A 57,671-nucleotide genomic window follows, 5' to 3' on the forward strand; every position below is an offset into this window, starting at 1 on the left:
AGGTGCGTATAAGAAACCTCGTGAACTTAACTGGATTGTCGGAGTACTAATTTTCTTCGTCATGCTTGGATTAGGTTTTACAGGATACCTATTACCTTGGGATATGAAAGCGCTATTCGCTACAAAAGTAGGTCTTCAAATCGCCGAGGCCACACCATTTATTGGCTCTTATATCAAAGTATTGCTTGCGGGGCATGAACACATTGTAGGTGCTCAAACCTTAACCCGTTTCTTTGCGATTCACGTGTTCTTCCTGCCTGGAGTATTATTTGGTTTAATGGCTGCCCACTTCGTTATGATTCGTAGACAAGGGATTTCAGGCCCACTTTAATACTCAAATGATAATGAAGAACTTGTAACTATTTTTTCACTTTTACGAAAAAAGGAGGGGATCGCTCGATGCATAAAGGTAAAGGTATGAAATTCGTAGGTGACTCACGTGTGTTAGCACCGGAGGCACGTAAAAAAATGCTGCCAAAGGATTACTCAGAATATCCTGGTAAAACAGAAGCATTCTGGCCTAACTTTCTATTAAAAGAATGGATGGTTGGGGCAGTATTCCTTGTCGGTTTTTTATGTTTAACAATTGCTCACCCGGCCCCGCTAGAAAGAATTGCGGATCCGACTGATACAGGCTATATCCCATTGCCTGACTGGTACTTCCTCTTTTTATATCAATTACTGAAGTACTCATATGCTTCAGGTCCATATACGGTTATCGGAGCATTGGTTATTCCAGGCCTTGCTTTCGGAGGATTATTATTGGCTCCATTCCTGGACAATGGTCCGGAGCGTCGTCCATTTAGACGACCGGTTGCAACAGGCATGATGTTGCTTGCATTAGCTGCTACGGTATTTTTAACATGGCAATCAGTTGCAACCCATGACTGGGCTGCAGCAGAACGCCAAGGTAAAATTGTGGCGAAAGTTGAAATTGATAAGTCAAATCCGGGATATGAAGTATTTAAAAGCCAAGGCTGTATTAACTGTCATGGTGAGAACCTTCAAGGCGGTGCAGGAGCACCAGCACTTACTGCCACTGGTTTAAAACCAGAAGAAATTGCAAATATCGCAAAAAATGGTAAAGGTGCAATGCCAAAAGGTATCTTCAAAGGTAATGACAAACAACTTAAACAGCTTACTGAATTTATTTCAGGTCTTGGAGAAAAATAATAGAAAAAGAAAAAAGCTGGCGGTTCCGTCAGCTTTTTTATTGATATCTAAAAAATTTGTTAGGGGGAAAATTGGTGGGATGGGTCTATCCTCTTCTGGCTAATCGCTCGGTTCTGAAGCTTCTGCTGGTTGTTAATGTTATTGGGACTGTTTATGGCTATTATTGGTATGGATGGCAGCTAAAAGAAACACCGGCAAAATTTTTAATTTTTGTTCCTGACAGTCCAACCGCAAGTTTATTTTTTGTGATTGTCCTAGTAGCATTTCTAATGAGAAAAAACTGGCCATTAATTGAAGCTTTGGCGATTGTTACTCTTTTTAAGTATGGAATTTGGGCAGTGGTCATGAATATTCTAGTTTATTTTGTTGAGGGAGAACTGAGTTGGGCAGGATATATGTTAATTTTTTCACATTTTGCCATGGCTGTTCAAGGACTATTATATGCACCGTTTTATCGTTTAAAATGGTGGCATTTAATTGTGGCCGCGATATGGACTTTACATAATGATGTGATTGACTATGTCTTTTTCATGCTTCCTCGATACGAAATGTTAAATCGATACATACCTGAAATTGGATACTTTACTTTTTGGCTATCTATTTTGTCCTTAGGAATTGCCTATTATTTATGTGTTCGTCCAAACCATTATAAGCTTGAAATAAAATAAAAGGAACATATTAAAATTTGGTCTATCCTTGTCCAACCGTTCATACATTTTATTAGTAATGAAAGGGGGGGACAAGGATTGAAATTTAAATGTTTTTTATTTTTTGCAATGGTTTTGCTGCTCGCTCCCATAAGCGTCCATGCTGAGCAAACTTCACCTATGGAACAGCTTGATGATATTTCTGATGAAGCACTTCAAATGGTGAAATTTCATAGATATGATGATGCTAAAAAGCTGCTTAATTATTTCTCTGATCAATTTACAAGTTTAAAAAATAAACAACAGCCGTTAACCGTGGACGAGCTAAGAATTATAAATACTTCACATGATGAAGCACTGGAAGCTGCAGCAAGCCCAGACATGAGATATGAGGAACGAATTAATAAATTAACAACATTCCGTCTGGTAATTGATGCGATTGGGACAAGCAATAGACCGCTTTGGACGGAAATGGAAGGCCAAATTATGACAGTCTTTCACCAGGCTAAAGAAGCAGCACATAAAGGTGATTCTGCTGATTTTCATTACAATTTTAATAACTTTCTCTCCCTTTATAATGTCATCTATCCGAGTATGAAAGTGGATGTTAATGCAGAAAATATACAAAAGATTGATGCCCGTATTCATTTTATTGATGAATATCGTTCTCAGATCATGAGTGATTCGAAAAGCCAAAAAGAACTGGACGTCTTAGATTCTGATTTAAAAAATCTTTTTGAAAATATGGATGAGGATGAGGCAGACCCGTCTTTATGGTGGGTTATCATCTCGACAGGAAGTATTATTATAGCAACCTTATCTTATGTCGGTTGGAGAAAGTATAATGGTGATAAAGAAATGAAAAAAGGACGCTCCAGGGATCGAAAAAATTGACGAATTGATACGGCAACAGTAAACTGATAGGCAACAAGAGATAAAATGGAGGTTCATCATGTTTTACCTAGTATATTTTGCAATAATTGTCTTGATTCCGTTATGGGCTCAGCTGAAGGTAAAAAGTACTTTTGCAAGATATTCACAAGTCCCTTCCGCCACTTATCGGACTGGTGCTGATGTTGCAAGAGAGATATTAAATGCCAATGGTTTATATAATGTGGGAATTGAGCAGGGACATGGTTTTCTAAGTGATCATTATGATCCAAGAACGAAAACTGTCCGGTTATCACCTGAAAACTATCACGGTCATTCATTAGCGGCTGCGGCAGTAGCTGCACATGAATGCGGACATGCCGTTCAAGATTCACAAGGGTACGCTTTTTTAAGATTTCGCCATGCCCTCGTACCGGTAGCAAATATTGGTTCTAATTTTTCTTGGGTACTGATTATGATAGGGATATTTGCTCATCTGAGCGGGATGTTGCTTTTAGGAATCATTTTTATGGCTGCAGCAGTCCTCTTTCAATTGATTACACTGCCTGTTGAGTTCGATGCATCCAGCCGGGCTATGAAACAAGTCGTTTCTTTAGGCCTAATTCGCAACGATGAAGCTAAGAAAACTCGTAAAGTTCTCAATGCGGCAGCTCTAACCTATGTGGCAGCAGCGGCCGTAGCAGTACTAGAATTACTAAGACTTGTCCTCATTTATACAGGAATGACTCGGAATAATGATGATTAAAAAAACAATGTCCGTTATCGGACATTGTTTTTTAATCTACGATTGGCATCTTATTTTCGTCTAATGTGAATCCTTCACCATGGACATCATGAACAATGCTTACTGATATGAAGGCGTGTGGATCAATTGCCGTGATTAAATTTTTTAAACGGACAATTTCATTTTTGGCAACGACACAATAGAGGACATCCCGGTCATTTTTCGTATAGGAACCATACCCTCTTAAGGCAGTAACACCCCGTTCCATTTCCTCCATAATTTTTTTGGCAATTTCTTCGTTTTTTTCTGAAATAATCATTGCGCCTCTTGCGGTATAGGCACCTTCTTGCATAAAGTCTATGACTCTTGCACCAACAAAAACCGCGACTAACGTATACATAGCTTGGGTATATTTTAGGTATGTAAGCAAGGATAAAATAATCACACATGTATCAAACATGAACATGGTTTTCCCCATATTCCAGCCAATATACTTTTGAACAAGTCTGGCGATGATATCGACTCCACCTGTAGTTCCTCCTGATCGAAATATAACTCCCAGACCAATTCCCGCAAATACTCCGGCAAATAAGGCTGCCAATGTCAGGTCATGTTCTAATGGCATATTGATTGAATATCTTTGGAAAATCCATAAAAATATCGAAACACCAACTGTGCCAATAATGGAATAGATAAATGCGTTTCTCCCGAGTATTTTCCATCCGATTAGAAACAGAGGGATATTTAAAATAAGGTTCGTATAGGATGGGTCCCATTTAAACAAAAAGTATAATAAAAGTGTAATTCCGGTAAAGCCGCCTTCGGCCAATTTATTTTGCATATTAAAATTGACAAGACCAAATGACATAATGGCGGTACCAATTAAGATGAAAAGGATATTCTTTATCTTAAGGCCAAAAATCATCAAATCTCCCCCTTTTTTTCCAATATTTTTCTCTCTATCAATGTTTTTTATTATATCCAATTACGATTGGAAGAGCAATCCTATCAGAAAGTTCCCACTTTCAGCAAAAATATTTGTAAAATAGCCTTATTTTAGCTACTATGAAAAGCAGTAAGACACTTTACAGAGGTGAAAAAGATGTCAATCGGAAAGTCGATGAAGGACCTGCAAAATGAGGTTGATCAATACATAGGTCAATTTAAAGAGGGATACTTCAGTCCATTAGCGATGCTGGCAAGGATGACAGAAGAATTAGGTGAACTTGCGAGGGAAATCAATCATTTTTATGGTGAGAAGCCCAAAAAAGACAGTGAAACAGAAAAAGCAATTGAGGAGGAGCTTGGTGACTTGCTGTTTGTGTTAATTTGTTTCGCTAATTCTTTACATATAGATTTAGAAGATGCTCATAATTATGTGATGAATAAATTTAATACTAGAGACAAAAATCGCTGGACAAGAATTAATTCAGAGAATGGAGAGTGAGTTCAATGAAATCAATAAAAGTAATTATTGCTGGACCGCGTGGAAGAATGGGAAGAGAGGCTGTTATGCTGGCGGCGAATACGGAGCATTTCGAGTTGGCAGCCGTGGTCGATTATAAATTTGATGGGAAGCAGATAAATGAAATCCAAGGCTTTCAACTTCCAATAGAAGTCCCGGTCTTCGGGAACCTTGAATCATGTTTACAACATATTAAAGCGGATGTGTTAATCGATTTAACCACACCGGAAGTAGGTATGCATCATACAAAAACTGCGCTTCAATACAACGTTAGGCCGGTGGTTGGAACAACTGGATTTTCTAAAAATGACTTAGAAGAATTGGAGAGAATATGTACTGAAAAAGAAATAGGCTGTATCATCGCACCTAATTTTGCAATTGGTGCTGTTTTAATGATGAAATTCTCCCAAATGGCGGCGAAATATTTTCAGGATATTGAAATTATTGAACTTCATCATGACCAGAAACTTGACGCGCCATCGGGCACAGCTGTTAAAACGGCAGAAATGATTGCCGAAGTAAGAGAGGCAAAGAAGCAGGGGCATCAAAATGAAAAAGAAACCATTACAGGTGCAAGAGGTGCAGATTTTGATGGAATGCATATTCACTCGGTTAGACTCCCTGGTTTAGTTGCACACCAGCAGGTTTTATTTGGGTCTGATGGACAAACCTTAACTATTAGACATGATTCTTATAATCGAGCCTCTTTTATGTCCGGGGTGAAAGTGGCTGTAGAAACAGTGATGAACCTAAAAACATTTGTGTATGGTCTCGAAAATATTTTAGAATAGGAGGTTTGGATATGAATATTGCCTTAATCGCCCACGATAAAAAAAAGAATGATTTAGTTCAATTTGTAACGGCCTATCAAACAATTTTTGCAAAGCATACCTTGTTTGCAACAGGTACAACCGGATTACGAATTAATGAAGCTACAGGGTTGGAATTAACCCGATTTAAATCCGGGCCTCTTGGTGGAGATCAGGAGATTGGTGCGATGATTGCAAAAAATAAAATGGATGCCGTTTTCTTTTTTCGCGATCCACTAACCGCACAGCCGCATGAGCCTGATGTAACTGCTCTTGTTCGGCTTTGTGATGTTTACTCGATTCCGCTTGCAACGAATATGGGTTCTGCAGAATTATTAATACGTGGATTAGACCAAGGACTGCTTGAGTGGAGAAATGTGATGAAAAATGGTGAGAGCAATGGAAAATAAGTCTTTAGATATTCTCGCATTTGGTGCTCATGCCGATGATGTCGAGATTGGCATGGGCGGGACTATTGCTAAATTTTCTGAGCAAGGAAAACGAATTGGTATTTGTGATTTAACTGACGCAGGACTTTCTTCGAATGGAACGATAGAGCTTAGGAAAATAGAAGCGATGAATGCAGCGGATATCCTTGGGGTGGCCTTTAGAACATCGCTTTCCCTGCCGGATAGAGGGTTATATCTAACCGGTGAATACATAAAATTGATTGCCGGGGTTATAAGGCAATTAAAACCTAAAATTGTCTTTGCACCATATTTTGAAGACCGCCATCCTGATCACGGAAATTGTGCACGCCTCGTGGAGGAGGCCGTTTTTTCTGCAGGAATCCGCAAATTTAAAACTGATCAGGGTGAGGCACCGCATCGGGTTGAGAGAATGTATTTTTATATGATTAATGGTTTTCACAAACCGGATTTTACCACTGATATCTCGCATCAAATCGAGAAAAAACTCGAGGCATTAAGGGCATATAAAAGTCAATTTGAACGAACAGAAGAAAGCTTCGATACACCATTAACGAATGGATACATTGAAACAGTTGAGGCAAGGGAAAAAATGTTTGGGAAACTTGTTGGTATCCCTTTTGCTGAAGGATTTAAGTCGAAAGTTCCTCTTCTCATCGATCATGATTTATTAGGAGAGTCAAGATGAGGAAACTTAAAATTGGAATTACCTGTTATCCGACAGTCGGCGGTTCGGGTGTTGTTGCAACAGAGCTTGGAAAAATGCTCGCCGAGAAAGGGCATGAAATCCATTTTATTTCATCGAGCATGCCTTTTAGACTGAACCGGATGTACCATAATATTTATTACCACCAGGTGGATGTAAATCAATATTCTGTGTTTCAATATCCACCCTATGATCTTGCTTTAGCAAGTAAAATGGCCGAAGTAGCTAATCGAGAGAAATTGGATTTACTACATGTCCATTATGCAATTCCACATGCTGTTTGTGCGATCTTAGCGAAACAAATGAGCAATCATGACATAAAGATTGTTACCACTCTGCATGGAACGGACATAACGGTTTTAGGTTATGACCCTTCCTTGACCGACGCGATTAAATTTGGCATCGAAAAGTCAGATGCCGTGACGGCTGTCTCAAATGCATTAATTAGTCAAACCTATGAACTGATTAATCCGGATAAACAAATTGAAACAGTTTATAATTTCATCGATGAGCGTGTCTATCAAAAAAGTGATGTACAACATTTAAAAACTGAATTTCAAATAAAAGAATCGGAAAAAGTAATCATTCATGTTTCCAATTTCCGTGCTGTAAAACGGGTTCCGGATGTCGTCAAGACGTTTGCGAAAATTTCCAAGGTCCTGCCTGCTAAATTACTATTAGTTGGTGACGGTCCGGAAATGACGAATGTTTGTAAGCTCGTCCGTAAATTAGGTGTGGAGGACCGTGTTCTCTTCTTAGGAAAACAAGAAAGCCTTGAAGAATTATATTCCATCAGTGATTTAAAGCTCTTATTATCCGAAAAGGAAAGCTTTGGTCTAGTTGCACTTGAAGCAATGGCGTGTGGTGTCCCGTGTATCGGGACAAATGTTGGCGGTATTCCTGAAGTGATAGAACATGGAAAAACGGGATTTTTATGTGAATTAGGAGATATTGTGGATATCTCTAATAAGGCTATTCAAATTTTAAGTGATGAACATCTTCATGAAGCATTTTCGTTAAGAGGAGTAGAAACGGTTAGAAATAAATTTAATGCTAATAAAGTTGTTGAACAGTACGAACAATTATATTTTAAACTTTTGAAAAAAGGTGAAGTGTATGATTGAGCCTTTTTTATCTGCCCTCCCGATACTTAAAAAATTAGAAGACTCGGGTTACGACGCCTATTTTGTCGGGGGATCGGTCCGGGATTTTCTTTTAGGGAAGCCAATTAGTGATGTTGATATTGCAACATCCGCGACACCAGATGAAGTGAAAAAGGTTTTTCCGAAAACGGTTGATATCGGAATAGAACATGGAACCATTCTTGTTTTGTATGGGGATACATCCTATGAAATTACAACTTTTAGAACCGAATCTGAATATCAGGATTTCAGAAGGCCAAAAGAAGTTTCATTTATTCGAAACTTGGAGGATGATTTAAAGCGTAGAGATTTTACGATGAATGCAATCGCAATGGACCAAAGTGGAAAGCTAATCGACCCATTTGACGGTCAAAAGGCAATTTTGAAAAAAATTATTCAGACTGTCGGACAAGCAGAGGAAAGATTCCAAGAAGATGCGCTAAGAATGATGAGAGCAGTCCGCTTTATGAGCCAGCTATCCTTTTCAATTGAATCGCAAACATTGTCAGCTCTCGAAAACCTTGCTTCCCTGCTAGATAAAATTGCTGTCGAACGGAAACGGGCAGAGTTTGAGAAACTTCTCCTCGGCCCAAATTGTAAGGAAGCTGTTAACGTTATGCTTAACACAGGACTATACCACTATCTGCCAGGATTAAATGATCAGAAAGAACAACTAAAAAAACTTGCTCGTTTGAATTGGGACAGTTTGGCAAAAAATGAAATGTGGGCGCTTGTACTTTATTGCCTGAATTTTGATGGAAAAGAAGTTGAACGATTTTTAAGAAATTGGCGGCTGGCCCTTAAAGATATTAGAGAAATTCAACAAATCATTTTTTTCCTCTCTTCTAGGCTTAACAAAGAATGGGAGCTTTATGATTTGTATTTGGCAAAACGGGACACCATCTTATCAGTTGAAAAACTTTTTCAGGTGATAAATGGAATGAAGGAAGTTCAAATAATTAACAATTTAATAAAACGCTACGACGGGTTATCTATAAAGGAACGGGGAGACCTCATGGTCAGTGGAAACGATTTGCTTGAGTGGTGCAATCAAAAACCCGGACCTTGGTTAAAAGATACTCTTTTAACTATTGAACAGGCTATTGTCGAGGGAAGATTAATCAATGAAAAAAACAATATCAAGGAGTGGCTGATGGAGTGCAATCAGAAATAAGAAAAGAATTGCTGGATGCCTTCACGAATGCTGGTGAATCCTATTTATCAGGACAACAATTAGCAGAATTGATTGGCTGTTCCAGAACAGCTGTTTGGAAGCACGTGGAGGAACTTCGTAAGGAGGGCTTTGAGCTTGAAGCAGTTCGACGAAAAGGTTATCGAATTTTGAAAACTCCTGAGAAGATAACGGCAGATGAAATCAGGCTTGGGTTAAAAACAGAATTCATCGGCAGGAATATTTATTATGAGGAAAGTGTGGAGTCAACGCAAAAGATTGCTCACCGGTTAGCAAATGAAGGGGTTCCCGAGGGTACGACAGTCATAGCGGAAGAGCAGTTATCTGGAAGAGGAAGAATGGAAAGAAAATGGCATTCTCCAAAGTATACAGGAGTTTGGATGAGCCTAATCCTTCGCCCGAATATACCGTTAACAAAAGCACCTCAGTTGACACTGTTAACGGCTGTAGCAGTTGTACAAGCAATAGAAGAGATTACTGGCTTAACACCCGAAATAAAATGGCCAAACGATATCTTAATGAACGGTAAAAAGCTAACGGGTATTTTAACCGAGCTTCAAGCGGAAGCAGACAGAATTCACTCTGTTATTATCGGGATTGGAATCAATGTGAATCAGAAAAAAGATGATTTTCCGACAGAACTGCAGGAGACGGCAAGTTCTCTTTTGATTGAAAAAGGCGAGCCGATATCCCGCGCTGAATTAATAAAAAGTATTTTTTTGTATATAGAAAAATGGTATGGAATTTATTTAGAGAAGGGCTTTTCTGCAATTAAGCTGCTTTGGGAAAGCTATGCTATTAGTATCGGCAAACATCTAAAAGCCCGCACTTTAACAGAGGTAATTGAAGGAAAAGCGCTTGGAATAACAGAAGATGGTGTATTACTTTTAGAAGATGAGAATGGAGCCATCCGACATATCTATTCTGCAGACATAGAGATTTAACAATCTTTAGTTGCACATTTCGTATAATTTGTTATAATTCCATTGGGCAGTATCGAATCAGAACTGCACCTCTAGATTAAAAAAACACATAAAATTGGATTCTGCCTAGATCCGAAATTTCGGACCGGGACAGAGGGATGAACATAAACAAGAGTAATAAAGATCCTCTCTGCCTTCAGAAGGATCTTTTTATTTTCGAAAAGATACTCTTTACGTTTACTCACCTCTTCCTAATAAAAGGAGGTACGATGATGAAGCAAACGACTGATTTTCTGAAAATGAAACAAAGCGGAGAAAAAATTGTCATGTTAACAGCCTATGATTATCCTTCCGCTAAACATGCCGAGCAAGGAGGAGTAGACATCATTTTAGTTGGGGACTCATTAGGTATGGTTGTCCTCGGTTATGATTCTACGATCCCCGTAACCCTTGATGACATGATCCACCACACAAAAGCCGTTAAGCGTGGTGCAAAGGAAACCTTTATTGTCGCAGATATGCCATTTTTAACGTATCATCTGTCTCTTCATGAAACGCTGAAAAATGCCGGAAGATTGATTCAAGAAACAGGTGCACATGCGGTAAAGATTGAAGGAGCAGATGATGTTATTGAAAAAATAGCTGCCCTTACCAAGGCTGGAATCCCGGTTTGTGCTCATTTAGGATTAACACCACAATCAGTTGGCGTTTTAGGTGGTTATAAGGTTCAGGGAAAAGACGCTCATGCAGCGATTAAATTGCTTGAAGATGCAAGAGAATGTGAACGGGCAGGTGCATTTGCCGTTGTTTTAGAATGTGTTCCAAAGCAGCTTGCACATGAGGTTGCAAAAGAATTGAACATTCCGGTGATTGGGATAGGTGCAGGGCAAAATGTAGATGGACAAGTCCTTGTATATCATGACGTCTTAGGGTATGGGGTTGAACGGGTACCTAAGTTTGTAAAGAAATATTCAAATCTAGATCCATTTATTACGGAATCAATCCATGCCTATACCGAAGAGGTTAAATCGAACAAATTTCCGGAAGATCAGCACTCCTTTACAATGAAAGAAGAGGAACTTCAAGGTCTTTATGGAGGAAAACAATGAGGGTAATTCCAGCTGTCAAAGAAATGCAAGCAGAGGTCTTAAATCAAAAAGCACAAGGAAAATCGATCGGATTTGTCCCAACTATGGGTTTTTTGCATGAGGGTCATCTCAGTCTTATAAAAAAAGCTAGAGAAGAAAATGATCTGGTGGTATTAAGCATATTCGTAAACCCACTTCAGTTTGGTCCAAATGAGGACTTTGCCACCTATCCCCGCGATTTTGAACGGGACCGGGCATTGGCGGAGAGCGAGGGGGTAGATTTTCTTTTCTACCCCTCTGTTGAGGAAATGTATCCGAATCCTTCATCCGTAACCTTAGTGGTTCAGAAACGTACGGACGTTTTATGCGGAAAATCCCGTCCCGGTCATTTTGACGGGGTGGCAACAGTTTTGGCGAAGCTTTTTCAAATTGTGCAGCCAACAAGGGCTTATTTCGGGAAAAAGGATGCCCAGCAAGTGGCAGTTGTTGAAGGGCTAATTACCGACTTAAATTTCCCTGTGGAATTGGTACCCGTTGATATTGTTCGCGAAGCAGATGGGCTTGCTAAGAGCTCAAGAAATGTAAATCTACTTCCTGAAGATAGAAAGCAGGCAGTTGTTCTTCATAAAAGCCTGCAGCAAGCGAAAAAGGTGATGGATGAGGGGGAGAGAAACCCTTCTACACTAATCAGCTTAATTAAGGAAATGATTACTTCAGAGAGCAGCGGACGTATTGATTATATAGAACTATTGTCCTACCCTCAGTTACTTCCGATAGAAAGATTAGAGGGGAAATTCATCATCGCATTGGCTGTACATTTTACTAATGTTCGTTTAATTGACAATTTCATCTTAGAAATAAATTAATCTGTACAATAGAAAAACAACCAAAGACCGGGAGGAGAACAATCATGTTTCGTACGATGATGAATGGAAAAATCCATCGCGCAACTGTTACAGAAGCGAATTTAAACTATGTGGGCAGCATTACCATTGATGAAGATATTTTGGATGCGGTTGGGATGCTTGCCAATGAAAAGGTGCAAATTGTCAACAACAACAATGGAGCCCGTCTTGAAACCTATATTATTCCCGGTGAGCGCGGCAGCGGAGTGATTTGTTTAAATGGTGCAGCGGCCCGGCTTGTCCAAAAAGGGGATATTGTTATTATTATTTCCTATGCGATCGTTTCAGAAGAAAAATTATCTGAGCATAACCCTAGAGTCGCCATTATGGATGAAAACAACAAAATAAAAGAATTGATACACGCTGAACCAGCGTTAACAGTGATGTAATCCCCTTTTTTGGGGATTTTTCTTTTTTTCGGATCTTTTTATATAATAGTTTTAAATCTCTTGAAATAGTTTCTTTTTCTTTTACCTTTTTTGTGATACCGTTTTAATGAACGAAGGTTTGAGGTGTAAATAATGTTAGAAAATAAATATGTTGTTATAGATTTAGAAACCACAGGTAATCTTCCTAAAAAAGGGGATAGAATTATTCAATTTGCAGCTGTGGTCATTGAAAACGGTATAATCACAGAAATGTTTTCATCATTGGTTAATCCAAAAAAGCAAATCCCGGCTTTTATTGAAGAATTAACTGGTATTGATGATGATATGGTAAAGGATGCTCCTGCGTTTTCAGAAATTGCCCCAAGGATAGAGAAAATTCTTGAAGGGGCTTATTTCGTTGCACATAATGTATTATTTGATTTATCATTTCTCCAGGAAGAATTACAGCTTGCTGGTTTTGAGGGCTTTTACGGATCTGTAATAGACACGGTGGAAATGGCAAGGATTCTGTATCCAACAGCAGATGGCTATAAGTTGTCAGATTTAGCCGAAAAAGAAAATCTACAGCACGATCGTCCGCATCAAGCCGACAGTGATGCCGAGGTAACAGCAGAATTATTTCTTATTTTGCTTAACAAATTGGCATCAATGCCCATTACAACATTAAGACAGCTTTCACAGCTTTCAGGCGGTCTTAAAAGTGATTTACAGCAATTGCTCGACGAGTTGCTCGTGGAGAAGGACCCTACTGAAGAGGTCCTGCCAGAAGGGATTGAAGTTTTTAAGGGAATTGCTTTAAAAAAAGAAACCGCGAAGCAAGCAGTATATCGGGAAAAGGAGCCTCTTCATTATCCTGAAAAAGAAGCGGAAAAAATCAAGATCATAAAGCAAGCCTTTGAAAACTTTGAAAATAGAACCGGTCAACTTACGATGATGGATGGAATTTATCAAGCGTTTCAAAAACAGGAGCATTTGTTGATTGAAGCGGGGACAGGTGTAGGAAAATCCATTGGTTATTTATTACCAAGCGTATTTTATTCCAAGCAAAAAGGACAGCCTGTTGTGGTGAGTACTCATACCATTCAGCTCCAGGAGCAAATTATTAAAAAAGAAATCCCAATGCTTGAAAAAATGCTTCCATTTAAATTCACATCAGTGCTTTTGAAAGGAAGAAGTCACTATTTAAGCCTGGTGAAATTCAACGAAACCTTATTAGATGAAAACGATAATTACGATACAACCTTAACGAAAATGCAAATCCTGGTCTGGTTGATGGAAACAGACACAGGTGATAAAGATGAATTGAATTTGGCAAGTGGAGGATCTTTTTATTGGAATCGGATAAAAAATGACCCAGCTGTTTTTATACAATCATATGAATGGCTTGAAAAGGATTTTTATCTTAGGGCTAAAAAAACAGCTGAGGAAGCAAATTTAATCATTACCAATCATTCTTTACTATTAAGTGATCTTTCCGCCAATGGGAGCATTCTGCCTAATTTTGATTTCTGCATTATTGATGAAGGACATCATTTTGAGAAAGTAGCCAGTCAGTTTTTTGGCTTTAGCTTAGATTATTTGTCCACTAGAATGCTGTTAAGCCAATTTGGTCACTATGAACAGAAACAGCTTTTTTATCAGTTTGAGGAATTGCTGAAATTATCAGGCAGCAAAGCGGAAGCGTTGGCACATACATCTAAAATAAACAAGCTGGCAACAGATTTATTTTATGAAATGGATGAATTTTTTAAGCTGATTGCCCTATATGCCAAAAAGATGGGAAGTAACAAAAAGGGATTCACCCGCGCAAAGGTGCGCTTTTCAGACGAAGACCATGGAAAAGAGAAGTCAGCACTTGTCCATAGTGCAGAAAGATTTGCATTCTTGCTAAAGGATTTGCATTTAGCCATGATGGACAGATTAGCATTGATTGAAAATAAAAAAGGCAAACTTACACAAGAGCATAGGAATATTATCGAGGAATTGATTTCATTTCTACATGATTTGGAAGAATTGAAAAATACTGTCCAATCATGCTTTATTCTAAAAACAAATTTTGTAAAATGGATGGAAGTAGACTATAGGTCTCCACAAAACGTAACAACCTTTTTAGCGAAACCAGCCTCTGTTGCAGTAGCGCTCAGGGAAAAGTTTTTCAATAAGAAGAAAAGTGTTGTTGTGACATCAGCCACGTTAACGGTTAACCATTCATTTGAATATATAAAGAAGGAGATTGGCCTTCCTTCCGCTTCTACCATGATAATTCCTTCTCCATTTGAATACGGAGATCATGTTAAGCTATTGATTTCTGAGGATTTACCGGAAATCAATTCTGTCTCACTGGATGACTATGTTGTAACCATTACAGAACATATTATTTCACTTTCGGAAGCAACTAAGGGAAGAATGCTGATTCTTTTCACAGCCTATGACATGCTGAAAAAGACATATGAACTCATAAAAGAAAGTGGTTTTTTAAGCGATTTTGCGATTTTTGCTCAAGGTATTACCAGTGGAAGCAGAACAAGATTAACAAGAAATTTTCAACGTTATGATAAGGCCATTTTACTTGGGACAAGCAGTTTTTGGGAAGGTGTAGATATCCCCGGAGAGGATTTATCCTGCCTTATTATTGTCAGGCTTCCATTTAGCCCGCCGGATGAACCCTTTACGGAGGCAAAATGTCAATATATCATCCAGCAGGGTGGGAATGCCTTTTCGGATTATTCCCTTCCTGAGGCAATCCTTCGTTTCAAACAAGGCTTTGGCCGATTGATTCGAACAGCTTCAGACAGGGGGATTGTCATTGTTTTTGATAAAAGGATTATCACTACGAAGTATGGTAATGCCTTTTTAAAGTCCATTCCTGCTGTTCCGGTCAAAAAAGGTAATATAGATGAACTTGTGGAGATTATTAACGAGTGGTTATGAAGGATGGAATCTTCCTAACCATTAAATTCGGATAAAATTTGGTAAAATTACACATCCTATAGATAATATAGGGGAGGGAATGTGTATGCGAATTTTACTAATCCTAATAACTCTATTTTTACAAAATACTACATTGGGTTTTGCCTCTTCATTAATCTCGGATGATTTTGAAAGTATCAACTTAAAATTGAAAGACCATGAAATGGCCGTATCTTTTTTAGGGTTAACAAACGGGGAGGCAACCCTTATTCAAGGCCCTAATAATGAAAATATATTAGTGAATACAGGTGGAGAGAGCGTAGAGTCAGAATTAGATGAATGGCTGCGGTTCTATGGAGTAAAAGAAATTAATTCTTTAATCTTAACGAATAAACAAGGATTAAATGAATCTCAAATTAATCATTTAATCTCCAATTATTTTATAAAAGAAATTGTGACAACGCGTGAAATTTCAAGTCAATTGTCAGCGCATTTCCATGGCGCTAATTTAATCCCTATAAAGGTCTGGGGAGATGGGACAGCGAAACAGATTTTACCTGAAGTATTAGCAAACGTTCAGTATGCAGGAAATGAACAGGATGAGGGGTTAGACTTTACTTTAAAGTTTTATAAACATCGCCTCTTTTTTATGACTTCCTATAGTCCAAGGTCACAGGAGATGTTAATGAAAAAAAATCTCGGAGATATCAATGTCTTTAAGGTCCCAACGATGGTCGAAGACAATTCTTTATCTGAAAAATTAATTCATACGGTCAATCCGCAAATATCGATTCTTTTTTCTACAGAAAAAAACTCCCCGGATATTGATATGATCCAGGATCTACAGGATTCCTGGTCGGAAGTATATTTTACAAAGAAGCAAGGTACTGTGACCATTAAATTTACAGAGTTCAACTATGAGGTTTTTAACATCCCAATTGAAGGGGATGAATAAAGACAAAAAATTAATCTAAGATTGGGTAAATTAAAACACGAAACCGTGCACACCTGTTATAATAGTTGAAGAGTTTTCTGATTTGGCAATAAAGGAGGCAGGATATGGAGAGTAAAATTGAAGTCTTATCAACGGTTAAAATCCAGCATGGTCCTGATTTATATAAAATAGTCGATGCTCTGAATCGCACACTAAAGGAAAAAGACCTCATGTTTGGACTTGCCCTAGATCAAGAAGATAAAAATAAAGCGATTTTTACCATTTATCGTACATAGTGAAGTGATAACGTGAAAAAATGGATTGTAAGTCTCGTAGTAATTATATTAGTTTTTACAGGGATTTTGGTTAAGGTGTATGTAAAAGCACAAGAACCACTTAATACTGCAGAAAAAAAAGCCCTTGCTCTTGCTGAGAAAAAAGTTGCCATTAAAGAGGTGGATGACTTTCATGTCTATCATGGAATCGATACGGTTAATGTCATTGAAGGAAAAGCCAAAAACGGTCAAAAAATTATCGTTTGGATTCCTGAAAAGACGAAACAGATTATCGTAAGAAATGCGAAGACAGGTCTTACAAAAGAACAGGCAATAAAAAAGCTTTTACAAGAAAAAAATCCTGAAAAGATTATTTCTGTTCGCTTAGGAATGGAGAAAAATATTCCTTTATGGGAAATTTATTACCGTTCAAAAAATAATTTAATAAATTATTATTACATTCACTTTGAAACAGGCGAATGGCTAAAAAAAATTGAAAACTTTTAGTATAGTTGGAGAATGGAGGAGAAGAAGTTGGTAAATCTTGCAGAGCGGGTGTTGGCGCTTACGCCTTCATCAACATTAGCGATTACAGCAAAAGCAAAAGAATTAAAAGAACAAGGTGAAGATGTTATTGGATTAGGTGCTGGTGAGCCTGATTTTAATACTCCACAGCACATTTTAGATGCAGCAACAGAGTCTATGCAGGCTGGTCATACAAAATATACTCCTTCAGCGGGTTTACCTGCACTTAAGAAAGCGATTATTGAAAAATTTGAAAAGGACCAAGGAATTTCCTATAAGGCAAATGAAATCATTGTTGGGAATGGTGCTAAACATGTTTTATACACCCTTTTCCAAGTTCTGTTAAATGATGGGGACGAGGTAATTATTCCAACTCCTTACTGGGTCAGCTATCCTGAACAGGTTAAGCTTGCAGGGGGAGTACCGGTTTATATTGAGGGTAAAGAAGAAAACCAATTTAAAATTACTCCGGAGCAGTTAGCTGGTGCCATTACAGATAAGACTAAAGCAGTTATCATTAATTCACCAAGCAATCCTACAGGGGTTCTATACACAGCGGATGAGCTTCAAGAATTAGGAAAGGTTTGCCTTGAAAGGGACATCCTAGTTGTTTCAGATGAAATTTATGAAAAGCTTGTGTACGGTGATCATAAACATATTTCAATTGCTCAAATTTCACCTGAACTAAAAGCTCAGACTATTATTATCAATGGTGTTTCCAAATCCCATTCCATGACTGGATGGAGAATTGGTTATGCTGCCGGTAACAGTCAAATTATCCAAGCAATGACAAACCTGGCAAGTCACAGTACATCGAATCCAACAACAACTGCACAATATGCGGCAATTGCAGCATATAACGGCACGCAGGCGCCTGTCGAGGAAATGCGTCAAGCCTTTGAACAACGATTAGAAATTATTTATGATCAATTAGTATCTATTCCAGGTTTTTCGTGTGTAAAGCCGCAAGGAGCCTTTTATTTGTATCCAAATGTGAAAGAGGCAGCAAAGCTTACAGGATTTAATAATGTGGATGACTTTGCAACTGCATTACTTGAAGAAGCAAAAGTTGCCGTTATCCCAGGCTCTGGTTTTGGAACTCCAGATAATATCCGTCTTTCCTATGCGACATCATTGGATTTATTAGAAAAAGCAGTTGCAAGAATGCGTCAATTTGTGGAGTCAAAGCGATAGGGATAGTCTTTATTGATGAAAAAGTCTGCTAATGCAGACTTTTTTTACTTATAGTTTTCTTTACCAATGTTGGATTTCTAATACTCTTACTACCATGGCTTGTTCATGTTATACTTAACGCGAGGTGTTTAATATATGAAATCAACGATTGTTTCATGGCTTCAGGAAGGTAATATTACTGTCCCAGCCATTTTATTTTCAGAGTATCGAAATCTAAATTTAAACGAATACGAACTTGTTCTTTTATTAAATATTATGACTTTTATCGAAAAAGGAAATCAATTTCCAACCCCTGAAGAACTCTCCTCCCGTATGACAGTTTCCATAGCGGAATGCAATGAAATGCTGCGAAGACTTATCCAAAAGGGATGTATCGAAATCATTGATGAATATTCACAGGATGGGATTCGGTATGAAAGGTATTCTGTGATTCCTTTGCTTGAGAAATTGGTTGAACAATTCTTGATGAAAAATAAACGCGTTGATGAGGCAAATAAAAAATCTGAAGAAACAGATCTTTATACATGTTTTGAAAAAGAATTCGGTCGTCCCTTATCCCCATTTGAATGCGAGTCATTGGCGATGTGGATGGATGATGATCATCATGACCCCATTATTATAAAAGCTGCATTACGCGAAGCAGTAATGTCCGGTAAATTGAATTTTCGTTATATTGATCGGATATTATTTGAATGGAAGAAGAACGGAATTAAAACAATTGAACAAGCAAAAAACCATGGTCGAAAATTTCGTAATAAACAACAGCAAAATAGAAAAACAAGCCAGGAAGATTCGGAACAATCCCCAACAGTTCCTTTCTACAATTGGCTCGAACAATAAAATCTCAGATAGCGAGAGGTGGTTCTCTCGTTTATTTTTATTTTATCTGTGTTTGAGTGAAGCGGAAGGTGCGAGACTCCTGCGGGAGTACGGGACAGGGGAGACCCCGCAGGCGCTTAGCCACGAGGAGGCTCACCGAACCCGCCCGCGGAAAGGGAAGCACCTGGAGCGTAAATCAAATGAAGTTTCAATTTATAATAGGTAGGTGACCAGTTTTGTTGAATAATACACAAATTCGCTATTGTCTTGATAAAATGGGCGAGATGTTTCCTGACGCCCATTGTGAATTAAATCATTCCAATCCCTTTGAACTAATCATCGCTGTTTCTTTATCAGCCCAATGTACAGACGCACTCGTCAATAAAGTAACGAACAACTTATTTCAAAAGTACAAAACACCTGAAGACTATTTAAGCGTTCCGCTTGAAGAGCTTCAAAATGATATCCGTTCGATTGGTCTGTATCGCAACAAAGCTAAAAATATTCAAAGCCTGTGCCGAATGGTACTAGAAGAGTATAATGGAGAAATTCCAACGGATCGTGATGAACTCACAAAGCTCCCTGGAGTTGGAAGAAAAACTGCAAATGTCGTGGTTTCTGTTGCATATAATATACCGGCTATTGCCGTTGATACCCATGTCGAAAGAGTGAGTAAACGGTTAGGCATTTGCCGCTGGAAAGATTCTGTTCTTGAGGTGGAAAAGACGCTAATGAGGAAAATACCACCCGAGGAATGGTCGGTAACCCATCATCGCCTGATTTTCTTTGGAAGATATCATTGTAAGGCACAAAACCCGCAATGTCCTTCTTGTCCTTTATTAGAGCTATGCAGGGAAGGAAAGAAGCGTATGAAGGCAAAGGATGTTTCCTAATGGAAAATCGATTTGATTTTGAAAAGCCTTGGGAGAACCCTACCGAAGTAATCCCAAGGCTTCTAATGGAATGGGGACAGATCAAAACAGATCTTGAAAAATTTTATCGCATTCGTGATCAAGAGAATACGAATCTGGGAATGAAAAAGGGGATTAACTTATTTCTTAAATTCTTATTTTGGTCGAATGAATTGCCAGTGGGTGATAAAGAACCACTGCCACTTGATTCATTACCATACAGACCTGTTAACATTGATGAGAGGATTGGTTTTATCCTTAAAAGACCCAATCTTTTTCATTCCTATCGTCAGCTTTCTGAACTTTTTCTTGAACAAGAAAAACAGTTTGTTAAAAAAAATATTAAAGAAAAAGCGTCTAAGCCAAAAGGCTAGACGCTTTTTTCGTAGATTTTATTAGGTACCGGGCTGTTCAGTGTCTTGCGTATTGGTACCGCCGTCTGTTGTGCCAGTATTAGTGTCACCAGTGCCTTGATTCTTATTACCTTGATCATTTCCTTGTTCGGTGCCAGTGCCCTGATTTTGACCTTCACCCTGGCCCTGACCCTGTCCTTGTTCAGTGTCAGTACCAGTACCAGTGCCAGTACCAGTACCAGTACCAGTGCCAGTACCAGCACCGTTGCCCTGATCCTGACCGGTATCCTGTCCTGGATTCGTATCAGATGGTGTGCCGTTCTCAGTGCCGTTATCACCATTGTTTTCATTTCCAGGGGTAGTTTCTTCAGGTGCTTTTGGTACTGTGAAGCTTGCAGCAGCCGAATCACTCTTCCGGCTTCCGTCGGTTGCAACAATGGTAAATTTATAAGTTGCTCCTGGTGTAACATTTGGAACTGTAATTGATTTTTTGTCCGTTGTTAAACTTGTTTGTCCGGAACCATCATCGACAGAGATAGCGAATTGAATATTCGCTGATGATTTATTTTTATAGCTCCACTTAAGAACAAGTTGATTATTTTTCTCGTCGTATTTTACTGATGCACTGCCAGGTGCATTCAATTTATCATATCGAGTTGATACCCTGCTAGGTGCATTCCCTTTAACAGCATATTCTGTAATGACTAAATTGGATGGTGTATATTGACTTGCAAGTACCGGCGGCATTGAGCCTTTTTCAATTCTTACCCTTTGAACACTATTTGGAACAGGGAAATCGGATGTTTGTTTCCCTTCAGATACATAGGAAATCAAATTCCTAAACATATCTTGAGCAATTTTTTGATCCTCCCCAGGTGCAATTGGGGTGGAACGGTCCTTATATCCGGTCCAAATCGATGCTGTGTAATTTGGTGTATAACCGGAGAACCAGGCATCCGGAATATAAGAGCTGCTCGGGATATTCCATTGTGCTCTTTCCTCATCCGTATAATTGGTTGTTCCTGTCTTCCCTGCGATATGAAGACCTGGAACGTTGGCCCTCGTCCCTGTACCCGGATATTGGAGGACACTTTTTAGCATATCGGTAATCATGAAGGCTGTGTAATCCTTCATCACAACTTTTGTTTCTGGTGTGGTGTTAATGACAGTTCCATCACGTAGTTTAATTTTTATCACCGCATACGGTTTTGTATATAAACCATTATTGCCAAAAGCACTGTATGCACCGGCCATTTGAAGAGGAGATACACCGTCCCTTAAACCACCGATTGCATAGGATTCATAAATTTCTTTCAAAGGAATTCCTAAATTATTAGCAAACTTTTTGGCGCGATCCAATCCTACCTGCTGTAAGGTTTGAACAGCAGGGGTATTTCTAGATAATTGCAATGCAGTTCGAATGGTCATTCTCCCCATGTAACGACCATCCCAGTTTCCAAAGGTTTGGCCAGTTGAATATTGTACCGGTTTATCATCAATCGTCTGATATGTTCCCCATTTTAAATATTCAATGGCAGGGCCGTAATCCAAGACAGGCTTGATGGTTGAACCCGGCTGGCGTCTCGTATCAATTGCATAGTTGAAACCCCGTTTTACTTGCTGGTTTCGACCGCCCCCGATTGCCCGGATCGCTCCAGTTTTCGTATCAAGAAGTGAAACACCAGCCTGGAATTTTTCATCAGGATAGTTAATCACATCCTTGGTATTCAGCATTTTATAAACATATTTTTGTGCCTTTGGATCCACTGTTGTATAAATAGTTAAACCATCGGAGAAAATATCAAAATCTCCTTGCTGTTTCACTTCATCAATTACCGCATCAACAAAAGAGTCGAAAGGTTTTTCATCAATCTTGCGCTTGTCTTCTTTTACTAATCCTTTTTTAATCGGAACTTTCATGGCTTCTTCCATCTTTTGCTTTGAAATAAAACCATGTTGATGCATTAAGGATAATACGATATTACGTCTTTTTTCTGCCAAGTCAGGATTTGTAAATGGATTGTAGTTATTAGGACTTTGCGGCATTCCCGCTAGCAAGGCAGCTTCAGGCAATGTCAAATCCTTTAGTTTCTTTCCGTAATAGGTTTCAGCAGCCGTAGCCATCCCGTAACTGCCTTCTGACATATTTACCTTATTGACATACATTTCAAAAATTTGGTGTTTTGTATATTTCTGTTCTAGCTGATAGGAAAGCCACGCTTCCTCCACTTTTCTTTTTAATGTTTTCTCTGGTGTTAAAAATGAATTTTTAATTACCTGCTGGGTAATGGTACTTCCACCTTCAGCTCCAAATCCATGCTTAATATTAGCCAGCACAGCACCGCCAAGACGGATAGGATCAATTCCATGGTGCTTATAAAAGCGATAATCCTCAGTAGCCAGGACGGCATTCTCCAAAAGCTTTGGTATATCCTTATAGTCGACATATTCCCTGTTAACAGCGCCGACTTCAGTCAGCAGGTGGCCATTCATATCTAAAATCTTCGATGAAATGGGATCTTTTAAAACCTTTGGATCAAGTTTTGGAGCGTCTTTCACCAAGTAGGCAAAAGTTCCAACCCCGGCCAAAATCACGACAATTCCAAGGGCGACAAGGGTTAAAAATATTTTTTTTATAATCCCTTTAGGTTTTTTGCTTGTTTTTGTTTTTGGGTTGCCCTTTGTTTGCTGCTGTTTTCGGCGCTCCTCTCTTGATTGATATTGATCAGCCATTTTAAAGTCCTTCCTTTCCAACTTCACTCAAGGTTATTTAAGACAATTGATAAAGCGTATCTATTATTCTAATATAGTCAATTCTTGCTTGGAATCCAAGCGGAATATAATACCCAAGTTGTTCAATTTCCTCCTTGGTAATTGATTTTCTTCCTCCTGTTTTCATTCTATCCCAAAATTGTAATAAGTTTTTCGCTTCAAGCAAATAAACCTGTTCCTCCTTTGTAAATCTTAAAATGACAAAACAGATTCCTCCCTGAAGCAGTACTTCTTCCATATGTCGGATTTGGTGCTCATGGAAATTCTTTAAGGGAAATGAACTGGAATTCTGTGTTTCTTTTGCTTCAAAATCAATATATTTACCTTTATATACCCCGTTATAATCGGTAGTAGAGGCTTGCTTGAAATAAGCTTCCTTTATGACAGCCGCACTTCGCATCGGGTAATCTACCTGAACAATTTGAACAGGTGTAGGTTTTTTATGAACAACCGCAATTTTTTTTTCTCTGTAATATTCATTTGTTATATTTAAGTCTTCTTCAAGAGTCATTCCTCGATTACTGTAAGATTCATTTTTTTTCTTATTAGCAATTTTGGAATTTGCCGCTGCATTAGGAATATACTGTTTTCCGTTTGGATAATTCACGCTCATTTTTTGCACCTCTCAAACTATTATTTATCATAACAAATCAAAGCCGAGTTGGGTGCATAAAAATTTGCAAGTTCCGTATTCTAATCATTACAACTTTTATTTTAACAAGGGAAGAGAATAATGAATCATTTTACAATACAGGAACAGGAGATTATCCGTCAAATAATAACTGAAACGGAAAAGAAAAATCTCGATAATATTTCAAGAACAAATGCCTATTTTCGGTATTTTAAGAAAAATCCTGATATTATTTGGTCCTTTCTTGCCCATATGGTTTCAAGGAATGGGGGATGGAATATGTGTGACCTTGAAGGGTCTATATTCCCGCATTTATTGGAGTCGAAAATAAGAAAGCAGCTTTTCCTAACCTATGAGCGGGCTAATTGGTTAATTTTCCACGATGTTTTCCCCCAGCTGTTGCTCTATCAATATTCGACGAGATTAGACCGTCCGATGTTTCATTTACTTCCATATTTCAATGTTTCTTCATTTATTCAAAAGGAATGGGTTCACTATTGGAATGAAAAAGATAAGTTCAGAATGATGACGGCTTTAATTATTAATGAACAAAATGTCATTCAACAACCAATTATTGAGCATCCAATTTATAAGAAGAAAGTATTTCGTTCGATGATTTTCACTTTTCAGGATTGGCTTCATTTCAGCTGTGTATTGTTTCCGACCTGTGGGGGAGAAGTGTATGGGTCCTGTGTGAGTGGATTCCGATCGGTTTCAAAAAGAATTCATTTGGGGAAACGACTTGCAAACATTCTTTTTCATCCACGTTTATTTCCTTATTTTTTTGAATTTGCCAATCGTACACCTCATACGGGTTCAAGGTATGACTATGAACAGTACTTTAAAACGAAGATTGTAAGAAAAACACCTATACTAAGAGCAGCTTTTCCTGTGATTAAACATCATCAACATACCTATGAGGATTGGAATAAACATCAACGTGTATCCCCAATATGGCTCCATGGACCAGTCAGTCATAAACATTCAATTCACCTAACAGATTGGTATTTCAAAAAATTGACTCAACTAGAACTCTTGCTTGCTCTAAAAAATTCCTTTTTATAATCGAAAAAGATCCATGAAGATTCTTGCTCAGATAGTCCCTGCAAAATGGCCTGTAGATTTCCGCTCCGGTCACTCGCTTTCCGCGGGGAGGTCCTGGAGCCTCCTCGGCGCTTGCGCCTGTGGGGTCTCCAGTGACCTCTCTATCCCGCAGGAGTCGAGTGCCCTCCGCTCCAATCTACAGGGGCAAATCAACCTAAAGTATTGCATACACTTATTCAAACCTCACAAAGTGAAATTATTGTTATAAGGGAAAAGAAAAGTGGTTTCATTGTCCAATCAAGCTGGTATTACTGTCAAAATGGAATAGAAAAATTGTTTGTCGTGTCACGACTTTTACTTTATTTTTTGAGCGTATATCGGGGTAGTATAGGCAGTTCCCACTCTTCTTTGAATCAGTCTTGTATTCTTTATAAGCCTCACAATAATGGTGCAGGACATTGTTGTAAGGGCCTGTTGGTTGGAGTGGAAGGCACGGAGACTCCTGCGGGAGTACGGGGCAGGGGAGACCCCGGAAGCGCCCAATCGCTGAGGAGGCTCCCCGGCACGCTCGCGAACCGCTTGTGCCTAGAGCGGAAATCAACAGACTTATTGTAATGACAAAACTCTTAAGATTTATAGTAAAATAACCTGTGAATCATTTAAGAGAGCAAATAAAATAAAGGCTATCGAAAGATTTTCAATAGCCTGAGCAAGAGTTCCTTGCTTTTTTTCGTTATTCTGCTGGCCGATTTGGACCTTCTAGTTTTTTATCACCATAGCCAGCTCTTTTTTCAGTCTCTGATTGCCTAGGATTTTTATTTTGCTGTTTTTTATTTGTCATCGAAAAACACCTCCATTTCTAGCTTGTACGTTTTTACTAATTTCATTCGGAATCCGTTTTGTCGAAAACGTAAGCTTATAATGCCAAAATTACACTTTGTTTGACGAATAACTTCTAGTTTTGTCAGGGTAGAAGGAAGCAGGAAAAAGAGGGAGAATTACTATCTTAGAGAAAACTTGAGGAGGCTGTTAATAATGAATAAGCCAATGTCTGAAAAAGAAATGCTGCTTACGATGCTGACAGATATATACGATCAGTTGGAAGAATTAGAGTCGGTTCTAGAGGCATCATTCTCAGACCTTCGAAACAGTTTAGTGGAAGATGAACACAATAAATTGACAGTGCCTAAACAAAGATTATCAGCAATAGATGAGGAAATGGGGCATCTCTTCCCTGATACTTGCAATCATACAGATCTGAAGCAAAATCATGTCTCTGGAAGGCTAAAGCTTGAACTTGGCTTTTAATAAACAGTAAAATAGAGAATATCTTTTTAAGGTAGCTTTGTCATTCACAGCTACTTTTTATTTTGCAAAAAGGGAAGGTAGCATATGGAAGAGCGACATAAAGAACTAACGCAAAAATTACTTCAAAACAATCAATTGTTCTTGAAATATTATCAAGAAGTACGTGAAACCGGGATAAAACAGGATTTTCATCAGGTGATAAAACCTTTTGTCGATGAAGTAAAGATGGAAACGGATGAATGGAAGGAGTTAATGAAAAAATGGTTAAGAGAAAACTCTCGTAAGCATATTTATGAAAAGCAAATTGATCTTATCGCTGAACATATTTCTGATTTATCCATCCAAGCCTTTTTCCCAGAAACAAGCCGAACAAGGTTCACGAATACAAATCGAACGGTAGAATATTTTTTAACAAGTCTATTAATGGAGTTAAAAAAATAGAAAAAAGATGCCAAATGGCATCTCTTTAAAGTGATTTAGTTAGAATTTTCGATGAGGGAGTTTTCCGTATAATTTTCAGGAATAACCGCGCCTTGAGATTCAAGTTCACGGACAAGAAGGCGATATTCTTTAATGCTAATTTCATTGTGAATATAGGCTTTCTTGGCAAAATCCATTAGTGTATTAACATCATTTGTGCTGTAATCTCGACTTTGAATAAATTTGCTTTTTAATTCATGAATATCCATAGATTTCTCCTCCTTCACCTTTTATCTATCGTATCACGAAAAAAAAGGATTTTTTGTTTTTGAAATATTTAAACTTCAGACAAAATTCGTTTCGTTTTGACAAATCGCTGTGCTTTTAAAAATAATCACCTTTCCTGGGTTTTTATCATAAAGTGAAGTAATGAAAGAGTGGAGGAGATGTTTGCCCATGTATGGTAACTATAGGCCAATTCCCTTCTTTAATCATGGATTACCAGGGCAAAGGAAGCAAGGGTGGCCAGTTGATTATGAAAGAAATCATCAAGGGTTTGTTTTAAATCAGCCCTTTCCGTATCCGTCCCAAACACAAAATTACGATTGGAACCAGTACCAGCAGCAAAACCCATACTTACCGAAAATGGTTGGCCAAACCTATCAACAAGGGATGTTTCAACAGCCAATGCCCTATCCAAATCAGCAGTTTTCACAGAAGGATTCGCAATTTCTTTTCCAAAACCCGCTTCAGCCACAAGAGAAAAAGGTTCCTAACCAGTATATGCCCATGAACGGGTACCCAATGATGAATCCCTATCCAAAACAAAACATGATCCCCAAACAACCTGGGGGAATGAAATCGATTATGAATTCGTTTAAGTCCCAGGACGGGACAGTAGATCTTAATAAAATGATGAATACTGCTGGTACAATGATGAATGCAGTAAATCAAGTATCTACACTGGTAAAGGGGCTTGGCGGTATGTTCAAACCATAAAAAAGACGGCTTCGCTAAGCCGCCTTTTTTTGTTTCATGTATGTTATTCTTCAATTCTGATGACTTTTCCTTTTTCCTGAGGAATTCGGATTTGAAGTAAGCCATCACGGTAGGAGGCTTTTACTTTTTTTTCATTGATTTGGTAGGGAAGTGAAATGGTTCTAGAGGAGTGCTGGCGCAATTGCCTTTTATGATAAAGCTGATTTTTTTCATCTTCCTCGGTTATCATTTCATTATTATCAATGGAAATCGTTACATAATGGCCGGAAATATTTAAATGAATCTGCTCTCTTTTAATTCCCGGAAGTTCTGCCGTAATAATATATTCCTCCTTGGTTTCAACCGTTTCAACGGGAAAAGCCGCACTGAGTGGAAAGGGAGTTTTAAAAAGTTCATCAATCGATTGTAAAAAACCTCTGATCGGCTGTTCATGAAACAAGTCATTCATGGATTTGAATAAATCGCTGAACGGCTCGGTTTTTGATTTTTTTTTGTTATTTGGATCGCCCGGAAGCATGGCTGACATTGCAATTCCCTCACTTTCAAGAATTTCACACAACATCATATGCTAACGGTACTAGGTATGTGCCTGAATAACAGAGGAGGCCTGGGCTTGGATAAGAACAGAATAAATGAAAAACCGCTGCCAAGGCAGCGGTTAAGCTTTTTTTAGATCAAATGAATCTCTTCCATCAGAATATCGATATCAAGCAACATATTGCCTTCATCGTCAACTTCAATTAATTCCTCTTTTTTCATTTTTGTCAGTGTCCGGCTAATCGTTTCACGGGTTGTTCCGATCATGTTGGCAAGGTCCTTATTGGTAAATTCCGCTTTTAAGAGGATGGAGCTATCTTCAAGCTTCTTGCCATACTTTTGTGCAAGGCGGATGAGTAATTTTATAATTTGTTCATAGGTATTATTAAGAATTTGTTCCTCCAACCGGTTTTGCAGATCAACAATTTTTTCCCCAAGGACACGAAATACTTTTATACATAACTCAGGGTTTTCAATTAGCACAGATTCAAACTTTAGTATGGGGATTGCAATTAAGGTTGATGGCTCGAGGATTTCAGCATAGGCAGGGTAGTCTCCTTTTCTAAAAAAACCGACATGCGGAAACATTTCACCCTTTTTCATAATGTTAACAAGTTGCTCTTTCCCGCTAATATCGCTTTTATAGATTTTTACTTTCCCGCTTTTAATAAAGTAGACATTTTCAAGGGGGTCTCCCTGTAAAAAAACATGGCTATGTTTTTTCCATTCCCTCACAATCGCGATATCGGTTACTTTTGTTAATTCATAGTCATTCAAGTCTCGAAAAAGAGTGAATTCTGAAAGTATCTTTTTAATTTCTTCTATTTTCATTCTTTCACCACATTAAATTATTTTTAATTTATTGTATCAAAAAAACAAGCCTTTTTTTAATCATTACCTGTATTATCCTAAAAAGGTGTTTTAAATGTTACAAAATTGTGGCTAAAAAAAGGCCGGTTGGAATAATCATCCAGATATAAATAAGGAAAAATATCCGTTTAACTCTTTAATTACGAACGTTCATTCGATAAAATAGAAGTATTGAGGTGAGGTTTATGAAGTTGAAAAAAAACCTGCAGGAAATTATATCCGAGTTAAAGACAAATGAGCAATTTAAAGAAAATATCGTGACTTGGGAGACAATTGAAGAAAAACCGGCCCAAACCGTTTCAATGCCTGAATCCTTACATCCTATTTTAAGTCAGGCATTGAATAGTAAGGGAATAAAAGAACTTTATACACATCAGAGCACTGCCTATAAAACCGTTATGACTGGTAGGAGCATTGTAGCAGTAACACCAACTGCTTCAGGTAAGACCCTTTGTTATAACCTGCCCGTTTTGCAGACGATTCTCCAGAATCCAAATGCGCGGTCATTATATATGTTTCCTACTAAAGCACTGGCACAGGATCAAAAAAGTGAAATAAACGAAATCATTCAGGCATCGGGTGTGGATATAAATAGCTATACATATGACGGAGATACACCAGCGGCTATTCGGCAAAGAGTGAGGAAGGCGGGACATGTCGTCATTACCAATCCGGATATGCTCCATTCTGCAATATTGCCGCATCATACAAAATGGGTATCCCTTTTTGAAAATCTTAAATTTGTTGTGATTGATGAACTCCATACGTATCGGGGGGTGTTTGGCAGTCATGTTGCCAATGTGATTCGAAGGTTAAAAAGGATTTGCCGGTATTACGGTAGCAATCCCGTTTTTATTTGTACATCCGCAACGATTGCAAATCCTCTTGAGCTAGCAGAAACGTTAACGGAAGAAAAGATGTGTTTAATTGATAATAATGGTGCCCCAAGCGGCAAGAAACACTTTTTATTCTATAATCCGCCAATTGTGAACAAACCGCTAAATATTCGGCGAAGTGCCACACTTGAGGTAAGGAAAATTGCCGGAGAATTATTAAAAAATAAAATTCAAACGATTGTATTTGCGAGAAGCAGGGTAAGGGTTGAAATCATTTTAACCTATCTTCAGGAATTGGTGAAAAATCAATTAGGTGCAAAGTCAATTATGGGATATCGAGGCGGATATCTTCCGACTGAAAGAAGAAAAATTGAGAGGGGTCTGCGTTCAGGAGACATTTATGGGGTTGTAAGCACCAATGCTCTGGAACTTGGAGTGGATATTGGCCAGCTTCAGGTTTGTATTATGACCGGTTATCCGGGGACCATTTCGAGTGCATGGCAGCAGGCAGGAAGAGCCGGAAGAAGGCACGGAGAGGCCCTGGTTATTATGGTTGCCAGTTCAAGCCCTCTAGACCAATATATTATCCAGAATCCGGGGTACTTTTTCAGTAAAAGTCCGGAAACTGCGAGAATCAATCCCGATAATCTGATCATTTTAATTGATCACATGAAATGTGCTGCATATGAGCTTCCTTTTAAGAAGGAGGAGAAATTCGGGTCTGTCGATACAGAGGAGCTGTTAGAATATTTAACAGAGGAGCGCATTCTCTATCGAAATGGTGATAAATGGTATTGGATGAATGATTCCTTTCCTGCCCACAATATTAGTCTTCGGTCGGCTTCTCAGGAAAATATTGTAATTGTAGATCAATCAGATATTGCGAATGTAAAGGTGATAGGCGAAATGGATCGTTTTTCCGCCATGACATTACTTCATGATGAAGCCATTTATTTACATCAAGGCCGTCAATACCAAGTTGAAAAGCTGGATTGGGATGAAAAAAAGGCATTTGTTCGAGAAGTAGACGTTGACTATTTTACTGATGCAAATCTAGCTGTCCAATTAAAGGTCCTTGAGGTTGATCAGCTTACTTCGCAAACTCAAGCCGAAATCGGTTTTGGCGATGTAAGTGTCCGCGCTATGGCAACGATTTTTAAAAAAATCAAATTTGAAACTCATGAAAATATCGGTTCCGGTCCAATCCATCTGCCCGAAGAAGAACTGCATACAAATGCAGCGTGGATTTCATTAGATCAGTCATTTGCTGAAATGGGTCAGGATAGGTTAGAACAGGGATTGATTGGAGCCGCCCATGCTCTAAACCATATAGCCCCATTGTTTGTGATGGCAGACCCACAAGATATCCATGTCGTCCCGCAGGTTAAAGCAGATCATAACGAAAAACCAACGATATTCTTCTATGACCGCTATCCTGGTGGGATTGGCCTAAGTGAAAAAATCTATCAGGGGATGCCAGAGGTCTTTGAAGAAACTAAAAAAATGATTGAGCATTGCCAATGTGAATCCGGTTGTCCATCCTGTATTGGCGCTGAAACGATTAATGAGCAGTCCAAAAAAGATGCAATTAAAATTATAAATGTATTTGTAAAGTTTTCCGGGTCGGTCGATAAGGGAAGTGTAAAAAGTGTCCTTGAAAAATAAACTAAATCGGTTAAAACCACATATTTCAACAGGAGTTCAAATAGAAAAAGACTTAAATGTTCCTGAGTCTTCCGTGTTGGAGATTCCATTTCGGGAGCAATGGGAAAGTGAAAATGTTTTTCCATATGTGCTTGATCAAAACTACTGTCTCATCCGCGAGGTGAAATATCCATTATCGCAGTTGCATGGGCATTATCATTTTCAAGATTTTCTTACAGCCGTTGAAATATGGAACAAACAATCTATTAGCCATCCATTATCTGCCGCAGGACATCGTGCCGATGAATTATTCTTTTTTGACACAGAAACAACAGGTCTTGGCGGTGGAGTCGGCAATACTATTTTTTTACTTGGTTATGCTAGTGTTTCAGGAAATGAATTAGTTTTACGACAGCATATTTTGCCTAATCCAGGTGCGGAGGTCCCTTTATATCATAGTTTTTTGGAAAAAGTAAACTACAAGACGCTTGTAACCTATAATGGAAAATCGTTTGACTGGCCGCAGGTAAAAACGAGGCATACTCTTGTCAGGGACCATGTTCCAAAACTGCCGTCCTTTGGACATTTTGATTTGTTCCATTCTGCAAGAAGACTCTGGAAACATAGGTTAGACCGTTTAAAATTGGCTGTTGTTGAAAAAGAGGTATTAGGTGTTGAAAGGATTGATGATATTCCGGGTTTTTTGGCTCCGATGATTTATTTTGATTTTATCGAGAGTAAACAGCCTGACGGAATGATTGGCATCTTAAAACACAATGAAGTCGATATCTTATCCCTTGTCACCTTGTATACTCATTTGACCTTTCAAATTTGCGGTATTGATCCGAATCGGTCCAGGATGGAAACCTTTGAGGTTGGAAGATGGTTTGCTGCACTAGGTGAAGAAAACGAAGCAAAAAAGGTGTTAACGAGGCTAACAAACGGGAATGATCTTCCTTCAGATCACGCAAAACTAGCTCTTGCCTTTCAATTAAAGAAGGAACGGGAATGGGAAAAGGTTGTGAACCTTTTAAGTGAGACAGTTAATTCAGAAGACCTAGGGATTGTTCAAGAATCTTGCCTTGAATTGACAAAGATATATGAACATAGAATAAAAGATGTGGAGATTGCAAGAAAATACTGTATAAAAGCGATGGACTCTGTCAGTCAATTGCAAAGAAAAAAAAAGGATACCCATCCGCTTTCTCTTTATCAACTTGAGTTAAGACTAAAACGATTGGAGAAAAAACTCGGTAAATTTCCTGGGTAAGCGCAAAATTCGCTATAAAACTTCTTCTTAAGCGCTATTTCGCCGTATTTCGATTTTTTGTAACAAAAATTTCATATTTTTTTCACTCAAAAACCAGCAATTCTATATTGTTTATCCTTGTTAAACACGGTAAAATGTAAAACTGTGTGAGTAAAAACGACTCAAAAATAAATATGGAGCTGGTAATATGTATAAGGCAATTTTGTTTTTATTTTTTGCTGTCGTTTGTTTGACTGCTGTCCTTTTTACAAGCTTAAAAGATAGCTTTTATTCAATCTTTTAGGTTTTTCAAAAATAAAATCCGTCCGGCTTAAAATTAGGTATTTTCCTTAGTACAAGAATCCTTCTTTCAACATAGCCTATTAGTGTAAATAGAATAACTATTTGAAAGGAGATATCATTATGTTTTTAGGTACTAATGTTACGCCGCCAGTCATTCATCCGACAACAAACATTGTGAACCATACGTTTTCATCAACGGTGGTGCCACACATTCATCCTGTTCACACTACAACTGTGAATCACCATATGTTTCAACATAAACACTATTGTCCGCAGTCTGCTTCTTGCTGTGAAGATGTTTGCAATCAACACATTAACTGTTGTTCACCTTGTGCTGCCCCAATGGGACCAGGGTTTGGAGGACCGGTTGGCCCAGGGTTCGGAGCACCTGGTCCAGGGTTTGGAGCAGTAGGTCCAGGGTTTGGAGCAGTAGGTCCAGGGTTTGGAGCACCTGGCCCAGGATTTGGAGCAGCAGGCCCAGGGTTTGGAATGCCTGGCCCAGGAGTTGCACCAGGACCGTTTATGGGTCCAAGACCTTAAAATGATTCAAATATTTGCAAGGGCTTTTTAGCCCTTGTTTTCTTTTTGGTTTACTATATAATATGTTCTTATTTAAAATGTGTTTGTCCTTTTATAAAAATTTTTTAAAGTGGAGGCAGTCATGCCGAAGGTACTCGCGATTTCTGGTTATAAGCCCTTTGAATTAGGGATTTTTCAAAATGATCACCCTTCTGTCTTATTCATAAAGGCTGCCATCAAAAAAGAATTGCTTCGTATGCTCGAGGAAGGACTCGAATGGGTATTAATCAGCGGCCAATTAGGAGTTGAACTTTGGGCAGGGGAGACCGTCTTTGAACTGCAAGAAGAATTTCCTGAATTAAGACTAGCTGTCATTACACCATTTTTGGAACAAGAGGCAAACTGGAGTGAAAAAAATAAAGAGTGGTATGAATCTGTTCTGATGCAGGCAGATTTTGTAGATTCCGTTACAAAAAAAGCTTATGAAAAGCCATGGCAGTTCCGGCTTAAAAATCAATTTTTTCTTGAGAAAAGTGATGTCCTACTACTTCTTTATGATCAGGACAAAGAGGGAAGTCCCAAATACCTATATGAACTAGCCCTTCAATACCAAAGCCTGAGGTCCTATCCCATCCAACTGATTACCTTTTATGATTTACAGTTGATTGTTGAAGAGGAACAATTAAAAAGATCTGATTTTTAATCATTTAGGAAAGATAAATTGACAAAAGCGCATATTTTTGAAAAAATAATAGGTAATGATTGGCGAATTTTGAGGTGATTTGAATGCTGTCTGATAAAGTGAAATTAACGGCAAAGGATATATTGGAAAAAGAGTTTAAAACCGCAGTTAGAGGGTATAAACAAGAAGATGTGGATAAATTTTTGGATTTAATTATTAAGGATTACGAAGTCTTTCATCAAGAAATAGATGATCTGCAACAGGAAAATCTTCGCTTACGTAAGCAGCTTGAAGAAACATCAAGAAGGCAGCCGATTTCCCAGCCAGCCGGTACAACGAATTTTGATATTTTAAAACGATTATCCAATCTTGAAAAGCATGTATTTGGCAGCAAATTATACGACTAACAGAAAATACCTGGATTTCCTAATAAAAACCATTGAATTAACACCATGAAATACATATAATAAAAATTGTCTTCATTAATTACGTTCGGGTAATCGCTACAATCGCATTGGCGAATTGTAGAGGAAAGTCCATGCTCGCACGAGCTGCGATGCTCGTAGTGTTCGTGCCTAGCGAATTCATAAGCTAGGGCAGCTGGGTTATCCAGTTGACGGCCGGGAAAATACCTAAGTCCTTATGGATATGGTATGAATACCTATAAAAGTGCCACAGTGACGGAGCCTTTCTAGAAATGGAAAGGGTGGAACGCGGTAAACCCCACGAGCGAGAAACCCAAATTATGGTAGGGGCACTTTCTCTGAGGAATTGAACAAGGAGAAGGACAGAGTCATTAAGATTCTGTAGATAGATGATTACCACCTAAGTACGAGACTCTAAAGTCGTTTGAAGTACAATGGTACAGAACATGGCTTACAGAACGTTTTTAATGGGAAAGTATGAAGAATTGAACGGCTCTCCTAATCGGGAGGGCTTTTTTATTTTCAATTGTCGAGTGCATTCAAGCTTTGCGTTTGGTCTATAATGAGAACATACATATTTTGTTAAGGGTGAAATAATGGGAAAATATCAATTAATTGCAACGGCAGCGATGGGTCTAGAAGCTCTTGTTGCGAAAGAAGTCCGTTCACTTGGTTATGAATGCGAAGTGGATAATGGGAAAGTAACATTTACTGGAGACGAGTATGCAATCGCCCGTACTAATTTATGGCTGCGGACGGCTGCAAGGGTAAAGATAAAGGTTGGAGAATTTAAAGCTTATACTTTTGATGAATTATTTGAAAAAACAAAGGCATTGCCTTGGGAAAAATATTTGCCGGAAGATGCAGAGTTTCCTGTAATCGGAAAGTCAGTAAAATCCAAGCTTTTTAGTATTTCAGATTGCCAATCGATTGTAAAAAAGGCCGTTGTTGAAAGAATGAAAACTCATTATAAAAGGAATTCCTGGTTCGAGGAAACAGGTGGATTATACCGTATTGAAGTGGCTATGTTAAAGGATATTGCTACGATTACGATTGATACCAGCGGTGAAGGACTTCATAAACGCGGCTATCGTGCTGATCAAGGATTGGCTCCGTTAAAGGAAACTACTGCAGCTGCTCTGATCATGCTTACGAATTGGAAGCCTGACCGCCCGTTTATTGACCCCTTTTGTGGTTCTGGAACGATTCCAATTGAAGCTGCTTTAATTGGGCAAAATATTGCTCCTGGATTTAATCGAGAGTTTGTGTCAGAAGGTTGGAATTGGATTCCTTCAAAGGTTTGGGATGATGTTCGAACAGAGGCGGAGGATTTGGCAAATTACGATCAGCCCCTTGATATTACAGGTTCAGATATTGACCACCGTATGGTGAAAATTGCTCAGGAGAATGCTTTTGAAGCAGGGTTTGGTGAATTAATTAATTTCAAACAAATGCAGGTAAAAGATATTTCGACTAAAAAGGAATATGGTGTTATTGTTGGGAATCCACCCTACGGTGAACGACTTGGGGAAAAAAATGCAGTAGAGCAAATGTACAAAGAAATGGGCCTAGCTTTTAGCAAGCTCGATACTTGGTCCATTTATATAATGACTTCAAATGAGAACTTTGAACAATTGTATGGAAAGCCTGCAACGAAAAAAAGAAAGCTTTTTAATGGGTTTATTCGTACAGACCTATATCAATATTGGGGAAAGCGGCCGCCAAGGCAGCAAGAATTGTAAACAAAATATTGCAATTAAAATGTGTAGCGCTCTTTTCCGAGCGCTGCATTTTATAGAGGGGGATTTTATGCAAAGTGGGTTTCCATTTACTGTTTCAAAAACTGAATCTTTTTATGATAAACTAGGCGAATGGATTGGTGATTTATTTTATGAGATTCTCCCTGACGCTGGTTTCGAATTAAGAGATGAGCAAATTTATATGGCCTTTCAGCTCGAAAAGGCTTTTAAGGATAAAAAAATAATGTTTGCTGAAGCAGGAGTTGGAACAGGGAAGACAATTGTTTATTTGCTTTATTCAATTATGTATGCACGTTACACAAATCGCCCGGCTATTATCGCCTGTGCAGATGAAACGTTAATTGAACAGTTAGTAAAAAAAGAAGGAGATATCTCAAAACTTGAATCCGTTTTAGGGTTAAATATGGATGTCCGGCTTGCAAAATCGAGGGATCAATATTTATGTATAAAAAAGCTGGATCAAGTAAAAGATTTAGACCTTTCCGATGAACTAGGCGATATTTATGAAAAATTACCTGAATTTCTTCATACGGAGGGTTCGATGCAGACATTTGAAAGATATGGTGACCGCAAGGATTATCCGGTCATTTCCGATGAAACCTGGGAAAAGATAAGCTGGGACCCTGTTCAGGATTGTTTTTCCTGCGAAAAACGTCATCGCTGCGGTCTTACATTACACAGAGATTACTACCGTCACGCAAAGGATCTTATCATTTGTTCTCATGACTTTTATATGGAACATGTATGGACAAAAGAATCAAGGAAAAGAGAAGGGCAGCTGCCGCTTTTACCAGAGTATTCTTCCGTTGTATTTGATGAAGGTCACCTATTAGAATTTGCGGCGCAAAAGGCACTTAGCTATCGCTTTACAGACACTTTGCTTGAGTCGTTACTGACCAGATTGATGGAAAATGAAGTTCGCGAAAACACACTGTACACGATTGAAGAGGCTTTATTCGAGAATGATGTATTTTTCAACGCAATCGCCCAGTTTTCCCAAGTCTCACTAGGTTCTGAAAAACAAATCATTTCTAAGCATCCAACCCTAATTAAACAGGGAAGAAAGCTGCTCGATACCTTACAAAAGCTTGAAGAAGAACTCGTGTTTGAAAGCGAATTATTTGTTATTAATGAATACGATTTAAAAATAGTTGAGGAATACCTTGAGCAAATCACTTATTCCCTTTCACTTTTCCTTAAGGAAATGAACGGGATTACATGGTTTGAAGAAAATATGGGTGAACGGACACTTGTGATTATGCCGAAAATGGTGGAAGAGGTATTAAGGGATGAAGTATTCTCACAAAAACTTCCATTTGTTTTTTCGTCCGCAACCTTATCCAATCAAAAATCATTTGACTATATAGCTAATAGTCTTGGGATTCATGATTTTCTATCCTTTTCTGTTTCTTCTCCTTTCAACTATGAGGAATTGATGGAGATTTATCTTTCGAGGTTTGAAAAAGAAAGAATTACAGATAAAGTCGAGTACTTAACAAAGAAAATGATTGAGTCAGAGGGTCGTACACTTATTCTCTTGAATAATAAAAATGAGTTGGCATTACTTAAGGAAAAATTGGCAGACACTCTTCCATATCCTATATATTTCGAGGGTGATGAAGAAATCAGCACACTTGTATCGAAATTTCAAAATGAGGAAAATTCAATCCTTTGCTCCATCCATCTATGGGAAGGGCTTGATATTCCTGGACGATCCTTAGAGAATGTTATGATTTTTTCGTTGCCGTTTCCGCCGAATGACCCCGTCTTTATTGCGAAGCGGGATGGTGTTCAAAAGGCATTTGAAGAAATTGATTTACCTTATATGCTTCTCAGGCTCCGTCAGGGAATTGGAAGGTTAATTCGAAGTGAAAATGACCGGGGAACCGTTCATATTTTGCTTGAAAATGATATGGGATCCAATATTTTAGAAAAAATAAAAGAGATACTGCCTGTAGAGGCAAAAGAAGTATAAACGAAAAGGGTCACGCTAAACTGAGGTGACCCATTTTTAAATTATCTTCCTAGTAGTCTAAGACCTTCCGGTGTCATTTTTTCCGGGCTCCAGGCTGGTGTCCAAACGAGGTCTACGTCAACATTTCTTGTATCCTCGATTCCTTCCACACAATAACGAACACCCGTTGTAATACTGTCATGCAGTGGGCATCCCGGTGTTGTTAAGGTCATGGTAATTTTAACATCCCCTTTACCTGAAACATCTAAATCATAGATTAAGCCAAGATCTACAACATTAATATTAAGTTCAGGATCATAAACACTTTTTAACTCGTTAAGGATTTTTTCTTTTAAATTCATGATAAACACCTCACTATTTTTTTAGGACGCTAATAATACTGATTGCAATCATAACTAAAACTACGGATAAAATTAATTGACCAATCGTAAAGAGAAGCGTAATTTTAAAGGTTAATGCAGAAAAAACAATCAAAACTCCAAGAATAAATAAAGAAAAAAGAGGCTGAACAAGTTTTTCATTCATCATCTCTTTCAATGTTGGAACCGATTGTTTGCCCATTTCCTTGCTATATTTAAAAGTCCACCAAAGGAATGGAACAATCTTAAATAGATAACCAACAATGCTCAATACAATCCAGAGCATGATATAAGCATAGATGAGTGGTCCAATAACCGAGCTGAAGGAATGAGTCCAGACAAGAATGAATGCAGCTAAATGAATGATATTGCCGAACAGAATTGCAGCTAACGCAAATGAGAATGGTTTATCTAATTTTTTCTTTAATCTTTTTTTGACAATGATTCGTATATGCCAGCTAAAGATGGAAAAGCCCACCAGCAGCGAGAACAGACCAAGCTTTACAAGGAGGCCTGAACCGGTCAAAAATGCGATCAATGTAACAAGGAGACCGGCTGCGTAAAATCCATAAACATATCTAGCCTGAATCATTGGAAAGCCATGGGATAAAGAAAACATTGGCACCATTTTATAGGAAAAACCAAAAATCAATAGGGTAAACCAGCCTGTAACCCCCATTAACAAATGACTTTTAAATAAAGCTTGATAGGTTCCTGCGCCACTGCCGCTCTTAAGGAAATAAATTAATGTAATACCCATGGAAATAGTAATGAATAAACAAAATAATGCTGTGCCAACAAAAGCCGTCAAGATGTTTGGCTTAGTTTGTTTTTTTAGAGTCATCATCATTTGAAATAAAAACATTAATATTCCAATCAGGGTAAGAACTCCAGGTATAATAGCATTCTGGGGTGATCCATAGAGCGAACTGGCAAAGCCAATAATTCCAAAAGCTGTAACAAAAAACTGTAAGAATCCAAATTTTTCATTCCAGATTTTTGTTAAGAAAGCAACCGGTACAAGCTGATACATTGCGCCCATTGCTACCATTAATGCCCAGCCTAAAACTAGTATATGCGCTGCGGACCAGATGGAAGGGATCCGAAAACTGCCGCCTATAAGTAAATCTCCATTAAATAAAAGGATAATTTGTGATATTACTAAGGCAATTAAACTAAAGAAAATAAACGAAAAGGGAAGCTTAACATTGGTCTCACTCCCCATATTTTGTGGAAGCATCATTTACACCTTCTTATCGGAAGATTTCAATTTTAAAACTTCCGTCGTCTTGTTGTTCTGTTCTTTGATTGTATCCAAGTTCCTCTAACTGCTCATATAAAAACATGGGTCTGCGGTCATTAATGATTGTCAAAACTTCATGATCAGGTAGTGTCTCTAATGCTGCGAGTGTTCGCATCATTGGTTGTGGCGGTTCTAAACCACGGTTATCTAAAATCATTTTTTATCACCCTTTATTCGTATTACTTTGAATTCTTTATAAATGTTACCTTCCAGTGATCTTCGGCAATTTCTTCTGCCTCATGGTTAAAGCCTTTTGTTTTTAATACCGCGAATAATGGGACTGGTTTAAAGGTTGCATGAAGAATGAAAATATCATTTTCCTTTAAATTCTTAATCGCCCCCATAATTTTTTGAAAGGGCTCCAGTTTATTTTTTAAATCTTCACGTACATCAAGTTCAACAATTCTTTGGTCCATCACGAAACAACTCCTCTTCATTATAAATAGTAGAAACTTCCGAAAGCCTGCAATTAATAGAATAGTTCCTGTTTAAGAGATTCGCGGTCAATGAAATAATAGCCGTCATCATCGAGAAAAATGAATTCTTTCTTTTTTAATTGATTAATGGTTCTACTTACGGTTTCTCTGGAGGTTCCAATCATATTGGCGAGCTCACGGTTGGTAAATTGCGTTGTCAGCTTAAATTGGTTATCGATTTTTTCACCATTTGATTTACAGAGCCTAATTAATAGTAGAACAATTTGTTCATAGGTATTATGAAGTATTTGTTCTTCCAGTCGATTTTGCAGGTCAACTATTTTCTCTCCAAGAACTTTAAATAATTTAATACAAAGCTCAGGATAAGAAATTAAAATCTCCTCGAATTTATCAATTGGGATGACAATTAGGTTAGCATCCTCCATGACCTCTGCATGAGCAGGGAAAGTGCCCTTTCGAAAGAAGCCTGCGTGTGGGAACATTTCACCGGGTTCAAGAACAGATACGATTTGTTCCTTACCGGAAAAATCCGATTTATAAATTTTTACTTTACCGCTATGGATAAAGAAAACCCGGTCCATCGAATCATCCTGCATAAATACATACATTTTATGCTTATAGAAACGAGTCTGGGCAATCTCAACAAAAGGTGCCAGCTCAAATGCCGTCAGCTCTTTAAAAATTGGGACAGCAGAAAGTCTCTTTATAATGTCTTCTTGCTTCAATTAACATCACCTTCGTATTAGTAATTCGATATAGCCCCATTTTAACAGTGGTTTCACATCAAATATGTGACCTCCATCATAGGTAAGTAAAATTTTATTGAAAATAATTCTCAATGTGACAACTTTGTGAAAACAACACACAAATGGGAGAAATAACACCATGTGTGTGATTTCCTTCACACTACGAATTTTTCATAACTATTACAATTCGATATGTAATTGAAACAAGAGAGGATGAGAGAAAGTGGAAATACAGCGGGGAACGCCTACAAAGGCAAAAACAAATAAAAGCGGAATGTTAAAATCCGTTTTAATTACAGTTATTTTAGTAAGTTTTACTGTATTACTTTGTGGTGGGTACTGGATTTTTAAAGAGCAAGCACCAAGACCATTGGAGGTTACCAATCAAAAGGGTGATGTTCTCTTTACTAAGGCTACAATCATGGGTGGTCAGGCAGTTTGGCAAAAATATGGTTTGATGGATTACGGTACAGTATTAGGACACGGATCATATATGGGTCCAGACTATACGGCTGAATCTTTAAAGATTTATACAGAAGGAATGCAGGACTATAAAGCAAATGAACAGTATGGTAAAATGTTTTCCAGTCTAAGTGTAGATGAGAAATCTGCGATTAAAAATGCTGTAATAAAAGAAATGCGTAAAAATCGTTATGATAGCAGTAAAGAATCATTAAAATTAACAGATGCACAAGCTTTTGGACTTGAAAGAGTAAGAGCTTACTATAAGAATATTTTCACTAAAGGTGATCACTGGGGTTTAAAAGCAAATCTGATCAAAGATAGTGATATGCCGAAAAATGATCGTGCGTATGTTGCAAAAGGCGATCAAATTAAACAGATTTCTGATTTCTTCTTCTGGACAGCTTGGCTTTCAAGTACGGTTCGTCCTGGGGATAAAATTACTTATACAAACAACTGGCCATATTATGAAGATGCCGGTAACCATTTATCTTTCTCGGCTGTTTGGTGGAGCGGCGCAAGTGTAACAATCTTTGTCTTGATGGTTGGTATTATCCTATTTGTTTTCTATCGTTATCAATTTAGTATGCAAGAGGCATATAAGGAGGGAAATTTCCCTAAAATTGATTTGCGAAAAATACCGGTAACAAACTCGCAAGTAAAATCAGGAAAGTACTTTGTTATTGTTTCAATTCTTTTCTTTGTACAATGTATGTTTGGGGCATTGCTTGCTCACTATTATATCGAGCCAGACAGTTTCTTCGGTATAAAATGGATTCATGACATCCTGCCATTTAATATTTCTAAGGGCTATCACTTACAATTGGCGATCTTCTGGATTGCAACTGCATGGTTAGGTATGGGGATTTACGTAGCGCCGCTTGTGGGTGGATACGAGCCTAAAAAACAAGGTCTTTTAGTAGACATTCTTTTCTGGGCATTGGTCGTTCTTGTTGGCGGAAGTATGGTCGGAGAATGGCTCGGTGCAAACGGATACTTAGGTAATGAGTGGTTCTTATTAGGTCATGCAGGCTGGGAGTATATTGAATTAGGTCGTTTATGGCAGCTAATCCTCATTGTCGGTATGTTAATTTGGTTATTTATTGTTTATCGAGGTATTAAAGCAGGTCTTAAAAAAGAAACGGACAAAGGCGGTTTAATCCACCTATTATTCTACTCCGCAATTGCGGTACCAGCATTCTATATCTTTGCGCTATTTATTAATCCGGATACAAGCTTTACCTTTGCTGATTACTGGCGCTGGTGGATTATCCATTTATGGGTTGAGGCAATTTTTGAAGTATTTGCAGTAGTTGTCATTGGTTTCTTATTAGTTCAAGTAGGATTAGTAACGAAAAAATCAACAGTTAGACAACTATATTTCCAATTAATTCTACTCCTAGGCAGTGGTGTAATTGGAATTGGCCACCATTACTATTATAATGGTTCGGCAGAAGTTTGGCTTGCACTTGGTGCTGTATTCTCAGCATTGGAAGTTATTCCATTAACCTTGTTAATTCTTGAAGCATATGAACAATATAAAATGATGCGTTCCGGTGGTGTGGACTTCCCATACAAATCTTCCTTCTGGTTCTTAATCTCTGTTGCGATTTGGAACTTGGTGGGTGCAGGTGTTCTTGGTTTCTTAATCAACCTGCCAGCAGTCAGCTATTTTGAACACGGTCAATTCTTAACACCTACCCACGGCCATGCTTCGATGATGGGCGTTTACGGAATGTTTGCAATTGCATTACTTCTATATTCTTTAAGAAATATCGTAAAACCAGAAGTATGGAAAGATAAGTGGCTAAAAGTCAGCTGTATCCTTTTAAATATTGGATTGGCAGGAATGGTCTTCTTCTCCTTACTTCCAGTAGGTTTCATTCAAATCAAGAAAGCATTCTATCATGGATATGCTGCAAGCCGTTCATCTTCCTTCTTAAAAGATGAACTAGTTAAAACACTTTTAACCTGGCGTGCTGTCCCAGATACAATCTTCTTAATCGGTGTGGTTATTCTGATGGTATTCTGTGTGAAGTGTCTATTCAATCTGCGCAAACCTACACACAAGGAAGAAGAAAAACTTCCAATTAAAGATTTAACACTTGATGAAGAGTAATAAGGAAGAGAAAGATTCGCAAAGCTAGTCTTGCGGATCTTTTTCTTTTTTTTCTTCTGATTCATAGCAGTCAAAACAATAAATCTCTTTATCCTCTGTATGGATTCCGTTAAAAAATCCATCTAAGCAATAGATTTCTTTATTGCAGGACTTACATGTTCCAACCATTTCTCTCATTCTAAATTCCTCCTAATAAATTTATTTATTTCGTAAAAAATCATGTTTAGGGTGTGATACCTCTCACTAGGTTGTTAAAAAAGATTTCTTAATATAGGAGAAGTTAAAAATTAATAGGAGTGAAAATGATGCAAACTTTTGCAAAAGTCATACATGTTCCTGATTATTCACCACGTGAAAAACATCCAACGATTTTGAATGGGTTTGATGAGTTAAAATCAGGGGAATTTATGCAAATTGTGAATGATCATGACCCAAGACCGCTTCAATATCAATTGATGATTGAGAGAACCGACCAATTTACTTGGGAATACCTTGAAGAAGGTCCCGATACTTGGAGAGTCGCTATCGGTAAAAGATAATTCTCGTGCCAAGGGTCTCAGCCCCATAAAGCACACCCTTTTTAATCATTTTACTTGAGTTATATTTAATTTCCATGAAACATCTCTTTTTTCCCTATAGATTTATTTTACAACAGAATTTTATTTCTGTTGTTTTTTTTTTCCATTTTAAAAGGGCAAGACCAATCCTTTTTTCAGAAAAATATGATAAAATTTATACATTGTTAACAGGGGGGTTCTAAATGAGCGATCAGACAGCGAGACTGGAAAAAGAATTTTTAGATTATGTGAAAAAAATAGCTGCTTATAATGAAGCTCTTGGCTTAATTTATTGGGATTTGCGTACGGGAGCTCCGAAGCAGGCCGTAGAGCAAAGGTCAGAAGTAATTGGAATGCTTTCCTCAGAAGTATTTAGAATGTCAATATCGGAGGAAATGGCTGCATATATTGCAAATTTATCGAAAATCCAATTATCCGATTCAACCAGAAAAATTCTAGAGGAATGCAAAAAAGAATATGAGCGAAACAAGAAAGTTCCTGCAGAAGAATATAAAGAGTATGTCATTCTCCAATCAAAGGCAGAAAGTGTTTGGGAAGAAGCGAGGGAAAATGCTGATTTCGCCATGTTTAGTCCATACTTGGAAAAGATCGTCGCAATGACAAAGAAGTTTGTTGGGTATTGGGGAACAAAAGAGAAGGTCTATGATCAACTGTTAGATTTATATGAGCCTGGGGTTACTGTGGAAGTGTTAGACCGGGTATTTGGCGAGCTCCGCAATAAAATAATCCCATTGGTCAAACAAATATCGGAAATGTCAAATAAGCCGCAAACAGATTTTCTCTTTAACCATTTTAATAAAGAAAACCAGCGTCTATTTAGTTTAGAGGTTTTAAAAAAAATGGGCTACAACCTTGAGGCAGGGAGATTAGATGAAACCATCCATCCATTTGCAATTGGACTAAATCCCGGCGATGTACGTGTGACAACCAGGTATGATGAATTCGATTTCCGTACCGCTGTTTTCGGAACGATTCATGAAGGCGGTCATGCATTATATGAACAAAATATTTCTAGAAAGTTAATTGGAACACCTTTATGTTCAGGTACTTCAATGGGAATTCACGAATCACAATCTCTTTTTTATGAAAATATTGTCGGAAGAAGTTTACCATTCTGGAAGTATCAATACGAGCTGTTAAAAAAATATGCTGATGGACAGTTTGATGATGTCTCAATTGAGGAATTCTATCGTGCCATTAATGAATCCAAGCCTTCCTTTATTCGAATCGAGGCGGATGAATTGACCTACCCGTTACATATCATTATCCGCTATGAAATAGAAAAAAAATTATTTAATGATGAAATAAAAGTTAATGACTTGCCAACAGTATGGAACGATTTATATGAAGAGTTTTTAGGAATCAGGCCGGAAGATGATGCAGAGGGAGTCCTGCAAGATGTTCACTGGGCTGGGGGAAGCTTTGGTTATTTTCCTTCCTATGCATTAGGGTATATGTATGCTGCACAATTTAAAAATAAAATGCTTGAAGACCTTCCAAACTTCGATCAACTGCTCGAAAAGGGAGAGTTATTGCCTGTTCAAGAGTGGCTGACAAAGAATATTCATCAATATGGAAAAATGAAAAAGCCGCTTGAAATCCTGAAAGATGTGACCGGTGAAGGTCTTAATCCATCCTATTTAATTGATTATCTCTATCAAAAATACGGAGCAGTGTATCAGTTATCATGAAAAAAATCCTTCCGATATTATTAGTAGCGATCAGTGCTGCACTATGGGGAATTATAGCTATTTTTGTAAGAGGATTAGATGCCTTCGGTTTTACATCAATGGAAATTGTGACAATCAGGGTTGTGACAGCAGCGGTTTTGTTAGGAATTACTGGTTTAGTAAAATATCCGGCGCAAATGAAAATTAAATGGAAGGACACTTGGTTATTTGTTGGGACTGGTGTCTGCAGTATCGTACTCTTTAATTGGTGTTATTTTTCATCAATTCAACAAATGAATCTTTCTCTAGCGGTTATCTTATTGTATACAGCCCCGGCATTTGTGACAGTTCTTTCCTGGTTATTTCTTAAGGAGAAATTGAATGCTGCTAAACTTATTTCTGTAGCAGGGACAATATTGGGCTGCGTATTGGTTGCCGGAAGTAACCTGAATGAAACAACATCTATTAGTGCTGCAGGATTACTAACCGGACTTGGCGCAGGTTTCGGCTATGCTTTATACACTATATTTGGGAAATTTGCATTAAATAAATATTCACCGTTCACGGTTACTCTATATACCTTTATTGTTGCGTCAATTGCTTTAGTGCCGGTTACGGGCCTTTGGAATAAGGGAAGCATCCTTTTCAGTGGAGAGGTTATGTTTTATGGACTTGGGTTAGGATTATTTCCTACCGTGGTGGCATATTTATTGTATACAAAAGGGTTGGAAAAAATAGATAGCTGCAAGGCATCCATTATTGCAACCGTAGAGCCGGTGGTGGCAACCTTATTAGGTGTTTTTCTTTATAAAGAAGGCTTTGCGTTCAATCAATTTATTGGTTCTTTCTTTATTCTTTTATCTGTATTACTGGTGAACCTGCCAAAAAATCCGCTCGTTAAAACGCAAAATGAAAAGGCTTCAATCACATAGATTGAAGCCTTAATGCTTACCAGGTTTTATATCCTTTCGATCCCGGTGGTGCGTTCTGTATGATATCGATAAATGGAATTGTATAAGCGAAAAGAATGAGAACGGCAAGCATTCCAAGCCACAATTTCCAGTTTTCAAATACCATTGGTGCTTTTTCTTCAAGATTTTCTGCTTCACCAACAGGGAATTCTTCTTCCCCTTTTGGTGCAAAAAAGGCAAGATTAATGAAAATGATTAATACTAAGATAATCCCTAAGAAAAGAATCGTTCCACCAACAGCTTGTGCGATTTGATATGGGATCCATTCAGCTGCCTGCTTGGCACCATTGTAGGTTGAAAACGCTGAACGTCTTGGACCGCCAAGAAGACCTTGTATATGCATAGCACCTGACATAAAGACCATTCCAATAAACCAAACCCAGCCTTGGATAATCGCTAATTTGTTCATGGCCTTGGTTAATTTGCGGCCGGTTAAGTGAGGAACTAGCCAGTAAGAAATTCCAAAGAATGTTAGCACTACTGATGTGGCCGCAGTTAAATGGAAGTGTCCTGTAACCCAGATGGTATTATGAACAACTTGGTCCATTTGGTTTGATGCGTTAATAATCCCACCCGCACCGGCTGGAATAAATGAAGCCATTCCGATAAAAGGTACGGTGAAACGTGCGTCATTCCAAGGAAGAACCCGAAACCAGCCGAAAAGGCCTGTAGCTCCCTTAGAACGTCCATATCTTTCAAAAGTTGCAAATAAAGAAAAGGCGGTCATTAATGAAGGAATAACAACCATAAAGGTTAAAACAACTTGAATAAACTTCCACGCTGGATCAATTCCCGGCTCTGTTAATTGGTGGTGAAAGCCAACAGGAATGGAGAAGAGCAGGAATAAAATAAACGATAACCGTGCTAAAGAATCTGAGAAAATTTTGCCGCCAATAATTTTAGGAATAATTGCATACCAACACATATAAGCAGGAAGCAGCCAGAAATAAACAAGCGGGTGGCCAAAATACCAGAATAATGTACGGCTTACGAGAACATCTACCGTATCAACTAATCCTAAAGACCAAGGTAGTAATTGGAACAATACTGTAGCAGCAACACCCAGTGTAGCGACAATCCACATAACTGTATTAATGACTGCCATAAAGCTTAACAGCGGGCTTGGTTTACCAGGATTGTTTTTCCGCCATTTTGCATAGGTCATAATTTGCGCTGCACCATCAATCCAACTTCCGACCACAACGAAGGTCATCCCAAGATAGAAGATCCAATGTGCTTGCAGTGGTGCGTAAAATGTATAAAGTACGGATGCTTTATTTAATAGGACCATTGTTGCAGCCATCGCAGTACCAATGGTCATTACCCAAAAACCAATCCACCCGGTACGTCTTGCTGCAGGTGAGTGTGTACCAGCTGTACGACTGACAGCTGCATATTGAAAGCCCATGATAAAGAAGGTTGTTAATACAAGTCCCATCATAACACCATGAACAGTTAAAAGTTGGTAGTATCCAATCCCTGCAGGCAACTCGAATTTTCCTGAACGGACAAGGGTCTGCAGAAGCCCCATTAGTCCGCCAAGAGCAAGTGCTATAAAAGCCACATAAAAATGGGCCATTGAAAGCTTCGCATCCCTAGGGTCTACTTTTATATTTGCTGAAACGCTAGCCATTATTTTACCACCTCAATCTTAGAACTCATTAAATGGTGTCCGGCACCACAATATTCATTACAAACAATCAAATATTCGCCTTCTTTGTCAAATGTTGTTGTGTATTCGCTGACATATCCAGGTTCAAGCATCATATTAATATTGGTTCCGGCAACTTCAAAGCCATGGACAACGTCTTTGGTAGTAGCAATTACTCTTACTTTTGCCCCAAGCGGTACTTTTACTTCTGTCGGGTTATAAGAAAAAGTGGATGCAACATAAACAAGTTCGTAGTCCCACTCTTTCCCTTCAACCTTATGAAGTCCTGGTTTATCAAATGGTTTTGTTTGATCTACTTTATCCGGGTTAATGGTAGTTAAGCAGCTAGGCGGCTTGTTTCCGAGATAGAATGCACTAACACCGATCGTGGATAAGAAGACAATCAATGTTGCAACTCCGAAAATAAGCCAAATTTTTTCAAATTTATGCATATGCATGAATTTTCCCCCCTTATATCTTTAAAATCTTTCTACAAATAGATAATAGACACTTACCCATGTGAGCACGATAAAGAGTCCTAAAAAGAAAACGGACGCTAATGTTCCTTTTAGTGAGGAACTGTCCTCTATTTCTGTTTTTTGATTTGTTTTCACTTCCGCCTTTGCCATCCCTTACACTCCCTTCGGATAATTGGAAAATAATAAGTTCACTTTCATAATACAAAACAATTTAGAAAGAAAAAGATAAAATTTGTAAATTCACAAATTGTTCATTCCTTAGTTAAGTAACATGTTAATGTTAAAAAGTTGATGTAACAGTGAGGAAAGTCACAACAGAGGGGGAGTAAATGTGAAAAAACTGTGAATTCTCACACATCCCCTGTGATGCAGATAATTGATTAACATGTGAGATAGATGTATGTAAGTGTGGAAAAGAAATATTGTCACACTCTAAGATTTTGAAAATAACATGAAAATATAGTGCTTATAATCTCAAAAAGTGAGTGTGTTCCTTAGTGGAAAAATATTATTGTGAATTATGCCGTCTTTTGTATAACAAGCAGGAATACTGTAAAATATGCGGATCGCTGGCAACCAATAAAATTAAGATTGATGTTCAAAAACAGCCTGATAAACCATAAATAAATTACCCAATTGGAAAAGATTATATAATGAACAAATGCCTCGTTTCGCGTTATAATTTAAGTGCACAACAACAACCTTCAAAACGATTGGCTTCCCAGCATAAGGGGAGCTTTTTTTTTGTAAAAAATTCATCTCGTACATAATAGAATAATTCTTCGGCAGTTGGTAAAAATAACCTCATGAATTGGAGGAGATGAAGATGCCGACGATTATTTCAGTTGCGGAAGCACTTCCACCTAATGAAATAAAACAGGATCAAGCAGAAGAATTTGCCCGGAAACTTTTTTCTGACTCGTTTAGAGATATTGAACGATTATTAAAAGCATTTTCTAATGGACAAATTGAGAAAAGGAATTTTGTTAAAGACATCAATTGGTTTGAGGAAGAGCATACCTTTGAAGAAAAAAATCATGCGTATATTGAAAACGCAGTTAAATTTGGTTCGCAAGCGATTAAGGAATGTTTATCAAGCCAATTGTTTTTGAAAAAACCGATTCCCTATCAAGAAATTGATGCTATTTTTTTTATTTCCACCACTGGCCTTGCAACACCTAGTGTTGAAGCAAGAATAATGAACCAGCTTCCATTTTCACAGCATACGAAGAGAATACCCATTTGGGGACTCGGCTGTGCAGGGGGGGCTGCCGGTATTTCTAGAGCTTATGAATACTGTTTAGCATTTCCAAAAGCAAAGGCTCTTGTCCTGGCTGTAGAACTTTGCAGTTTAACCTTTCAGAAAAACGACCTTTCAAAAAGTAATCTGATCGGAACAACTCTTTTTGCAGACGGGATTGCTTGTGCACTCATTTGCGGGGATGATGTCAATATAGAAGGCCTTCGTTCACGTAAAACCTCGCCTGCTATCATCGCAACTCAATCAACACTGATGCCAGATTCCTTGGATGTAATGGGATGGGATGTAAGAAACCAAGGATTATTTGTCGTCTTTTCTCGTGATATTCCCAAAATCATTGAAAGCTGGTTAAAGCCGAATGTGAATGATTTTCTCGAACAATACGGTATGAAACTAAGTCAATTTAATTATTTTATTGCCCACCCAGGCGGAAAAAAAGTATTAGATGCGTACGTTTCTGCTTTGGGCATTTTACCGTCCATGACCGAAATTTCCTTCGAGATTTTGAAGAATTACGGAAACATGTCATCGGCAACAATTTTGTACGTCCTAAAAAGGTTTATGGAGCTGGAAACTAACAAAGGAGAGAATGGCCTGTGTACGGCACTGGGTCCAGGCTTTAGTTCAGAGTTATTATTATTGAGGTGGCAATGAAATGGTGGATTTTTATCCCTTCCTTATCTTTTGGTGTCTCCTTATTGCTCAGCGTGTCGTTGAATTACTGATTGCCAAAAAAAATGAGAAATGGATGCTTGGACATGGAGCAATAGAGTATGGGCAGGAGCATTACCGCTTAATGGTTTGGATGCACTTACTTTTTTTTCTCATTTTTTTCAGTGAAAAAATCCTCCTTAATCGAGAAATGTCATTTGCTTGGCACTGGTTACTTTTTGTTTTCATTCTTGCTCAGTTGGTGAGAGTATGGGCGTTATTTTCATTAGGGAAGTATTGGAATACAAAAATTATTGTTCTGCCAAATGCGAATGTGATTAGAAAAGGGCCTTATCGGTTGATCAAGCACCCAAATTATCTGGTTGTATCATTAGAATTGCTTGTCATTCCGCTGATATTTAATGCCTATTTTACAGCAGCCATATTCACGATTTTAAATATCGGTATGCTTTCGATTCGAATTCCAATCGAGGAACAAGCGCTAAGGAACCATACCCCGTATGAAGGAGCATTCGAAAGTTGTAATCGTTTTCTTCCTAAATTGTTAAATAAATGTGACAAATAAAAAAGTGTTATTGAAAATCATTATCACCTGTGCTAAAATCTAATCAACGATGAAAATCATTCTCAACAAGTACGGAGAAGGAAGGTGTTATGATGACTTTTGCTTTTGTGGGCGGTACAATTATTATTTATGCATTTGTCATGAAGCACGTTTTAAAAAATGTAACACATTAATTAACACCTTATATAGCCAAGGAAATCTATTTGGCTCAAATTGTCGAGAAAGATTATTTTTCTCGGCAATTTTCATTTTGTCTAAAGCTAAAATACCGATTTTTGCTTAAAGATTTTCCATGCTAATGGGCCTGCTGATTTCCGCGGGCGTGCTGGGGAGCGGTAATCAACAGACAAAATGAACAGCCTGTATATTAACTTATTTATAATAAATTAACGAGGTGAATCGGTAATAGAAAATGATGAAATAAAAGTCAATCGAAATTTTCGATACCCTAGAGCCAAGGAAATCTCCTTGGCTTTTTACTTTTTTCTAAGATAATCGATTGTCAAGATAGGAAAAGTGTGAATAATCGTATAGAATAAAACTATTACTATGTAGTTAAGGGGATTAGGATTCATGGTTCAAACAACCAAACAACAGGAAACTGCTCAATCATTAAGAAATAAATTAATTGGGATTTATGATTATTTACTAAACGAAAAAGACGCTGAAAATGCCGGGAAGCTAAAGGAATTAGCTAAGAAAATGGAGCTTCAGGAATTTGTTGTTGCATTTTGCGGCCATTTTTCAGCAGGCAAGTCGACGATGATTAATAAGGTAATCGGAGAGAATTTACTGCCATCAAGTCCAATTCCAACCAGTGCCAATCTTGTAAAAGTGAAAACAGGTGAGGAATACGCAAAGGTTTTTTTCAAAAATGACAAACCACGGATTTACTTAGCACCATATGATTACGATTTGGTGAAAAATTATTGCAAAGACGGGGATCAAATCGAGGAAATCGAAATCAGCCACAGCGAATCAAGTTTGCCCGCAAATACGGTGATTATGGATACACCCGGAATTGACTCTGCCGATGATGCCCATCGAATCGCAACGGAATCCGCATTGCATTTAGCTGACTTGATTTTTTATGTAATGGACTACAATCATGTTCAAGCTGAACTAAATTTCTTATTCACAAAAGAGCTGGCCGAGGCGGGGAAAGAAGTATATCTAGTTATCAATCAAATTGATAAACATAAGGATGATGAACTTAGCTTTGCTGACTTCCAGAAAAGTGTTATTGATTCTTTTGCAACCTGGGGAGTACGTCCGAAACGGATTTTTTATACATCATTAAAAAACCAAAGTCACCGCTTCAATGAATTTGCCGAACTAAAACAATTTATTGCGGAGAAATTAGCTGCGAAAGATGAAGCATTGCTTCCATCTATTTTTCATTCTTTAAGAAAAATTGCCCAAGACCATTTGAATCAAGCAAAAAAAGGGGAGGAAGAAAAACTTTCATCCATTTTAGAAAAATTCAATGAGTTATCGGAAGCTGAAAGAGAGGAACTGCTTGAGCTTCATCAACTGTTGCAATCGAAAATGGGCAGTGCGGCAGGCAGTCAAGAACAATCTGAAAAGAAATTTGATGAAGATTTAACTGAAATTATTAAGAATGCATATCTAATGCCATTTCAAACAAGATCTTTGGCAGAGGCCTATTTGGAATCGAGCCAATCTGAATTTAAAGTTGGCTTCTTGTTTTCAAAACAAAAAACACAAGAGGAACGAGAGTCGAGACTTGAGCGTTTTTACCAGGACATGCTGGAAAAATCAAAAGAACAGCTTGAGTGGCACCTCCGTGAATTTTTATTGAAATTTCTTAAAGAACACGAAATTGATCAACCCGATTTAACCGCTTCTGCTCAGGCTCTTAAGATTGATTTTCCTGCCGATTTGTTAAAATCTTCAGTTAAGCCTGGTGCGCGTTTATCAGGAGAATATGTCTTAAATTATACAGAAGAGGTAGCCTCTAAAATTAAAAAATTAGCGAGAGAACGTGTAGAAGAATTAAAAGCTGAATTTTTACATGCTCTATTGGAAAGAAACGACAAAGTAAAACATCAGTATCAACAGGAATACAATAGGATTGAGCCGTATGTCCAGGCAATTGAAGAAATTGAGAAATATCAACAGGAACTAAAATTAAAAGCCGATAAAGTCGATGAAATCATTACCCTTTCGAATCAGGCGAGATCAGACACATACCATTTATTTGATCATGAGAATGAAGAATATGAAGTGGTTCAAAGTGGTGTGACGAAAATTAAGCCGGCAGAAAGTGAAAGTAAAGTTATAGAAAACAAGCAATTAAATACTGTAACTGTAGCCCAAAAAGAATCTCTACAAGAAACAAACCAACTAAAGAAAATGGTGGAGAGACTTCGGAAAAATTCCAGCCTTATACATGATCTGCCAGGTTTTAAAAAGCTTGCAAGGGAATTGGAAGAGAAGGCGTCGCGCTTAGAGAACAAGGGATTCACGGTTGCCTTATTTGGTGCCTTCAGTGCGGGGAAATCCTCTTTTGCCAATGCTTTAATGGGGGAAAAGGTTCTGCCTGTTTCACCGAACCCAACCACTGCGGCCATTAATAAAATAAAGCCGGTGTCTGAATCAAATCCGCATGGAATGGTTCTTGTAAAATTTAAAGAAACTGAAGCAATGCTTGAAGATGTAAATCGTTCCTTGAAGGTATTTGATTTACAGATTGGAAATTTAGCAGAAGCATGTGGGGAAATTGACAAAGTTCTTTTACAAAATCAGCAAGACGGAGTTATGGAGAAAACTCATTTTGCATTTTTACAAGCCTTTAAGAAAGGGTATGATTCATTCAATAATCTCCTAGGCACAGTCTTGGAAACGGATTTAAGCGAATTTACTGACTTTGTCGCAAAAGAGGAGAAATCCTGTTATGTTGAATGGATTGAATTGTTTTATGATTGTGAGCTAACCAGAAAGGGAATTACCCTTGTGGATACTCCTGGAGCCGATTCCATCAATGCACGGCATACCGGGGTTGCCTTTGATTATATTAAAAACTCAGATGCGATTCTTTTTGTAACGTATTATAATCACGCTTTTTCAAAGGCAGACCGTGAATTTTTAATTCAATTAGGCCGGGTAAAGGATTCGTTCCAGCTCGATAAAATGTTCTTTATCATTAATGCTATTGACTTGGCCGAGAATGAGGAAGAGAAAAATACAGTAGTCGAATATGTACAAGATCAACTTGGAAAATATGGAATCAGAAATCCGCATCTTCATCCGTTATCTAGTCTATTAGCGATTAAGGAAAAACAAGAACCTTCTGCTAATCCTGCATCCAATATGGTTAATTTTGAAAGGTCATTCTATCAATTTATTTCCAATGACCTTACACAAATGGCAATTGCTTCAGCCGAAAACGAACTTAGCCGTGTTCATGAATTGGTTCACAAGCTGATTCAAAGCGCAAAAGAGGATCAATCGGTAAAAGAAGAGAAGCGTTCAGCAATTGAAAATCAAAAGACGAGAATCAAAGAATTACTTAACAGGCAATCCGTTGAGGGGTTGCAAAATCGTATGCGCCAAGAAGCAGAGGAATTAATCTATTATATAAAGCAGCGGGTATTTCTTCGTTTTAGTGATTTCTTTAAAGAAGCCTTTAATCCTTCCACATTACGGGATGATGGGCGTAATTTGAAAAAAGCATTGCAGGGAGCCCTCGATGAATTCCTTGTAAGCTTAGGGTTTGATTTTGCTCAGGAAATGAGAGCAACCACGGTTCGTTTAGACCGTTTTGCTGAAAAGATTATGGCTGATTTCGAGATCAGTTTTGTGAGAAGCTTGATTGATTTAAATGAAGACCTATCATTCTCTAGGTTTGAATTAGAGCAGGGAGTTGAATTAGAATTTCAAAATGCCTTTAAAGACATGAATAAACAAAGCTTTGTTAAGGCATTGTCTTATTTTAAAAATCCAAGATCCTTCTTTGAAAAAAACGACAAAAAATTAATGTTGGATGAGTTAATGAATGTATTAACTACACCAGCAGACGAATATTTAAACGATGAATTAACCCGCATTAATGATCATTATGCAAATGTATTAATGGCCGAATTTAACAAGCTGTTAAGCCATATAGAAGAGCAATCAAATGAATTTTATTTGAGCCTTCTTTCCGCATTAGAAGGCGGAGTCTCGCTTGAAGTGCTAATGGATGTACAGCAAAAGCTTGTTGAAAAATAATGAATTTAAGGGGAGAGATTATTTTGAACTTTGGTAAGGAAAAGGAATGGCTGTTGAAAAACTTAAACAATTCAGATGTTCGCATTATTGATTGTCGGTTTTCTTTAGCGGAACCTGATAAAGGCAGTCTGGATTATCAGATTAATCATCTCCCCGGGGCTGTTTATTTTCATCTTGAAAAAGATTTATCAAGTCCTGTTACTCATCATGGCGGGCGGCATCCAATACCGGAAATCTCCGAATTCGTCGATAAACTGGAAAAGGCGGGAATCAATCAAAACACGATTGTTGTCGCTTACGATGACGGAGAAGGTGCATTTGCTGCACGCTTTTGGTGGATGCTGCAATACCTTGGACATGAAAATGTATATGTTCTTGAAGGCGGGTTTAAAGGATGGCTCGAGGCCAACTACCCTCTCACAGCTGAAGTCCCTTCATTTGCCAAAGCTAACTTTATCTCATCCATTAAGTCTGAATGGCTGGCTTCAATGGAAGAGGTAAAAACTGTAGTTCAAAATCGGCCTGACAATATCATTTTAATTGATTCGCGAGAAGAGAAAAGATATTTAGGAATTGAAGAACCAATTGACAAGAAAGCTGGACATATTCCGGGTGCAGTTAACAAACCATGGTTTGAGGGGCTAAAAAGTGGCTTTTATAAGTCAGAGGTTGAACAAAAACAGCGATTTTTAGATATTGATCCTAATAATGAGATAATCGTTTACTGTGGTTCAGGTGTAACGGCAGTTCCTAATTTTATCGCTTTAAAGAAAGCCGGTTTTCCACGTGTTAAGCTGTACTTAGGAAGTTTTAGCGATTGGATCTCCTATGAAGAGAACGAAATTGATTAAAATTTAGGGACGAACTATGTTATAATGGATTTTGTGTTGTTTTATGACCCTAAATTTTAAGGAGGTTCCAGTTTGGAAAATCAAAAGCCTTCACTTATGCTCGTAGATGGTATGGCTCTGTTATTTCGTGCTTTTTATGCCACGGCAGTAACCGGTCAGTTCATGATAAATTCAAAAGGAATTCCAACAAACGGAATTCATGGTTTCATCAAGCATTTATTTACAGCCGTTTCTTCCTTTAAACCAAGCCATGTAGCGGTTTGTTGGGATATGGGAAGTAAAACATTCCGCACAGAACTATTTTCGTCTTATAAGGGCAATCGTGGGGAAGCACCGGTGGAATTAATTCCTCAGTTTGATTTAGTAAAGGAAGTAGTTGAATCATTTGATATCCCTAACATTGGAATGGTAGGATTTGAGGCAGATGATTGTATTGGTACCATTGCTAGACAATTAAGTGGGCATGCTAAAGTTTCCATTTTAACGGGGGACCAAGATATCCTTCAGTTATTAGATGATAATATTTCAGTTATTTTGTTGAAAAAAGGCTATGGCAACTACCTTGTTCATACACCTGAAACTTTCTTCGAGGAGAAAGGTATAACACCTCGTCAAATGATTGATTTAAAAGCGTTAATGGGGGATCCTAGTGATAATTATCCGGGAGTAAAAGGGATCGGCGAAAAAACGGCCCTCAAGCTTTTAAAAGAGTACAACCATGTTGAAGGAATTATTTCAAACCTTGATGGACTTTCAAAATCAATTAAGGCCAAAATTGAGCAGGATTTAGAGATGCTCCATTTATCAAGACGTTTAGCAGAAATTAAATGTGATGTACCGGTCAACATTGCACTTGAAGAAGCCGGTTTAAAGATTGTAAAAGAAAAAGCATTGAATAAATTAACAGAACTTGAGCTTCGCGGTGTGCAGCGTTTGC

General features: G+C 38.0%; 58 protein-coding genes and 1 other RNA gene (2 of these 59 running past the window's edge). 44 read left to right on the forward strand and 15 right to left on the reverse strand.

Annotation, left to right across the window (positions count from 1 at the left end):
* From qcrB to E2K98_RS16350, 5 genes are all read left to right on the forward strand, one after another.
* A protein-coding gene (qcrB, locus tag E2K98_RS16330) for a menaquinol-cytochrome c reductase cytochrome b subunit (RefSeq protein ID WP_026573265.1) crosses the window boundary here: on the forward strand, positions 1 to 331 show its end. It extends 344 nt beyond the left edge of the window; the window shows 331 of its 675 coding nt (coding positions 345-675); its start codon lies beyond the left edge, outside the window; its stop codon occupies positions 329 to 331.
* 68 nt (positions 332 to 399) lie between these two features.
* Complete coding sequence (locus tag E2K98_RS16335; RefSeq protein WP_133335915.1) at positions 400 to 1,173, forward strand: menaquinol-cytochrome c reductase cytochrome b/c subunit; 774 nt, start codon at positions 400 to 402, stop codon at positions 1,171 to 1,173.
* A gap of 74 nt (positions 1,174 to 1,247) precedes the next feature.
* Entirely contained in the window at positions 1,248 to 1,841 is a 594-nt protein-coding gene (lhaT, locus tag E2K98_RS16340) for a lipoprotein heptaprenylglyceryl N-acetyltransferase LhaT (RefSeq protein WP_133335917.1), read from the forward strand.
* 78 nt (positions 1,842 to 1,919) lie between these two features.
* Positions 1,920 to 2,714: a sporulation protein YpjB gene (gene ypjB / locus E2K98_RS16345; RefSeq protein ID WP_235824831.1), complete on the forward strand. Its 795-nt coding sequence runs from the start codon at positions 1,920 to 1,922 to the stop codon at positions 2,712 to 2,714.
* Positions 2,715 to 2,772: 58 nt separating this feature from the next.
* Positions 2,773 to 3,456 carry a zinc metallopeptidase gene (locus E2K98_RS16350; protein ID WP_208025375.1) on the forward strand — a complete coding sequence of 228 codons (684 nt, stop codon included), beginning with the start codon at positions 2,773 to 2,775 and terminating at the stop codon, positions 3,454 to 3,456.
* A 31-nt stretch (positions 3,457 to 3,487) separates the two neighbouring features.
* Here E2K98_RS16350 and E2K98_RS16355 read toward each other — a convergent pair whose 3' ends face one another.
* Positions 3,488 to 4,360 carry a YitT family protein gene (locus E2K98_RS16355; protein WP_133335921.1) on the reverse strand — a complete coding sequence of 291 codons (873 nt, stop codon included), beginning with the start codon at positions 4,358 to 4,360 and terminating at the stop codon, positions 3,488 to 3,490.
* A 177-nt stretch (positions 4,361 to 4,537) separates the two neighbouring features.
* On the opposite strand from E2K98_RS16355, the gene E2K98_RS16360 reads away from it, so the two are divergent.
* The 18 genes from E2K98_RS16360 to E2K98_RS16445 all read left to right on the forward strand — a co-directional run bounded on the left by E2K98_RS16360 (position 4,538) and on the right by E2K98_RS16445 (position 20,424).
* Positions 4,538 to 4,882, forward strand: a complete 345-nt coding sequence (locus E2K98_RS16360; protein ID WP_133335923.1) for a nucleotide pyrophosphohydrolase — start codon at positions 4,538 to 4,540, stop codon at positions 4,880 to 4,882.
* A 5-nt stretch (positions 4,883 to 4,887) separates the two neighbouring features.
* Positions 4,888 to 5,691 carry a 4-hydroxy-tetrahydrodipicolinate reductase gene (gene dapB / locus E2K98_RS16365; RefSeq protein WP_133335925.1) on the forward strand — a complete coding sequence of 268 codons (804 nt, stop codon included), beginning with the start codon at positions 4,888 to 4,890 and terminating at the stop codon, positions 5,689 to 5,691.
* An 11-nt stretch (positions 5,692 to 5,702) separates the two neighbouring features.
* Positions 5,703 to 6,119, forward strand: coding sequence for a methylglyoxal synthase (gene mgsA, locus E2K98_RS16370; protein WP_133335927.1), 417 nt, complete (start codon positions 5,703 to 5,705; stop codon positions 6,117 to 6,119).
* Positions 6,109 to 6,825, forward strand: coding sequence for a bacillithiol biosynthesis deacetylase BshB1 (gene bshB1 / locus E2K98_RS16375; RefSeq protein WP_133335929.1), 717 nt, complete (start codon positions 6,109 to 6,111; stop codon positions 6,823 to 6,825). Before mgsA ends, bshB1 begins: the two co-directional genes overlap by 11 nt.
* Positions 6,822 to 7,967 carry an N-acetyl-alpha-D-glucosaminyl L-malate synthase BshA gene (gene bshA / locus E2K98_RS16380; protein WP_133335931.1) on the forward strand — a complete coding sequence of 382 codons (1,146 nt, stop codon included), beginning with the start codon at positions 6,822 to 6,824 and terminating at the stop codon, positions 7,965 to 7,967. Before bshB1 ends, bshA begins: the two co-directional genes overlap by 4 nt.
* Positions 7,960 to 9,159, forward strand: coding sequence for a CCA tRNA nucleotidyltransferase (locus E2K98_RS16385; RefSeq protein ID WP_133335933.1), 1,200 nt, complete (start codon positions 7,960 to 7,962; stop codon positions 9,157 to 9,159). The genes bshA and E2K98_RS16385 overlap by 8 nt, the downstream gene beginning before the upstream one ends.
* On the forward strand, positions 9,144 to 10,121 hold the full coding sequence (locus E2K98_RS16390) for a biotin--[acetyl-CoA-carboxylase] ligase (protein ID WP_133335935.1): 978 nt from the start codon (positions 9,144 to 9,146) through the stop codon (positions 10,119 to 10,121). Before E2K98_RS16385 ends, E2K98_RS16390 begins: the two co-directional genes overlap by 16 nt.
* Positions 10,122 to 10,372: 251 nt before the next feature.
* On the forward strand, positions 10,373 to 11,209 hold the full coding sequence (gene panB, locus E2K98_RS16395) for a 3-methyl-2-oxobutanoate hydroxymethyltransferase (protein WP_133335937.1): 837 nt from the start codon (positions 10,373 to 10,375) through the stop codon (positions 11,207 to 11,209).
* Positions 11,206 to 12,054, forward strand: a complete 849-nt coding sequence (gene panC, locus E2K98_RS16400; protein WP_133335939.1) for a pantoate--beta-alanine ligase — start codon at positions 11,206 to 11,208, stop codon at positions 12,052 to 12,054. The genes panB and panC overlap by 4 nt, the downstream gene beginning before the upstream one ends.
* Before the next feature lie 44 nt (positions 12,055 to 12,098).
* Positions 12,099 to 12,482: an aspartate 1-decarboxylase gene (panD, locus tag E2K98_RS16405; RefSeq protein WP_133335941.1), complete on the forward strand. Its 384-nt coding sequence runs from the start codon at positions 12,099 to 12,101 to the stop codon at positions 12,480 to 12,482.
* Positions 12,483 to 12,614: 132 nt separating this feature from the next.
* A complete protein-coding gene (dinG, locus tag E2K98_RS16410) occupies positions 12,615 to 15,413 on the forward strand; it encodes an ATP-dependent DNA helicase DinG (protein ID WP_133335943.1) in 2,799 nt (932 codons plus the stop codon).
* Positions 15,414 to 15,498: 85 nt separating this feature from the next.
* The gene (locus E2K98_RS16415; protein WP_133335945.1) at positions 15,499 to 16,347 is read left to right on the forward strand and encodes a ComEC/Rec2 family competence protein; all 849 of its coding nucleotides are present in this window, start codon (positions 15,499 to 15,501) and stop codon (positions 16,345 to 16,347) included.
* A gap of 104 nt (positions 16,348 to 16,451) precedes the next feature.
* The gene (locus E2K98_RS16420) at positions 16,452 to 16,622 is read left to right on the forward strand and encodes a YpmA family protein (RefSeq protein ID WP_071353850.1); all 171 of its coding nucleotides are present in this window, start codon (positions 16,452 to 16,454) and stop codon (positions 16,620 to 16,622) included.
* 12 nt (positions 16,623 to 16,634) lie between these two features.
* Positions 16,635 to 17,108 (forward strand): cell wall elongation regulator TseB-like domain-containing protein, encoded by a 474-nt coding sequence (locus tag E2K98_RS16425; protein WP_133335947.1) that lies wholly within the window; start codon positions 16,635 to 16,637, stop codon positions 17,106 to 17,108.
* Positions 17,109 to 17,135: 27 nt separating this feature from the next.
* On the forward strand, positions 17,136 to 18,320 hold the full coding sequence (locus E2K98_RS16430; protein WP_235824832.1) for a pyridoxal phosphate-dependent aminotransferase: 1,185 nt from the start codon (positions 17,136 to 17,138) through the stop codon (positions 18,318 to 18,320).
* 135 nt (positions 18,321 to 18,455) lie between these two features.
* Positions 18,456 to 19,160 carry a DnaD domain-containing protein gene (locus E2K98_RS16435; RefSeq protein WP_133335951.1) on the forward strand — a complete coding sequence of 235 codons (705 nt, stop codon included), beginning with the start codon at positions 18,456 to 18,458 and terminating at the stop codon, positions 19,158 to 19,160.
* Positions 19,161 to 19,375: 215 nt separating this feature from the next.
* The gene (gene nth / locus E2K98_RS16440; protein WP_133335953.1) at positions 19,376 to 20,032 is read left to right on the forward strand and encodes an endonuclease III; all 657 of its coding nucleotides are present in this window, start codon (positions 19,376 to 19,378) and stop codon (positions 20,030 to 20,032) included.
* Positions 20,032 to 20,424, forward strand: coding sequence for a YpoC family protein (locus E2K98_RS16445; RefSeq protein ID WP_133335955.1), 393 nt, complete (start codon positions 20,032 to 20,034; stop codon positions 20,422 to 20,424). Before nth ends, E2K98_RS16445 begins: the two co-directional genes overlap by 1 nt.
* Before the next feature lie 21 nt (positions 20,425 to 20,445).
* Here E2K98_RS16445 and E2K98_RS16450 read toward each other — a convergent pair whose 3' ends face one another.
* Both E2K98_RS16450 and recU read right to left on the reverse strand, forming a co-directional pair.
* On the reverse strand, positions 20,446 to 23,136 hold the full coding sequence (locus tag E2K98_RS16450) for a PBP1A family penicillin-binding protein (RefSeq protein ID WP_133335957.1): 2,691 nt from the start codon (positions 23,134 to 23,136) through the stop codon (positions 20,446 to 20,448).
* Positions 23,137 to 23,173: 37 nt separating this feature from the next.
* On the reverse strand, positions 23,174 to 23,788 hold the full coding sequence (gene recU / locus E2K98_RS16455) for a Holliday junction resolvase RecU (protein ID WP_133335959.1): 615 nt from the start codon (positions 23,786 to 23,788) through the stop codon (positions 23,174 to 23,176).
* Positions 23,789 to 23,908: 120 nt separating this feature from the next.
* Here recU and E2K98_RS16460 point away from each other — a divergent pair, with 120 nt between their 5' ends.
* From E2K98_RS16460 to E2K98_RS16470, 3 genes are all read left to right on the forward strand, one after another.
* Positions 23,909 to 24,871, forward strand: a complete 963-nt coding sequence (locus tag E2K98_RS16460; RefSeq protein ID WP_133335961.1) for a DUF2515 family protein — start codon at positions 23,909 to 23,911, stop codon at positions 24,869 to 24,871.
* A gap of 1,014 nt (positions 24,872 to 25,885) precedes the next feature.
* A complete protein-coding gene (locus E2K98_RS16465) occupies positions 25,886 to 26,158 on the forward strand; it encodes a hypothetical protein (protein WP_133335963.1) in 273 nt (90 codons plus the stop codon).
* A gap of 84 nt (positions 26,159 to 26,242) precedes the next feature.
* Positions 26,243 to 26,599: a DUF1798 family protein gene (locus tag E2K98_RS16470; RefSeq protein WP_133335965.1), complete on the forward strand. Its 357-nt coding sequence runs from the start codon at positions 26,243 to 26,245 to the stop codon at positions 26,597 to 26,599.
* Positions 26,600 to 26,634: 35 nt separating this feature from the next.
* Here E2K98_RS16470 and E2K98_RS16475 read toward each other — a convergent pair whose 3' ends face one another.
* The gene (locus E2K98_RS16475) at positions 26,635 to 26,847 is read right to left on the reverse strand and encodes a YppF family protein (RefSeq protein WP_026573237.1); all 213 of its coding nucleotides are present in this window, start codon (positions 26,845 to 26,847) and stop codon (positions 26,635 to 26,637) included.
* Between the two features lie 187 nt (positions 26,848 to 27,034).
* Here E2K98_RS16475 and E2K98_RS16480 point away from each other — a divergent pair, with 187 nt between their 5' ends.
* The gene (locus E2K98_RS16480; protein ID WP_235824833.1) at positions 27,035 to 27,577 is read left to right on the forward strand and encodes a YppG family protein; all 543 of its coding nucleotides are present in this window, start codon (positions 27,035 to 27,037) and stop codon (positions 27,575 to 27,577) included.
* Between the two features lie 43 nt (positions 27,578 to 27,620).
* Here the strand turns inward: E2K98_RS16480 and E2K98_RS16485 are convergent, their stop codons facing one another.
* Positions 27,621 to 28,103, reverse strand: a complete 483-nt coding sequence (locus E2K98_RS16485; RefSeq protein ID WP_133335969.1) for an Hsp20/alpha crystallin family protein — start codon at positions 28,101 to 28,103, stop codon at positions 27,621 to 27,623.
* Positions 28,104 to 28,246: 143 nt separating this feature from the next.
* Positions 28,247 to 28,945: a Crp/Fnr family transcriptional regulator gene (locus tag E2K98_RS16490; RefSeq protein ID WP_133335971.1), complete on the reverse strand. Its 699-nt coding sequence runs from the start codon at positions 28,943 to 28,945 to the stop codon at positions 28,247 to 28,249.
* A 224-nt stretch (positions 28,946 to 29,169) separates the two neighbouring features.
* Here E2K98_RS16490 and E2K98_RS16495 point away from each other — a divergent pair, with 224 nt between their 5' ends.
* The 8 genes from E2K98_RS16495 (at position 29,170) to E2K98_RS16530 (ending at position 38,377) form a co-directional block, all read left to right on the forward strand.
* Complete coding sequence (locus tag E2K98_RS16495) at positions 29,170 to 31,485, forward strand: DEAD/DEAH box helicase (protein WP_133335973.1); 2,316 nt, start codon at positions 29,170 to 29,172, stop codon at positions 31,483 to 31,485.
* Positions 31,469 to 32,734 carry a ribonuclease H-like domain-containing protein gene (locus tag E2K98_RS16500; protein ID WP_133335975.1) on the forward strand — a complete coding sequence of 422 codons (1,266 nt, stop codon included), beginning with the start codon at positions 31,469 to 31,471 and terminating at the stop codon, positions 32,732 to 32,734. Before E2K98_RS16495 ends, E2K98_RS16500 begins: the two co-directional genes overlap by 17 nt.
* A 402-nt stretch (positions 32,735 to 33,136) precedes the next feature.
* Positions 33,137 to 33,556, forward strand: a complete 420-nt coding sequence (locus E2K98_RS16505) for a CotD family spore coat protein (RefSeq protein WP_133335977.1) — start codon at positions 33,137 to 33,139, stop codon at positions 33,554 to 33,556.
* Positions 33,557 to 33,677: 121 nt separating this feature from the next.
* Positions 33,678 to 34,238 (forward strand): DUF1273 domain-containing protein, encoded by a 561-nt coding sequence (locus tag E2K98_RS16510; protein ID WP_133335979.1) that lies wholly within the window; start codon positions 33,678 to 33,680, stop codon positions 34,236 to 34,238.
* Between the two features lie 83 nt (positions 34,239 to 34,321).
* Complete coding sequence (gpsB, locus tag E2K98_RS16515; RefSeq protein ID WP_026573231.1) at positions 34,322 to 34,624, forward strand: cell division regulator GpsB; 303 nt, start codon at positions 34,322 to 34,324, stop codon at positions 34,622 to 34,624.
* An 81-nt stretch (positions 34,625 to 34,705) separates the two neighbouring features.
* Positions 34,706 to 35,101, forward strand: an RNA gene (gene rnpB, locus E2K98_RS16520) — RNase P RNA component class B.
* 137 nt (positions 35,102 to 35,238) lie between these two features.
* Positions 35,239 to 36,384: a THUMP domain-containing class I SAM-dependent RNA methyltransferase gene (locus E2K98_RS16525; protein WP_133335981.1), complete on the forward strand. Its 1,146-nt coding sequence runs from the start codon at positions 35,239 to 35,241 to the stop codon at positions 36,382 to 36,384.
* A gap of 67 nt (positions 36,385 to 36,451) precedes the next feature.
* On the forward strand, positions 36,452 to 38,377 hold the full coding sequence (locus E2K98_RS16530; protein ID WP_133335983.1) for an ATP-dependent DNA helicase: 1,926 nt from the start codon (positions 36,452 to 36,454) through the stop codon (positions 38,375 to 38,377).
* A gap of 41 nt (positions 38,378 to 38,418) precedes the next feature.
* Here E2K98_RS16530 and E2K98_RS16535 read toward each other — a convergent pair whose 3' ends face one another.
* The 5 genes from E2K98_RS16535 to E2K98_RS16555 are packed head-to-tail and all read right to left on the reverse strand — an operon-like array spanning position 38,419 to position 41,201.
* A complete protein-coding gene (locus E2K98_RS16535) occupies positions 38,419 to 38,718 on the reverse strand; it encodes a metal-sulfur cluster assembly factor (protein WP_133335985.1) in 300 nt (99 codons plus the stop codon).
* A 13-nt stretch (positions 38,719 to 38,731) separates the two neighbouring features.
* The gene (locus tag E2K98_RS16540) at positions 38,732 to 39,976 is read right to left on the reverse strand and encodes a hypothetical protein (protein WP_133336205.1); all 1,245 of its coding nucleotides are present in this window, start codon (positions 39,974 to 39,976) and stop codon (positions 38,732 to 38,734) included.
* A 13-nt stretch (positions 39,977 to 39,989) separates the two neighbouring features.
* Positions 39,990 to 40,196: a DUF2249 domain-containing protein gene (locus E2K98_RS16545; RefSeq protein WP_133335987.1), complete on the reverse strand. Its 207-nt coding sequence runs from the start codon at positions 40,194 to 40,196 to the stop codon at positions 39,990 to 39,992.
* A 22-nt stretch (positions 40,197 to 40,218) separates the two neighbouring features.
* On the reverse strand, positions 40,219 to 40,455 hold the full coding sequence (locus E2K98_RS16550; protein ID WP_133335989.1) for a DUF2249 domain-containing protein: 237 nt from the start codon (positions 40,453 to 40,455) through the stop codon (positions 40,219 to 40,221).
* A gap of 53 nt (positions 40,456 to 40,508) precedes the next feature.
* Positions 40,509 to 41,201: a Crp/Fnr family transcriptional regulator gene (locus E2K98_RS16555; RefSeq protein ID WP_133335991.1), complete on the reverse strand. Its 693-nt coding sequence runs from the start codon at positions 41,199 to 41,201 to the stop codon at positions 40,509 to 40,511.
* Between the two features lie 244 nt (positions 41,202 to 41,445).
* Here E2K98_RS16555 and E2K98_RS16560 point away from each other — a divergent pair, with 244 nt between their 5' ends.
* Positions 41,446 to 43,803, forward strand: a complete 2,358-nt coding sequence (locus E2K98_RS16560; protein WP_372512724.1) for a nitric-oxide reductase large subunit — start codon at positions 41,446 to 41,448, stop codon at positions 43,801 to 43,803.
* Between the two features lie 24 nt (positions 43,804 to 43,827).
* On the opposite strand, the gene E2K98_RS31010 is transcribed toward E2K98_RS16560, so the two are convergent.
* Positions 43,828 to 43,980 carry a hypothetical protein gene (locus E2K98_RS31010; RefSeq protein WP_165976299.1) on the reverse strand — a complete coding sequence of 51 codons (153 nt, stop codon included), beginning with the start codon at positions 43,978 to 43,980 and terminating at the stop codon, positions 43,828 to 43,830.
* Positions 43,981 to 44,108: 128 nt separating this feature from the next.
* Between E2K98_RS31010 and E2K98_RS16565 the strand changes: the two genes are divergently transcribed.
* From E2K98_RS16565 to E2K98_RS16575, 3 genes are all read left to right on the forward strand, one after another.
* On the forward strand, positions 44,109 to 44,342 hold the full coding sequence (locus tag E2K98_RS16565) for a DUF2249 domain-containing protein (protein WP_133335993.1): 234 nt from the start codon (positions 44,109 to 44,111) through the stop codon (positions 44,340 to 44,342).
* Between the two features lie 221 nt (positions 44,343 to 44,563).
* Entirely contained in the window at positions 44,564 to 46,072 is a 1,509-nt protein-coding gene (locus tag E2K98_RS16570) for a carboxypeptidase M32 (protein ID WP_133335995.1), read from the forward strand.
* On the forward strand, positions 46,069 to 46,983 hold the full coding sequence (locus E2K98_RS16575) for a DMT family transporter (RefSeq protein WP_133335997.1): 915 nt from the start codon (positions 46,069 to 46,071) through the stop codon (positions 46,981 to 46,983). Before E2K98_RS16570 ends, E2K98_RS16575 begins: the two co-directional genes overlap by 4 nt.
* 16 nt (positions 46,984 to 46,999) lie before the next feature.
* Here the strand turns inward: E2K98_RS16575 and E2K98_RS16580 are convergent, their stop codons facing one another.
* From E2K98_RS16580 to E2K98_RS16590, 3 genes are read right to left on the reverse strand one after another with little or no spacing between them, the layout of a single operon-like run.
* Positions 47,000 to 48,655, reverse strand: a complete 1,656-nt coding sequence (locus E2K98_RS16580; RefSeq protein ID WP_133335999.1) for a b(o/a)3-type cytochrome-c oxidase subunit 1 — start codon at positions 48,653 to 48,655, stop codon at positions 47,000 to 47,002.
* Complete coding sequence (locus tag E2K98_RS16585) at positions 48,655 to 49,131, reverse strand: cytochrome c oxidase subunit II (RefSeq protein ID WP_026573218.1); 477 nt, start codon at positions 49,129 to 49,131, stop codon at positions 48,655 to 48,657. Before E2K98_RS16585 ends, E2K98_RS16580 begins: the two co-directional genes overlap by 1 nt.
* A gap of 21 nt (positions 49,132 to 49,152) precedes the next feature.
* Complete coding sequence (locus tag E2K98_RS16590) at positions 49,153 to 49,302, reverse strand: cytochrome c oxidase subunit 2A (protein WP_133336001.1); 150 nt, start codon at positions 49,300 to 49,302, stop codon at positions 49,153 to 49,155.
* A gap of 676 nt (positions 49,303 to 49,978) precedes the next feature.
* On the opposite strand from E2K98_RS16590, the gene E2K98_RS16595 reads away from it, so the two are divergent.
* The 5 genes from E2K98_RS16595 to E2K98_RS16615 form a co-directional block, all read left to right on the forward strand.
* A complete protein-coding gene (locus tag E2K98_RS16595; RefSeq protein WP_133336003.1) occupies positions 49,979 to 51,067 on the forward strand; it encodes a type III polyketide synthase in 1,089 nt (362 codons plus the stop codon).
* A 1-nt stretch (position 51,068) separates the two neighbouring features.
* Entirely contained in the window at positions 51,069 to 51,650 is a 582-nt protein-coding gene (locus E2K98_RS16600; protein WP_133336005.1) for an isoprenylcysteine carboxyl methyltransferase family protein, read from the forward strand.
* A gap of 573 nt (positions 51,651 to 52,223) precedes the next feature.
* A complete protein-coding gene (locus E2K98_RS16605; RefSeq protein WP_133336007.1) occupies positions 52,224 to 55,883 on the forward strand; it encodes a dynamin family protein in 3,660 nt (1,219 codons plus the stop codon).
* A gap of 23 nt (positions 55,884 to 55,906) precedes the next feature.
* The gene (locus E2K98_RS16610) at positions 55,907 to 56,734 is read left to right on the forward strand and encodes a sulfurtransferase (RefSeq protein WP_235824834.1); all 828 of its coding nucleotides are present in this window, start codon (positions 55,907 to 55,909) and stop codon (positions 56,732 to 56,734) included.
* 72 nt (positions 56,735 to 56,806) lie between these two features.
* On the forward strand, positions 56,807 to 57,671 hold the 5' portion of the coding sequence (locus tag E2K98_RS16615; RefSeq protein ID WP_133336011.1) for a 5'-3' exonuclease. It continues 29 nt past the right edge of the window; the window shows 865 of its 894 coding nt (coding positions 1-865); it begins with the start codon at positions 56,807 to 56,809; the stop codon falls past the right edge of the window.

This window comes from Bacillus salipaludis (assembly GCF_004358205.1).

Bases quoted from the DNA above. Each gene is read 5' to 3' on its own strand.
- E2K98_RS16530 (WP_133335983.1), top strand. From the start codon at position 36,452: ATGCAAAGTGGGTTTCCATTTACTGTTTCAAAAACTGAATCTTTTTAT.
- E2K98_RS16450 (WP_133335957.1), bottom strand. From the start codon at position 23,136: ATGGCTGATCAATATCAATCAAGAGAGGAGCGCCGAAAACAGCAGCAA.
- E2K98_RS16495 (WP_133335973.1), top strand. From the start codon at position 29,170: ATGAAGTTGAAAAAAAACCTGCAGGAAATTATATCCGAGTTAAAGACA.
- E2K98_RS16575 (WP_133335997.1), top strand. From the start codon at position 46,069: ATGAAAAAAATCCTTCCGATATTATTAGTAGCGATCAGTGCTGCACTA.
- gpsB (WP_026573231.1), top strand. From the start codon at position 34,322: ATGCTGTCTGATAAAGTGAAATTAACGGCAAAGGATATATTGGAAAAA.
- panC (WP_133335939.1), top strand. From the start codon at position 11,206: ATGAGGGTAATTCCAGCTGTCAAAGAAATGCAAGCAGAGGTCTTAAAT.
- recU (WP_133335959.1), bottom strand. From the start codon at position 23,788: ATGAGCGTGAATTATCCAAACGGAAAACAGTATATTCCTAATGCAGCG.
- E2K98_RS16545 (WP_133335987.1), bottom strand. From the start codon at position 40,196: ATGATTTTAGATAACCGTGGTTTAGAACCGCCACAACCAATGATGCGA.
- E2K98_RS16580 (WP_133335999.1), bottom strand. From the start codon at position 48,655: ATGGCTAGCGTTTCAGCAAATATAAAAGTAGACCCTAGGGATGCGAAG.
- dapB (WP_133335925.1), top strand. From the start codon at position 4,888: ATGAAATCAATAAAAGTAATTATTGCTGGACCGCGTGGAAGAATGGGA.
- bshB1 (WP_133335929.1), top strand. From the start codon at position 6,109: ATGGAAAATAAGTCTTTAGATATTCTCGCATTTGGTGCTCATGCCGAT.
- E2K98_RS16565 (WP_133335993.1), top strand. From the start codon at position 44,109: ATGCAAACTTTTGCAAAAGTCATACATGTTCCTGATTATTCACCACGT.
- E2K98_RS16470 (WP_133335965.1), top strand. From the start codon at position 26,243: ATGGAAGAGCGACATAAAGAACTAACGCAAAAATTACTTCAAAACAAT.
- E2K98_RS16435 (WP_133335951.1), top strand. From the start codon at position 18,456: ATGAAATCAACGATTGTTTCATGGCTTCAGGAAGGTAATATTACTGTC.
- E2K98_RS16485 (WP_133335969.1), bottom strand. From the start codon at position 28,103: ATGTCAGCCATGCTTCCGGGCGATCCAAATAACAAAAAAAAATCAAAA.
- E2K98_RS16525 (WP_133335981.1), top strand. From the start codon at position 35,239: ATGGGAAAATATCAATTAATTGCAACGGCAGCGATGGGTCTAGAAGCT.
- E2K98_RS16415 (WP_133335945.1), top strand. From the start codon at position 15,499: ATGCGAATTTTACTAATCCTAATAACTCTATTTTTACAAAATACTACA.
- E2K98_RS16335 (WP_133335915.1), top strand. From the start codon at position 400: ATGCATAAAGGTAAAGGTATGAAATTCGTAGGTGACTCACGTGTGTTA.
- bshA (WP_133335931.1), top strand. From the start codon at position 6,822: ATGAGGAAACTTAAAATTGGAATTACCTGTTATCCGACAGTCGGCGGT.
- E2K98_RS16360 (WP_133335923.1), top strand. From the start codon at position 4,538: ATGTCAATCGGAAAGTCGATGAAGGACCTGCAAAATGAGGTTGATCAA.
- E2K98_RS16590 (WP_133336001.1), bottom strand. From the start codon at position 49,302: ATGGCAAAGGCGGAAGTGAAAACAAATCAAAAAACAGAAATAGAGGAC.
- E2K98_RS16600 (WP_133336005.1), top strand. From the start codon at position 51,069: ATGGTGGATTTTTATCCCTTCCTTATCTTTTGGTGTCTCCTTATTGCT.
- dinG (WP_133335943.1), top strand. From the start codon at position 12,615: ATGTTAGAAAATAAATATGTTGTTATAGATTTAGAAACCACAGGTAAT.
- E2K98_RS16605 (WP_133336007.1), top strand. From the start codon at position 52,224: ATGGTTCAAACAACCAAACAACAGGAAACTGCTCAATCATTAAGAAAT.
- E2K98_RS16480 (WP_235824833.1), top strand. From the start codon at position 27,035: ATGTATGGTAACTATAGGCCAATTCCCTTCTTTAATCATGGATTACCA.
- E2K98_RS16420 (WP_071353850.1), top strand. From the start codon at position 16,452: ATGGAGAGTAAAATTGAAGTCTTATCAACGGTTAAAATCCAGCATGGT.
- E2K98_RS16595 (WP_133336003.1), top strand. From the start codon at position 49,979: ATGCCGACGATTATTTCAGTTGCGGAAGCACTTCCACCTAATGAAATA.
- E2K98_RS16510 (WP_133335979.1), top strand. From the start codon at position 33,678: ATGCCGAAGGTACTCGCGATTTCTGGTTATAAGCCCTTTGAATTAGGG.
- E2K98_RS16535 (WP_133335985.1), bottom strand. From the start codon at position 38,718: ATGAATTTAAAAGAAAAAATCCTTAACGAGTTAAAAAGTGTTTATGAT.
- E2K98_RS16475 (WP_026573237.1), bottom strand. From the start codon at position 26,847: ATGGATATTCATGAATTAAAAAGCAAATTTATTCAAAGTCGAGATTAC.
- E2K98_RS16465 (WP_133335963.1), top strand. From the start codon at position 25,886: ATGAATAAGCCAATGTCTGAAAAAGAAATGCTGCTTACGATGCTGACA.
- E2K98_RS16460 (WP_133335961.1), top strand. From the start codon at position 23,909: ATGAATCATTTTACAATACAGGAACAGGAGATTATCCGTCAAATAATA.
- E2K98_RS16355 (WP_133335921.1), bottom strand. From the start codon at position 4,360: ATGATTTTTGGCCTTAAGATAAAGAATATCCTTTTCATCTTAATTGGT.
- E2K98_RS16570 (WP_133335995.1), top strand. From the start codon at position 44,564: ATGAGCGATCAGACAGCGAGACTGGAAAAAGAATTTTTAGATTATGTG.
- E2K98_RS16540 (WP_133336205.1), bottom strand. From the start codon at position 39,976: ATGCTTCCACAAAATATGGGGAGTGAGACCAATGTTAAGCTTCCCTTT.
- E2K98_RS16490 (WP_133335971.1), bottom strand. From the start codon at position 28,945: ATGAAAATAGAAGAAATTAAAAAGATACTTTCAGAATTCACTCTTTTT.
- E2K98_RS16350 (WP_208025375.1), top strand. From the start codon at position 2,773: ATGTTTTACCTAGTATATTTTGCAATAATTGTCTTGATTCCGTTATGG.
- E2K98_RS16505 (WP_133335977.1), top strand. From the start codon at position 33,137: ATGTTTTTAGGTACTAATGTTACGCCGCCAGTCATTCATCCGACAACA.
- E2K98_RS16550 (WP_133335989.1), bottom strand. From the start codon at position 40,455: ATGGACCAAAGAATTGTTGAACTTGATGTACGTGAAGATTTAAAAAAT.
- E2K98_RS16585 (WP_026573218.1), bottom strand. From the start codon at position 49,131: ATGCATATGCATAAATTTGAAAAAATTTGGCTTATTTTCGGAGTTGCA.
- panD (WP_133335941.1), top strand. From the start codon at position 12,099: ATGTTTCGTACGATGATGAATGGAAAAATCCATCGCGCAACTGTTACA.
- E2K98_RS16445 (WP_133335955.1), top strand. From the start codon at position 20,032: ATGGAAAATCGATTTGATTTTGAAAAGCCTTGGGAGAACCCTACCGAA.
- E2K98_RS31010 (WP_165976299.1), bottom strand. From the start codon at position 43,980: ATGAGAGAAATGGTTGGAACATGTAAGTCCTGCAATAAAGAAATCTAT.
- mgsA (WP_133335927.1), top strand. From the start codon at position 5,703: ATGAATATTGCCTTAATCGCCCACGATAAAAAAAAGAATGATTTAGTT.
- panB (WP_133335937.1), top strand. From the start codon at position 10,373: ATGAAGCAAACGACTGATTTTCTGAAAATGAAACAAAGCGGAGAAAAA.
- E2K98_RS16385 (WP_133335933.1), top strand. From the start codon at position 7,960: ATGATTGAGCCTTTTTTATCTGCCCTCCCGATACTTAAAAAATTAGAA.